The sequence below is a fragment of the Pseudomonas sp. ASL4 genome, assembly GCF_056680395.1.
The window spans coordinates 7287094-7343400 of record NZ_CM155280.1 but is presented as its reverse complement, the minus strand read 5'-3'; the positions used below and the strand labels follow the sequence as shown (position 1 = coordinate 7343400).

At 59.1% G+C, this 56307-nt stretch carries 54 protein-coding genes (1 of these 54 only partly in view); 34 read left to right on the top strand and 20 right to left on the bottom strand.

The window, feature by feature from the left end:
* The 4 genes from recD to yfiB all read left to right on the top strand — a co-directional run.
* Window positions 1-1570, top strand: partial view of an exodeoxyribonuclease V subunit alpha gene (gene recD / locus AC1MEW_RS33630; protein ID WP_480425026.1) — the 3' portion only. The gene continues 539 nt to the left of window position 1, outside the view; only the last 1570 of its 2109 coding nucleotides appear in the window; the start codon falls outside the window, past its left edge; it ends in the stop codon at window positions 1568-1570.
* 119 nt (window positions 1571-1689) lie between these two features.
* On the top strand, window positions 1690-2265 hold the full coding sequence (gene yfiR / locus AC1MEW_RS33625) for a regulatory sequestration protein YfiR (RefSeq protein ID WP_201200356.1): 576 nt from the start codon (window positions 1690-1692) through the stop codon (window positions 2263-2265).
* A complete protein-coding gene (dgcN, locus tag AC1MEW_RS33620; protein ID WP_201200358.1) occupies window positions 2262-3530 on the top strand; it encodes a diguanylate cyclase DgcN/YfiN in 1269 nt (422 codons plus the stop codon). Before yfiR ends, dgcN begins: the two co-directional genes overlap by 4 nt.
* Before the next feature lie 56 nt (window positions 3531-3586).
* Window positions 3587-4039 (top strand): outer membrane lipoprotein YfiB, encoded by a 453-nt coding sequence (yfiB, locus tag AC1MEW_RS33615; protein WP_480427386.1) that lies wholly within the window; start codon window positions 3587-3589, stop codon window positions 4037-4039.
* Here the strand turns inward: yfiB and AC1MEW_RS33610 are convergent.
* A complete protein-coding gene (locus AC1MEW_RS33610; RefSeq protein WP_322270486.1) occupies window positions 4036-4983 on the bottom strand; it encodes a LysR family transcriptional regulator in 948 nt (315 codons plus the stop codon). The genes yfiB and AC1MEW_RS33610 overlap by 4 nt on opposite strands.
* A 149-nt stretch (window positions 4984-5132) precedes the next feature.
* Here AC1MEW_RS33610 and AC1MEW_RS33605 point away from each other — a divergent pair, with 149 nt between their 5' ends.
* Complete coding sequence (locus tag AC1MEW_RS33605; RefSeq protein ID WP_201255806.1) at window positions 5133-6659, top strand: CoA-acylating methylmalonate-semialdehyde dehydrogenase; 1527 nt, start codon at window positions 5133-5135, stop codon at window positions 6657-6659.
* A 10-nt stretch (window positions 6660-6669) separates the two neighbouring features.
* Window positions 6670-7557, top strand: coding sequence for a 3-hydroxyisobutyrate dehydrogenase (gene mmsB / locus AC1MEW_RS33600; protein WP_322270487.1), 888 nt, complete (start codon window positions 6670-6672; stop codon window positions 7555-7557).
* A 251-nt stretch (window positions 7558-7808) separates the two neighbouring features.
* Here the strand turns inward: mmsB and AC1MEW_RS33595 are convergent, their stop codons facing one another.
* Window positions 7809-8153 (bottom strand): cupin domain-containing protein, encoded by a 345-nt coding sequence (locus AC1MEW_RS33595; RefSeq protein ID WP_008024653.1) that lies wholly within the window; start codon window positions 8151-8153, stop codon window positions 7809-7811.
* A 301-nt stretch (window positions 8154-8454) separates the two neighbouring features.
* Between AC1MEW_RS33595 and kynB the strand changes: the two genes are divergently transcribed.
* Together kynB and kynA are read left to right on the top strand one after the other, a co-directional pair.
* Window positions 8455-9120 carry an arylformamidase gene (kynB, locus tag AC1MEW_RS33590; RefSeq protein ID WP_480425024.1) on the top strand — a complete coding sequence of 222 codons (666 nt, stop codon included), beginning with the start codon at window positions 8455-8457 and terminating at the stop codon, window positions 9118-9120.
* The gene (gene kynA, locus AC1MEW_RS33585) at window positions 9117-9971 is read left to right on the top strand and encodes a tryptophan 2,3-dioxygenase (RefSeq protein ID WP_322270489.1); all 855 of its coding nucleotides are present in this window, start codon (window positions 9117-9119) and stop codon (window positions 9969-9971) included. The genes kynB and kynA overlap by 4 nt, the downstream gene beginning before the upstream one ends.
* Window positions 9972-10034: 63 nt before the next feature.
* On the opposite strand, the gene AC1MEW_RS33580 is transcribed toward kynA, so the two are convergent.
* The 4 genes from AC1MEW_RS33580 to antA are packed head-to-tail and all read right to left on the bottom strand — an operon-like array spanning window position 10035 to window position 14402.
* A complete protein-coding gene (locus AC1MEW_RS33580; protein WP_201255809.1) occupies window positions 10035-11438 on the bottom strand; it encodes an amino acid permease in 1404 nt (467 codons plus the stop codon).
* 43 nt (window positions 11439-11481) lie between these two features.
* A complete protein-coding gene (gene antC, locus AC1MEW_RS33575) occupies window positions 11482-12501 on the bottom strand; it encodes an anthranilate 1,2-dioxygenase electron transfer component AntC (RefSeq protein ID WP_480425021.1) in 1020 nt (339 codons plus the stop codon).
* Window positions 12502-12519: 18 nt separating this feature from the next.
* Window positions 12520-13011 carry an anthranilate 1,2-dioxygenase small subunit gene (gene antB, locus AC1MEW_RS33570; RefSeq protein WP_201255811.1) on the bottom strand — a complete coding sequence of 164 codons (492 nt, stop codon included), beginning with the start codon at window positions 13009-13011 and terminating at the stop codon, window positions 12520-12522.
* A gap of 2 nt (window positions 13012-13013) precedes the next feature.
* On the bottom strand, window positions 13014-14402 hold the full coding sequence (antA, locus tag AC1MEW_RS33565) for an anthranilate 1,2-dioxygenase large subunit (RefSeq protein ID WP_201255812.1): 1389 nt from the start codon (window positions 14400-14402) through the stop codon (window positions 13014-13016).
* Window positions 14403-14837: 435 nt separating this feature from the next.
* Between antA and AC1MEW_RS33560 the strand changes: the two genes are divergently transcribed.
* Window positions 14838-15851, top strand: a complete 1014-nt coding sequence (locus AC1MEW_RS33560; RefSeq protein WP_201255813.1) for an AraC family transcriptional regulator — start codon at window positions 14838-14840, stop codon at window positions 15849-15851.
* 205 nt (window positions 15852-16056) lie between these two features.
* On the opposite strand, the gene AC1MEW_RS33555 is transcribed toward AC1MEW_RS33560, so the two are convergent.
* Window positions 16057-16530, bottom strand: coding sequence for an Lrp/AsnC family transcriptional regulator (locus tag AC1MEW_RS33555; protein WP_201190789.1), 474 nt, complete (start codon window positions 16528-16530; stop codon window positions 16057-16059).
* A gap of 220 nt (window positions 16531-16750) precedes the next feature.
* Between AC1MEW_RS33555 and kynU the strand changes: the two genes are divergently transcribed.
* The 3 genes from kynU to AC1MEW_RS33540 all read left to right on the top strand — a co-directional run bounded on the left by kynU (window position 16751) and on the right by AC1MEW_RS33540 (window position 20934).
* On the top strand, window positions 16751-18001 hold the full coding sequence (gene kynU / locus AC1MEW_RS33550) for a kynureninase (RefSeq protein ID WP_480425020.1): 1251 nt from the start codon (window positions 16751-16753) through the stop codon (window positions 17999-18001).
* 104 nt (window positions 18002-18105) lie between these two features.
* A complete protein-coding gene (locus AC1MEW_RS33545; RefSeq protein ID WP_480425018.1) occupies window positions 18106-19419 on the top strand; it encodes an OprD family porin in 1314 nt (437 codons plus the stop codon).
* A gap of 75 nt (window positions 19420-19494) precedes the next feature.
* Window positions 19495-20934: an amino acid permease gene (locus tag AC1MEW_RS33540; RefSeq protein WP_201255816.1), complete on the top strand. Its 1440-nt coding sequence runs from the start codon at window positions 19495-19497 to the stop codon at window positions 20932-20934.
* Here the strand turns inward: AC1MEW_RS33540 and AC1MEW_RS33535 are convergent.
* Entirely contained in the window at window positions 20875-21759 is an 885-nt protein-coding gene (locus AC1MEW_RS33535; RefSeq protein WP_480425017.1) for a LysR family transcriptional regulator, read from the bottom strand. The two genes, AC1MEW_RS33540 and AC1MEW_RS33535, sit on opposite strands and share 60 nt — an antisense overlap.
* 218 nt (window positions 21760-21977) lie before the next feature.
* Here AC1MEW_RS33535 and AC1MEW_RS33530 point away from each other — a divergent pair, with 218 nt between their 5' ends.
* Window positions 21978-22742 carry a sulfite exporter TauE/SafE family protein gene (locus AC1MEW_RS33530; protein WP_480425015.1) on the top strand — a complete coding sequence of 255 codons (765 nt, stop codon included), beginning with the start codon at window positions 21978-21980 and terminating at the stop codon, window positions 22740-22742.
* On the opposite strand, the gene AC1MEW_RS33525 is transcribed toward AC1MEW_RS33530, so the two are convergent.
* On the bottom strand, window positions 22732-23046 hold the full coding sequence (locus tag AC1MEW_RS33525; protein WP_201200376.1) for a putative quinol monooxygenase: 315 nt from the start codon (window positions 23044-23046) through the stop codon (window positions 22732-22734). The two genes, AC1MEW_RS33530 and AC1MEW_RS33525, sit on opposite strands and share 11 nt — an antisense overlap.
* A 161-nt stretch (window positions 23047-23207) precedes the next feature.
* On the opposite strand from AC1MEW_RS33525, the gene mdaB reads away from it, so the two are divergent.
* The 9 genes from mdaB to AC1MEW_RS33480 all read left to right on the top strand — a co-directional run bounded on the left by mdaB (window position 23208) and on the right by AC1MEW_RS33480 (window position 32734).
* Window positions 23208-23798, top strand: a complete 591-nt coding sequence (gene mdaB / locus AC1MEW_RS33520; protein ID WP_201200378.1) for an NADPH:quinone oxidoreductase MdaB — start codon at window positions 23208-23210, stop codon at window positions 23796-23798.
* A 213-nt stretch (window positions 23799-24011) separates the two neighbouring features.
* Window positions 24012-24923 (top strand): LysR substrate-binding domain-containing protein, encoded by a 912-nt coding sequence (locus tag AC1MEW_RS33515; protein WP_480425013.1) that lies wholly within the window; start codon window positions 24012-24014, stop codon window positions 24921-24923.
* A gap of 103 nt (window positions 24924-25026) precedes the next feature.
* Window positions 25027-25920, top strand: coding sequence for an NAD-dependent epimerase/dehydratase family protein (locus tag AC1MEW_RS33510; protein ID WP_480425012.1), 894 nt, complete (start codon window positions 25027-25029; stop codon window positions 25918-25920).
* A gap of 538 nt (window positions 25921-26458) precedes the next feature.
* A complete protein-coding gene (locus tag AC1MEW_RS33505) occupies window positions 26459-28180 on the top strand; it encodes a carbamoyltransferase family protein (RefSeq protein ID WP_480425010.1) in 1722 nt (573 codons plus the stop codon).
* 65 nt (window positions 28181-28245) lie between these two features.
* A complete protein-coding gene (locus tag AC1MEW_RS33500; protein WP_480425009.1) occupies window positions 28246-29421 on the top strand; it encodes an MFS transporter in 1176 nt (391 codons plus the stop codon).
* Window positions 29387-30097 (top strand): HAD family hydrolase, encoded by a 711-nt coding sequence (locus tag AC1MEW_RS33495; RefSeq protein WP_201255820.1) that lies wholly within the window; start codon window positions 29387-29389, stop codon window positions 30095-30097. The genes AC1MEW_RS33500 and AC1MEW_RS33495 overlap by 35 nt, the downstream gene beginning before the upstream one ends.
* Window positions 30094-30732, top strand: a complete 639-nt coding sequence (locus AC1MEW_RS33490; RefSeq protein WP_480425007.1) for a YdcF family protein — start codon at window positions 30094-30096, stop codon at window positions 30730-30732. The genes AC1MEW_RS33495 and AC1MEW_RS33490 overlap by 4 nt, the downstream gene beginning before the upstream one ends.
* 26 nt (window positions 30733-30758) lie before the next feature.
* A complete protein-coding gene (locus AC1MEW_RS33485; RefSeq protein ID WP_480425006.1) occupies window positions 30759-32213 on the top strand; it encodes an N-acyl-D-amino-acid deacylase family protein in 1455 nt (484 codons plus the stop codon).
* A gap of 152 nt (window positions 32214-32365) precedes the next feature.
* Window positions 32366-32734: a glyoxalase superfamily protein gene (locus AC1MEW_RS33480; RefSeq protein WP_201200389.1), complete on the top strand. Its 369-nt coding sequence runs from the start codon at window positions 32366-32368 to the stop codon at window positions 32732-32734.
* Between the two features lie 3 nt (window positions 32735-32737).
* Here the strand turns inward: AC1MEW_RS33480 and gliR are convergent, their stop codons facing one another.
* Window positions 32738-33766, bottom strand: coding sequence for an AraC family transcriptional regulator GliR (gene gliR / locus AC1MEW_RS33475; RefSeq protein ID WP_201200390.1), 1029 nt, complete (start codon window positions 33764-33766; stop codon window positions 32738-32740).
* A gap of 210 nt (window positions 33767-33976) precedes the next feature.
* Between gliR and AC1MEW_RS33470 the strand changes: the two genes are divergently transcribed.
* From AC1MEW_RS33470 to AC1MEW_RS33450, 5 genes are all read left to right on the top strand, one after another.
* Window positions 33977-35572 carry an FAD-binding oxidoreductase gene (locus AC1MEW_RS33470; RefSeq protein ID WP_480425004.1) on the top strand — a complete coding sequence of 532 codons (1596 nt, stop codon included), beginning with the start codon at window positions 33977-33979 and terminating at the stop codon, window positions 35570-35572.
* A 5-nt stretch (window positions 35573-35577) separates the two neighbouring features.
* Window positions 35578-37182, top strand: coding sequence for a glycerol-3-phosphate dehydrogenase/oxidase (locus tag AC1MEW_RS33465; RefSeq protein WP_480425003.1), 1605 nt, complete (start codon window positions 35578-35580; stop codon window positions 37180-37182).
* Between the two features lie 10 nt (window positions 37183-37192).
* Window positions 37193-38761 (top strand): FGGY-family carbohydrate kinase, encoded by a 1569-nt coding sequence (locus AC1MEW_RS33460; protein WP_480425001.1) that lies wholly within the window; start codon window positions 37193-37195, stop codon window positions 38759-38761.
* A 209-nt stretch (window positions 38762-38970) separates the two neighbouring features.
* Window positions 38971-39216 (top strand): FitA-like ribbon-helix-helix domain-containing protein, encoded by a 246-nt coding sequence (locus AC1MEW_RS33455; protein ID WP_201255111.1) that lies wholly within the window; start codon window positions 38971-38973, stop codon window positions 39214-39216.
* Window positions 39213-39632 carry a PIN domain-containing protein gene (locus AC1MEW_RS33450; protein WP_480424999.1) on the top strand — a complete coding sequence of 140 codons (420 nt, stop codon included), beginning with the start codon at window positions 39213-39215 and terminating at the stop codon, window positions 39630-39632. The genes AC1MEW_RS33455 and AC1MEW_RS33450 overlap by 4 nt, the downstream gene beginning before the upstream one ends.
* Before the next feature lie 120 nt (window positions 39633-39752).
* Here AC1MEW_RS33450 and AC1MEW_RS33445 read toward each other — a convergent pair whose 3' ends face one another.
* Complete coding sequence (locus tag AC1MEW_RS33445; RefSeq protein ID WP_201200399.1) at window positions 39753-41672, bottom strand: HAMP domain-containing methyl-accepting chemotaxis protein; 1920 nt, start codon at window positions 41670-41672, stop codon at window positions 39753-39755.
* A gap of 261 nt (window positions 41673-41933) precedes the next feature.
* On the opposite strand from AC1MEW_RS33445, the gene pmrG reads away from it, so the two are divergent.
* Together pmrG and AC1MEW_RS33435 are read left to right on the top strand one after the other, a co-directional pair.
* Window positions 41934-42605 carry a lipopolysaccharide core heptose(II)-phosphate phosphatase PmrG gene (pmrG, locus tag AC1MEW_RS33440; RefSeq protein WP_201200401.1) on the top strand — a complete coding sequence of 224 codons (672 nt, stop codon included), beginning with the start codon at window positions 41934-41936 and terminating at the stop codon, window positions 42603-42605.
* Between the two features lie 32 nt (window positions 42606-42637).
* Complete coding sequence (locus tag AC1MEW_RS33435) at window positions 42638-43471, top strand: phosphatase PAP2 family protein (protein WP_201255113.1); 834 nt, start codon at window positions 42638-42640, stop codon at window positions 43469-43471.
* A 191-nt stretch (window positions 43472-43662) separates the two neighbouring features.
* On the opposite strand, the gene AC1MEW_RS33430 is transcribed toward AC1MEW_RS33435, so the two are convergent.
* Window positions 43663-45102 (bottom strand): ArnT family glycosyltransferase, encoded by a 1440-nt coding sequence (locus tag AC1MEW_RS33430; RefSeq protein ID WP_201255114.1) that lies wholly within the window; start codon window positions 45100-45102, stop codon window positions 43663-43665.
* A 166-nt stretch (window positions 45103-45268) separates the two neighbouring features.
* Between AC1MEW_RS33430 and AC1MEW_RS33425 the strand changes: the two genes are divergently transcribed.
* Complete coding sequence (locus AC1MEW_RS33425; RefSeq protein WP_242486231.1) at window positions 45269-46321, top strand: metallophosphoesterase; 1053 nt, start codon at window positions 45269-45271, stop codon at window positions 46319-46321.
* Between the two features lie 12 nt (window positions 46322-46333).
* Here the strand turns inward: AC1MEW_RS33425 and rimJ are convergent, their stop codons facing one another.
* The 4 genes from rimJ to AC1MEW_RS33405 are packed head-to-tail and all read right to left on the bottom strand — an operon-like array spanning window position 46334 to window position 49881.
* Window positions 46334-46900 carry a ribosomal protein S5-alanine N-acetyltransferase gene (rimJ, locus tag AC1MEW_RS33420; protein ID WP_201255115.1) on the bottom strand — a complete coding sequence of 189 codons (567 nt, stop codon included), beginning with the start codon at window positions 46898-46900 and terminating at the stop codon, window positions 46334-46336.
* 57 nt (window positions 46901-46957) lie between these two features.
* A complete protein-coding gene (locus AC1MEW_RS33415) occupies window positions 46958-47947 on the bottom strand; it encodes a sensor histidine kinase (RefSeq protein WP_480424996.1) in 990 nt (329 codons plus the stop codon).
* A 42-nt stretch (window positions 47948-47989) separates the two neighbouring features.
* Window positions 47990-49450, bottom strand: coding sequence for an ATPase domain-containing protein (locus AC1MEW_RS33410; RefSeq protein WP_201255117.1), 1461 nt, complete (start codon window positions 49448-49450; stop codon window positions 47990-47992).
* Window positions 49447-49881 carry a hypothetical protein gene (locus tag AC1MEW_RS33405; RefSeq protein WP_242486232.1) on the bottom strand — a complete coding sequence of 145 codons (435 nt, stop codon included), beginning with the start codon at window positions 49879-49881 and terminating at the stop codon, window positions 49447-49449. Before AC1MEW_RS33405 ends, AC1MEW_RS33410 begins: the two co-directional genes overlap by 4 nt.
* Window positions 49882-50080: 199 nt before the next feature.
* Here AC1MEW_RS33405 and AC1MEW_RS33400 point away from each other — a divergent pair, with 199 nt between their 5' ends.
* The gene (locus AC1MEW_RS33400) at window positions 50081-50611 is read left to right on the top strand and encodes a GNAT family N-acetyltransferase (RefSeq protein WP_480424995.1); all 531 of its coding nucleotides are present in this window, start codon (window positions 50081-50083) and stop codon (window positions 50609-50611) included.
* Window positions 50612-50858: 247 nt separating this feature from the next.
* Here AC1MEW_RS33400 and AC1MEW_RS33395 read toward each other — a convergent pair whose 3' ends face one another.
* Window positions 50859-52265, bottom strand: coding sequence for a DUF2252 domain-containing protein (locus tag AC1MEW_RS33395; protein WP_201255119.1), 1407 nt, complete (start codon window positions 52263-52265; stop codon window positions 50859-50861).
* Window positions 52266-52406: 141 nt separating this feature from the next.
* Between AC1MEW_RS33395 and AC1MEW_RS33390 the strand changes: the two genes are divergently transcribed.
* From AC1MEW_RS33390 to AC1MEW_RS33380, 3 genes are all read left to right on the top strand, one after another.
* A complete protein-coding gene (locus AC1MEW_RS33390) occupies window positions 52407-53339 on the top strand; it encodes a YeeE/YedE thiosulfate transporter family protein (protein WP_201255120.1) in 933 nt (310 codons plus the stop codon).
* Between the two features lie 170 nt (window positions 53340-53509).
* The gene (gene abiEi / locus AC1MEW_RS33385; protein WP_242486233.1) at window positions 53510-53998 is read left to right on the top strand and encodes a type IV toxin-antitoxin system AbiEi family antitoxin; all 489 of its coding nucleotides are present in this window, start codon (window positions 53510-53512) and stop codon (window positions 53996-53998) included.
* Window positions 53985-54887 carry a nucleotidyl transferase AbiEii/AbiGii toxin family protein gene (locus tag AC1MEW_RS33380; RefSeq protein WP_201255122.1) on the top strand — a complete coding sequence of 301 codons (903 nt, stop codon included), beginning with the start codon at window positions 53985-53987 and terminating at the stop codon, window positions 54885-54887. Before abiEi ends, AC1MEW_RS33380 begins: the two co-directional genes overlap by 14 nt.
* Window positions 54888-54964: 77 nt before the next feature.
* Here AC1MEW_RS33380 and AC1MEW_RS33375 read toward each other — a convergent pair whose 3' ends face one another.
* The 3 genes from AC1MEW_RS33375 to AC1MEW_RS33365 form a co-directional block, all read right to left on the bottom strand.
* On the bottom strand, window positions 54965-55204 hold the full coding sequence (locus AC1MEW_RS33375; protein WP_322270510.1) for a DUF6124 family protein: 240 nt from the start codon (window positions 55202-55204) through the stop codon (window positions 54965-54967).
* Window positions 55205-55569: 365 nt separating this feature from the next.
* Window positions 55570-55824, bottom strand: coding sequence for a hypothetical protein (locus AC1MEW_RS33370; RefSeq protein ID WP_201255124.1), 255 nt, complete (start codon window positions 55822-55824; stop codon window positions 55570-55572).
* A 35-nt stretch (window positions 55825-55859) separates the two neighbouring features.
* Window positions 55860-56234, bottom strand: a complete 375-nt coding sequence (locus AC1MEW_RS33365; RefSeq protein ID WP_201255125.1) for a DUF6124 family protein — start codon at window positions 56232-56234, stop codon at window positions 55860-55862.
* Window positions 56235-56307 lie beyond the last annotated feature (73 nt).

Below are 56307 nucleotides of genomic sequence, written 5' to 3'. Positions count from 1 at the left end.
AGCAACGCCGGCGGATTTGCTCCAGCGCCTGACCGGTTTGTTCGGCCCCGCCAAGCCTGGTGAGGTGATCGACTGGCAAAAACTCGCGTGCGCCCTGGCCACTCGCGGCGCGTTCAGTATCGTCACCGGCGGTCCGGGGACCGGCAAGACCACTACGGTGGTGCGACTGCTGGCGCTGCTCCAGGCGCCTGCCGTGGAGGCCGGAAAACCGTTGCGTATTCGTCTGGCCGCACCGACCGGCAAGGCAGCAGCGCGGCTGACGGAATCCATCAGTCAGCAAGTACAAACCCTGACGGTAGCCGAGGCAGTACGGGACAAGATTCCGTCCGACGTCACCACTGTGCACCGTTTGCTGGGCAGTCGGCCCGGCACCCGACATTTCCGTCACCACGCCGGTAATCGCTTGCCACTGGATGTACTGGTCGTCGATGAAGCATCGATGATTGACCTGGAGATGATGGCCAATTTGCTCGACGCGTTGCCGGCCCATGCGCGTCTGGTGCTGCTCGGTGACAAGGACCAACTGGCCTCCGTGGAGGCCGGTGCCGTGTTGGGCGATTTGTGTCGCGACGCCGAGGCCGGGTGGTACAGCCCGCAGACTCGCCAGTGGCTGGAGGCTGTCAGCGGCGAAAGTCTCGAGACCAGCGGTTTGCATGAGGACCTGGAGGGCACTCATCCCTTGGCCCAGCAAGTGGTGATGCTGCGACACTCACGTCGATTCGGCGAGGGCAGCGGCATTGGTCAGTTGGCGCGTTGGGTCAATCAGCAACAACCCGATGAAGCTCGCAAGCTGTTGGCCGAACGTAACTACAAAGACGTGTTTTCCCTGCCGCTCAAAGGTGAACAGGACAAAGCGCTGGAGCGTTTGCTGCTGGACGGCCATAACGACGGACCACCAGGTTATCGGCATTACCTGAGTCTGCTGCGCAACCAGCGACCACCCGTTGACTGCGCCCTTGATGACAAACGCTGGACTGAGTGGGCGCGGCAAGTGTTGCAAGCCTTCGATACCTTCCAGTTGTTGTGCGCTGTACGCAAAGGGCCTTGGGGTGTCGAAGGCCTGAATCAACGAGTCACCGACGCCTTGCTCAAGGCCCGGCTGATCGACAGCGATCAGCAGTGGTACGAAGGCCGGCCGGTGCTGATGACTCGCAACGACTACGGCCTGGGCTTGATGAACGGCGACATTGGCATTGCGCTCAAATTGCCGGAGCGCGAGGGGCCCGAGGCAGGCAAGCACGTACTGCGTGTCGCCTTTCCGCGCAACGACGGCCAGGGTGGCGTGCGTTTTGTTCTGCCGAGCCGACTCAACGATGTCGAGACGGTGTACGCAATGACCGTGCATAAATCTCAGGGCTCGGAATTTGCCCACACAGCGTTAATTCTGCCTGATGCCCTGAACCCGGTACTGACCAAAGAACTGATCTACACCGGGATCACCCGGGCCAAGGACTGGTTCACTCTGATCGAGCCGCGTGCCGGTGTGTTCGAGGAGGCCGTGCAACGCAAAGTGAAGCGTTTGAGCGGGTTGATGCTGGAGTTGGAGGCGGGTGATAAGTCTAGCCCTTAAAATGCCAATCGGTTGACGACGGATATCTGTCCGAAGTGCCCTGTTCCGCGGCCTCGCTGGCGTTTCGGTGCTGTGCTATCGTTGCGGCATCATTCCGTTAAGATCGAAGAGAATCCTGCATGAAGGTGGCTGTCCGAGCGACAGAGTGCGTTATTGGCTGCAAGCGCGTATTGCTTGTCGGCCTACTCTGTTTGCTAACTGGCGTCGCGTCCGCTCAGCCTGAAACGGCCGTCAGCATGGCCGATCAACGTGCCAAAGCGGTCACCCAAGTGGTGCTCGGGATTCTCAGTTATGCCCGCTGGCCCGTGGAGCCTGCGCAGTTGCGGCTGTGTGTGGTCGGTCCGACCGAATACACCGACGATCTGGTCAAGGGCTCGACCCAGGCCACCGGTCGACCTGTCACCGTAACCAGACTACTGGCCGACAATCCGGCAATTGCCAGTGAGTGCGATGCCGTCTATATCGGCAAGTTGACCGCCGATGAGCGCAGTCGCTTGTTCACCTCGTTGAACGGTCGCCCGGTGCTGAGCATCAGCGAAGGCAGCGATCAATGCACCGTTGGCAGCCTTTTCTGTCTGCGGGTCAGCGACGATCAGGTGTCCTTCGAGGTCAACCTCGACTCCGTCGCCCGCAGTGGTGTGCGGATTCACCCCAGCGTGCTGCAACTGTCGCGCCGCAAGCCGGCGGCACCATGAGTCTATTCAAATCGGGTAAGCGCCCAACCTTGCGTTCGGTCATCGGTCGCGGTCATTTGATCGTCGCGCTGGTCGGCGTGGCCATGGCCAGCGTCTCGCTGACGTTGCTCGGGGTTCTGGCGTTGCGGGTCTATGCCGACCACAACCTGCACCTGATTGCTCGCTCGATCAACTACACCGTCGAAGCCGCAGTGGTGTTCAACGACAAGGTCGCCGCCACCGAAGCGTTGGCTTTGATCGCGTCCACCGAAGAAGTCGCCGATGCCCAAGTGCTCGACGAGCAGGGTGTGCTGCTGGCCCGTTGGCAGCGACCGGAAACCGGGTTGTTCTCCGATCTCGAAATGCAGATCGCCAAGGCCTTTCTGGAAAAACCCATCAGCATGCCCATTCTTCATCAGGGCCAGGAGATCGGCAGCATTCAGCTCACCGGCCACGGTGGCAGCCTGATGCGCTTCTTGCTCAGCGGGCTGATGGGGATCGTCGTGTGTACGGCGGTCAGTGCCTGGGTCGCGCTTTATCTGGCGCGCCGACAGCTTCGCGGAATCACCGGCCCGCTGCGCAGCCTGGCGTCCGTGGCTCACGCGGCCCGCAGCGAACGTGCCTTCGACCAACGCGTGCCGCCGGCCGACATCGCCGAGCTGGATAACCTGGGCAACGACTTCAATGCATTGCTCGATGAGCTCGAAGCCTGGCAAACCCACCTGCAAAGCGAGAACGAAACCCTGGCTCACCAGGCCAGCCATGACAGCCTTACCGGGTTGCCGAACCGGGCGTTTTTCGAAGGTCGGCTGATTCGCGCGTTGCGCAATGCCAACAAGCTCAATGAGCGCATGGCGGTGCTGTTTCTCGACAGCGACCGGTTTAAAGAGATCAACGACAACTTCGGTCATGCCGCTGGCGATGCCGTGCTGGTGGCGGTGGCCACGCGGGTGCGTGCGCAGTTGCGCGAAGAGGATCTGGTGGCGCGTCTGGGCGGCGATGAGTTTGCTGTCCTGCTGACGCCGTTGCACAAGACCGAAGACGCTGAGCGCATTGCCGACAAGATCATTGCCAGCATGGCGGCGCCCATTTCGTTGCCAGGCAACACCTCGGTGTTGACCTCACTCAGTATCGGCATTGCCGTCTATCCCGATCATGGCGCCACACCGGGTGCCCTGCTCAACGCCGCCGATGCGGCGATGTACCAAGCCAAGCGCCTGTCCCGAGGCGCACAGCACACGGCCGGGTCGGAGCACCCTGTCGTCCATATTCAAACCAGGAGCTAATTTCTGTGTTCTCAATCCCTCAACGTTCCCTGCGATTTTTCACTCTCATTCTGTTCATGGGCTTATTGGCGTTGACCGGTTGCCAGACCGCGCCACAAAAAGGTCTGACCCCGGCGCAGATCGCCGTACTCAAGCAACAAGGTTTCGAGTTGACCGACGAAGGCTGGGCGTTTGGCCTGTCCGGCAAAGTGCTGTTCGGCAGCGACGTTGAAAGCCTGAATTCCCAGAGCACCGAGATCGTCCAACGGATCGGCAAGGCGCTGCTGGGTGTCGGCATTGAGCGGGTGCGGGTCGACGGCCACACCGATGCATCGGGCAAAGAGACTTACAACCAGCAGTTGTCCCTGCGCCGGGCGAAAAGCGTTCGCAACGTGCTGACGGCGGTCGGGATGAAGGAAGAGAACATCAAGCTTCAAGGACTTGGCAGCACTGAGCCGGTTGCTTCCAATGACACGACCGCTGGCCGCACCGAGAATCGCCGGGTGTCGATCGTGGTGATCGCCGATTAATCGGCGAACAACATCTCCCGAGTTTCCCCCATCAACAGGTCCTGATTTTGCTCTGTAACTTGGCGGATGTAATCCCACAAAAGGGTGATCCGCTTGAGCTTGCGCAGGTCCTCCCGACAGTACATCCAGAACTGTCGGGTGATGTTGATCTCTTCCGGCAACACCGGCAGCAGTCGTGGGTCCTGCGCCGCCAGGAAGCACGGCAGGATCGCCAGTGATCGCCCTTGCTGCGCCGCCACGAACTGCGCGATCACGCTGGTGCTGCGCAGGTTGGCGCTGGCGCCGGGCAGCACGTTCGCCAGGTACAGCAGCTCTGAGCTGAAGGCCAGGTCATCGACATAACTTATGAATGAATGCTTACCCAAGTCCGCCGGGCGGCGGATCGGTGGGTGTTTGTCGAGGTAATCCTGGGTCGCGTACAGCTGCAATTTGTAGTCGCAGAGTTTGCAGCAGACGTACGGGCCATGCTCCGGGCGTTCCAGGGCGATGACGATGTCGGCCTCGCGCTTGGACAGGCTGATGAAGTGCGGCAGCGGCAGGATGTCCACCGAGATCGCCGGGTAGGCGTCGACGAAATGGCTCAGCTGCGGGGTGATGAAAAAACTGCCGAAACCCTCGGTGCAACCCATGCGCACATGCCCGGACAACGCCACGCCGGAGCCGGAAACCTGCTCGCAGGCCATGTGCAACGTGCTTTCAATCGACTCGGCGTAACCCAGCAAACGCTGGCCTTCGGCGGTCAGGACGAAGCCGCTGGTCCGGGACTTCTCGAACAGCAATGTGCCCAACGCCGCTTCCAGCGAACTGATGCGTCGGGACACGGTGGTGTAGTCCACCGCCAGGCGCTTGGCCGCGGTGCTGGCCTTGCGGGTGCGGGCGACTTCGAGGAAAAACTTGAGGTCATCCCAGTTCAGCGAACCTAAAGACGTGATGTTTTTTTGCATGTTGGACCGGCTTTTATGTGCGTTCTTATTAGAAGTTTGCACATCTATACTCCAAAAACAGTCCGACAACCAATTCGCGACACACGCCTCATCTCAAGGCGACTTACCCGCCTTGGCTCCCTGCATAACAATAAGTATTGGAGACCAGCATGAACGCATCGCTCACGCCAAACGAAACCACCGTCCAAACCGTAAAGCTGTTGATCAACGGCGAGTGGGTCGAGTCCCAGACCACCGAATGGCACGACATCGTCAACCCGGCGACCCAGCAAGTGCTGGCCAAGGTTCCGTTTGCTACCGCGCAAGAAGTCGACGCCGCCATCAGTGCCGCTCACCGCGCCTTCCAGACCTGGAAGCTGACGCCAATCGGCGCGCGGATGCGCATCATGCTCAAGCTCCAGGCGTTGATTCGCGAACACTCCAAACGCATCGCCGTGGTGTTGAGTGCCGAACAAGGCAAAACCATTGCTGACGCTGAAGGCGACATTTTCCGTGGCCTGGAAGTGGTCGAGCATGCTTGCTCCATCGGCACCCTGCAAATGGGCGAGTTCGCCGAAAACGTTGCAGGCGGCGTTGATACCTACACCCTGCGTCAGCCAATCGGCGTTTGCGCCGGCATCACGCCATTCAACTTCCCGGCGATGATTCCGCTGTGGATGTTCCCGATGGCCATTGCCTGCGGCAACACCTTCGTGCTCAAGCCGTCCGAACAGGATCCGCTGTCGACCGTACTGCTGGTGGAACTGGCGATTGAGGCTGGTGTTCCGGCGGGCGTGCTCAACGTGGTTCACGGTGGCAAGGATGTGGTGGACGCGCTCTGCACCCATAAAGACATCAAGGCGGTTTCCTTCGTCGGTTCGACCGCCGTCGGCACTCACGTCTACGACCTGGCCGGCAAACACGGCAAACGCGTGCAATCGATGATGGGCGCCAAGAACCACGCCGTGGTGCTGCCGGATGCCAATCGCGAACAAACTCTCAATGCGTTGGTCGGCGCCGGTTTCGGTGCGGCCGGTCAGCGTTGCATGGCCACGTCGGTGGTGGTGCTGGTGGGCGCGGCCAAGCAATGGCTGCCGGACCTGAAGGCACTGGCGCAGAAACTCAAGGTTAATGCCGGTAGCGAAGCAGGCACTGACGTCGGCCCAGTGATTTCCAAAAAGGCCAAGGCGCGGATTCTGGATCTGATTGAAAGCGGCATCAAGGAAGGCGCGAAGCTGGAGCTCGATGGTCGCGAAATCAGCGTTCCTGGCTTCGAGAAAGGTAACTTTGTTGGTCCAACGCTGTTCTCCGGCGTGACCACCGAAATGCAGATCTACACCCAGGAAATCTTCGGCCCGGTGCTGGTGGTGCTGGAAGTCGACACCCTCGATCAGGCGATTGCACTGGTCAACGCCAACCCGTTCGGCAACGGCACGGGCCTGTTCACCCAGAGCGGTGCAGCGGCGCGTAAATTCCAGAGCGAAATCGACGTCGGCCAGGTCGGGATCAATATCCCGATTCCGGTGCCGGTCCCGTTCTTCAGCTTCACCGGTTCCCGCGGTTCGAAACTCGGCGACCTCGGCCCGTATGGCAAGCAAGTGGTGCAGTTCTACACTCAGACCAAGACTGTCACCAGTCGCTGGTTCGATGACGACAGCGTCAACGACGGTGTGAACACCACCATCAACTTGCGTTAAGGAGCCGGACATGAAAATCGCTTTTATCGGTCTCGGCAACATGGGCGCGCCGATGGCGCGCAACCTGATCAAGGCTGGCCACTCGCTGAACCTGGTCGATCTGAACAAAACCGTTCTGGCCGAGCTGGAGCAACTGGGCGGCAGCATCAGCGCTTCGGCCCGCGAGGCCGCAGAAGGTGCAGAGCTGGTGATCACCATGTTGCCCGCCGCTGTGCATGTGCGCAGCGTCTGGCTCGGTGAGGACGGCGTACTCGCCGGTATCGGCAAAGGCGTGCCAGCGGTGGATTGCAGCACCATTGATCCGCAAACCGCGCGCGACGTGGCTGCCGCGGCTGCCAAGCAAGGCGTGGCCATGGCCGATGCACCGGTCTCCGGCGGCACCGGTGGTGCAACGGCCGGGACGCTGACCTTTATGGTCGGCGCCACCCCTGAACTGTTCGCCACTCTGCAACCGGTATTGGCGCAGATGGGCCGCAACATCGTCCATTGCGGCGAAGTCGGCACCGGGCAAATCGCCAAGATCTGCAACAACCTGCTGCTGGCGATCTCCATGGTCGGCGTCAGCGAAGCCATGGCCTTGGGCGATGCGCTGGGGATCGACACCGGCGTGTTGGCCGGGATCATCAACAGCTCGACCGGGCGTTGCTGGAGTTCGGAGATGTACAACCCATGGCCGGGCATCGTCGAAACGGCACCGGCCTCGCGCGGTTATACCGGCGGTTTCGGTGCTGAGTTGATGCTCAAGGATCTGGGGCTGGCCACGGAAGCGGCACGTCAGGCGCACCAACCGGTGGTGCTTGGCGCGGTGGCGCAGCAGTTGTATCAGGCGATGAGCCAGCGCGGGGAGGGTGGCAAGGACTTCTCGGCGATCATCAACAGCTATCGCAAACCTCAGTAAAGGTATCCGAGTCTGGTGGTGAGTGAATTTTTTGTGGGGTGGAGGCTTGCCTGTGGCGAGGGGGCTTGCCCCCGTTGGAGTGCGCAGCACTCCCCTGCATTTCTTCCGTCACGACCTAGTCGTCAGGTTTTACGACGGCTTCGCCGCCGAACGGGGGTGAGCCCCCTCACCACAACAGCACTCAGCCGCAGGTAACGCGTCATCAGTATTTTTCCGAGAGACCACGTCGGGTGGTCTCTCGGTTTTTTGCATCAGGCAAACACAAAATACTTACGCACGGTCTCAACCACTTCCCACGTGCCTTTCATCCCCGGTTCGATGACGAAGATATCCCCGGCGCGCAGATGAATCGGCTCTTTCCCTTCTGGGGTGATGATGCAGTAGCCCTCGCGGAAATCGCAGTATTCCCACTTCACATATTCCACGTACCACTTGCCCGGCGTGCAGATCCAGGTGCCCATGATCTTGCTGCCGTCTTCGCTGGTATAGGCGTTGAGGTTGACGGTGTGCGGGTCGCCTTCGAGTTTTTCCCATTTGCAGGCGTCGAGCACCGGCAGCGGGTGGGTATCGCGAAGAACGGTGATAGGTGCGGACATGTGAACTCCAGACATAAGCAGAAGAACGAAGTCGCCACCCTATAGGGCTTGGTCCGGGATCAGTTGTCTGTACTCGACACTGAGCTATCCAGAAACGCAGCTACCCTCATCAATCCACGCAACGCTTGGCGGATGAGAGTGGCGTTTGAGCGATCTGCTTTTTCCCGTTGAAACTTCCTCTCAAAAAATCCCTGATTCCTGGCAGTTCCTGCGAAAGAACCAGGCGTTTTCGAAGGTTTTCGCAAGAATATTCACGGGTATCACTCGTATCATTCATTTCGGACCATGCCGAGAGTTTGCAATGAAAAAAATAAGATCGTGGTGGGATATCAGCCCGCCCTTGAGCGCGGCAACACCGACCTGGCCGGGTGATACGCCTTTTCAGGAAGAACGCGTCTGGACCTTCGGGCCTGAGTGTCCGGTGAATGTCGGGCGCATTACCCTGTCGCCTCACACGGGCGCCCATGTCGACGCGCCGCTGCATTACAGCGCTGATGGCGCGCCGATTGGGGAAGTGTCGCTGGACGTTTACATGGGGCCTTGTCGCGTAGTGCATTGCCTGGACAGCGGCCGACTGGTGCATCCTGAGCAACTGGCCGGTCGTTTGCTCGATCTGCCCGAACGTGTCCTGTTGCGAACCTATCGACAGGCACCGCTGACGACCTGGGATGCGGACTTCACCGCGGTCGCCAAGGAAACCGTCGACTTGCTGGCCAGCCTCGGCGTGCGCTTGATCGGCATCGATACGCCTTCGCTGGACCCGCAGCAATCCAAGACCATGGATTCGCACAATGCCGTCGCTCTCCATGGCATGGCGATCCTGGAAGGCATCGTGCTCGACGAGGTCCCGGAAGGGGACTACGAACTGATTGCACTGCCGCTGCGCTTTGCCAATCTCGACGCCAGCCCGGTCAGGGCCATTTTGCGTCCACTCAATCCACCGCCACGTGAGGAGCCTGCGCAATGAGCCAATGTCCGTATTCATCGGGTCAGCCGCCAGAGGAATGGCATGACGCCGAGCTGAATTTTTCCGACTCCATGAGCTATGGCGACTACCTGGATCTTGGGCGCATTCTCAGTGCCCAGCACCCGTTGTCCCCGGACCATAACGAGATGCTGTTCATCATCCAGCACCAGACCTCCGAGCTGTGGATGAAGCTGATGTTGCACGAGCTCAAGGCTGCCCGCGAACACCTGCGCCTGGGAGAGTTGCCGCCGGCCTTCAAGATGCTGGCGCGGGTTTCGCGGATTTTTGATCAACTGGTGCATGCCTGGACGGTGCTGGCCACGATGACCCCGACCGAGTACCACTCGATTCGGCCATTTTTGGGGCAGTCATCGGGCTTTCAGTCGTTTCAATACCGAGAAATCGAGTTCATTCTGGGCAATAAAAGCGCGACTTTGTTGCGCCCCCATGCCCATCGTCCGGAGCTGTTACAGGAACTCGAAAAGGCGATCGCCACGCCGTCGCTGTATGACGAAGCGATTCGTTTGATGGCCAGCGCCGGCCTGCAGATTGACCCGCAGCGCTTCGAGCGTGACCCGACCAGCGCGACGCAGCATGACGCTTCGGTCGAAGCGGCGTGGCGTGTGGTGTACAAAGATCCGTCGCGTTATTGGGACCTTTATCAACTGGCCGAAAAACTCATCGACCTCGAAGATTCGTTTCGCCAGTGGCGCTTTCGGCATGTCACCACGGTTGAGCGGATCATCGGCTTTCAACCGGGTACCGGCGGCACTGAAGGTGTCGGTTATCTACGCAAGATGCTCGACACGGTGCTGTTCCCGGAGCTGTGGCGCGTACGCTCGACGCTCTGATCCGAACCGGATAAAAAAAGCCCCGGCATTCATTGAATGCCGGGGCTTTTTGTTAAGCGGGGATTACTGAGCGACTGGCACAGCCCGATCCCGCGCCACACGCACCCGGTAGAACACGTAGATAATTAACACCCACACCGGTATCGCAATGACCGAGGCGCGTATACCCGGGATCATCCACATTACCCAGATGATCATGGCCATGAACGCCAGGCACAGGTAGTTGCTGAAGGGAAACCAGAACGACTTGAAGCCCGGCACGATGCCTTGCTGGCCCATGACTTTGCGAAACTTCAGGTGGGTCAGGCTGATCAGTGTCCAGTTGATCATCAGCGAGGCGACCACCAGGGCGAACAGCAGCTCCAACGCTTCATGCGGGGCGAGGTAGTTGACCAGCACCGACAACATCGTGATCAGCGCCGATATGCCCAACGCGCGCAACGGCACACCCTGTTTGTTCAGCTTCATCAGCGACTTCGGTGCATCGCCCTGTTCGGCCAGGCCGTAGAGCATGCGGCTGTTGCAGTAGACGCCGCTGTTGTAGACCGAAAGCGCCGCAGTGAGCACCACGAAGTTGAGGATTTGCGCCGCCGTATCGCTGCCGATCAGGGAGAAAATCTGCACGAATGGGCTGCCGCTGTAAGCATCGCCGGACGCACCCAGGGTTTGCAGCAGTTGATCCCATGGGTACAGCGAAAGCAGTACGGTGAGTGCGCCGACGTAGAAGATCAATACGCGATAAACCACTTGGTTGATCGCCTTGGGGATGACCTTCCTCGGTTCGCTGGCTTCAGCCGCGGTGATACCGACCAGTTCCAGGCCACCAAACGAGAACATGATGAACGCCATCGACATCAGCAAACCGGTGGTGCCATTGGGGAAGAAACCGCCGTGGCTCCATAGATTGCTGACTGAGGCTTGCGGGCCGCCTGAGCCGCTGAACAGCATGTAGCAACCCAAAACGATCATGCCGATAATTGCCACGACCTTGATGATCGCAAACCAGAATTCCATCTCGCCGAAGACTTTGACGTTCATCGTATTGATCAGGTTGACCAGCACGAAGAACACCGCCGCGCTGACCCAGGTGGGAATTTCCGGCCACCAGAACTGCACGTATTTGCCGACGGCCGTCAGCTCTGCCATGCCGACCAGCACATACAAAACCCAGTAGTTCCAGCCGGACAGAAACCCGGCATAGCCGCCCCAGTACTTGTGGGCGAAGTGACTGAAAGAGCCGGCAACCGGCTCTTCGACAATCATCTCCCCCAGCTGGCGCATGATCAGGAACGCGATGAACCCGGCAATCGCGTAGCCGAGAATCATCGACGGCCCGGCCGACTTGAGTACACCAGCCGAACCGAGGAACAGCCCGGTACCAATCGCTCCGCCCAGAGCGATCAGTTGAATATGGCGATTTTTCAATCCTCGTTTGAGCTCGCCCTGTTGCAAGATTTCATCCGCCATCTCGTTCCCTTTTGATTATTGTTGTCAGGTCTGATGTGAAGCGTCAGATATTACTCTCGGTGAATTTTTCGTAATACAAATGAACGCTCTCCAGTGCCTGGGATTGCAACCAGCTCTTGATCGATTCGACCATCGGCTGTGGCCCACAGACATACATATCGGCAGGTGCGTCGTGGAGTTCACTGATATCGAAATGTTCGGCAATGTAGCCGCGTTTTCCTGTCCATTGCGGCGTCGGGTCACTCACCACTTCAGTGTAGCGAAACCCTGGAATGCGCTCGGCATAGGCCTCGATGCGTGCTCGTTCGCACAGGTCGGCGGCGTCCCGCACGCCGTAATACAAATGCACCGGTTGCGGGCATCCACGCTCGGCCAATTCGTCGAGCATGCCCAGTAGCGCGGAAAGCCCGGTACCACCCGCCACCAGGATCAGGGGCTTGGCAACGTGACGAAGATAGAAGGCGCCCAGTGGTGCCTCCAGCCCGATTTTGTCGCCCACCTGACAGCGTTCACGGATGTAGTTGCTCATCACGCCGTCGGGTAACAGTCGAATCAGGAATTGCAGGTGATTGCCGCTGCTCGGCCGATTGGCGAACGAATAGGAACGCTTGCTTTCAGTCCCCGGGATCAGCAATCGGGCGTATTGCCCCGGCAGAAAGTCCAGCGGGTTGGTTGGGCCAAGATCCAGATGCAGGATCGCTGTGCTGGCTGAGATCTGTCGGACTTCAGTGACCGTGCCACTGAGTTGCTCAGGCCCCGGTGCATTGCACAGGCTTGAAGCAAAGTCGAAATAGAACGCTGCGTCGGATTTGACCCGGGTCTGGCAGCTGAGCATTTTGCGTTGCTGCAGGTCTTGGGCGGAGAGGGCTTCCTCGTCGACGTAATCCTGGCTGTAGTCTCCCGAGTCGCATCGACCCTGGCAGGTTCCGCAGACGCCTTCGCGGCAATCCAGGGGAATGTTGATGCCGTTGCGCAGGGCGGCGTCGAGCAGTATTTCGTTGGGTTGTACGGGAAAGAACAGCGTTTTTCCGTCGGCAAAGCTGAACGCGACCTTGTGGTTCATGCCCCGGTCTCCATGGTTTCAGAGGTGGTAGAAATCGAGCACCGAGTTGATGGTGTCGTTGAGCAGCAGCACATGCTTGCGGGTGATCCGCCAGCTGTCTGCGTGGGGCTTGAGGTGATACGTCGCACGGCCGAAGAACTGCTCGGAAGTGGCCAGGCGATAGAACAAGGTGTGCCAGTTCAGGCGCACTTCCAGCTCACCGCCGTCGAGCTCGCTGATCCGCACGTTGTTGATCAGGTGCGAGGTGCGCGGCATCGGTGTCGATGAAGCGGATTTACCAGTACGCAAGCGGAAAACCCGGTCTTCCAGCCCCGAACGGTTGGGGTAGTAGATCAGCGACATTTCGCGTTTGGGGTCGCGGGTGTAGACGTGTTCCGAGTCCCATTGCGGCAGGTGAAACTCACTCTGCTCGTCGAACAGGTTGATGTAGGCGTCCCATTCCTGGGCATCGCACAGTTCGGATTTGCGGTAGAAAAACTGCTCGATCTGGTACTGCAATTGCGCATTCATGTTCACACCTCACGCAGTTTCAGGGATTTCGCTTCCAGGCCATCGAGCAGGAATTTCTGCCAGTTGCTGTGCTGGTTGACGTAAAGCCCTTCGTGGGTGAATTCGGTGCCGGTCATGGCCGGTGCGATGCCGATGGACTCGCTGTTGGGCGTAGCGCCGGTTTCCCAGCGGTGGCTGCCGCGGGAAATATCGCTCCAGCGTTCCAGGCGCGCCTGGAAACCACGCTGGGCTTCGCGAAATTCCACCAGGTCATCCGGTGTGCCAAGGCCCGATACGTTGAAGAAATCTTCGAACTGACGAATGCGGTTTTCCCGATCCGCGTCCGACTCGTTTTTAACCCCCAGGCACTGGCTGATGATCTCGGTTTTGTTCCAGGCCACCGGGCGGATGATGCGCAGTTGCGAGCTGATCTGATCGAGGAAAAACAGGCTTGGATAGATGTTCAGATTGCGCAGCCGATGCATCATCCATTCGGCTTTTTCCTGGCCGTGCTCTTCGATCAGACGCGGCATGATCGTGGCGTAGCCGGAGCGCACGGCGGGGTTCGGCATGTCACTGAACAACAGGCTATGGCCATTGTTGAACGCGAACCAGCCGTCATCGGTATTGGCGTCGCCGGCGCCAAGTTTGCTGTAGTCCAGCGTGCCGCTGGAGCTGGTGCCATTCTCGGTGTTGACCTGCTGGCGGTGTTGCACGGTGGCCACGTAGTTATAGTGGACGGTGCTGACGTGATAGCCATCCAGGCCGTTTTCGTTCTGCAGCTTCCAGTTGCCGTCGTAGGTGTACGCCGACTTGCCGGGCAACACCTCCAGCTCTCCGGTCGGCGACTGGGCAACCATCATGTCGAAGAACACCTTGGCGTCGCCGAGGAAGTCTTCGAGGCTGTTATCGGCGTGTACATCCAGGCTGATAAACACAAACCCCTTGTAGCTCTGGATGCGCGCTTTTTTCAGGCCGCGTGTGGCCTTGTCGAAACCTTCGGGGTATTCGCCGGGCGCCTTGACCTTCACCAGGCGGCCGTCGCTTTTGTAGCACCACGCATGGAACGGGCAGGTGAAGGTCGACTGGTTGCCCTTGCCGACGCGGGTCAGCGTCGTGCCACGATGTTGGCAGGCGTTGATCAGTGCATTTAGCTGGCCGTCGCCGTCGCGGGTAATGATCATGGGCTGGCGGCCGGCGCGCATCGTCACGAAGTCGTGATTGTTGGCCAGCTCGCTTTCATGGCAGGCGTAAATCCAGTTCTTTTCGAAGATCAGTTCCATCTCCAGATCGAACAACTGCGGCTCGGTGAAAATATCCCGGGCGATCCGGAATACGCCGTCTGTCGGACGGAAGTCCAGGCAGCCTTCAATAAACGCTTTCCACTGCTCGACGTTCTTTTCGCCACTCATGGGTCTGTACCTTTTTTGTTCGGGCCAATCGGTTGTGCTCATTAGAGGGAGTGGGGCAGGTTGGGGTCTATCCGGTTTGTCGGCGAAGGCAGTCCATAAAATTGGCGGGCAGTGGCGGGCCTAAAAGATCGCAGCCTTCGGCAATCTCGTGCGCGTCGGGTAACAGGCCCGCGTATCAAACCGTGCAGCGCCTACCCAAATCCGGCACCAAGCGATAAACGGCCGCACCTGTTTGCAGCATTCAGGTACTGTTTTGTTGGGCGGGTGTACTGTTCGAGGACGCGCCCAAGGTTCAAAGCGACCGCTTTATCCACTTAGTCGGTGATTGCTATCCACTGGGTTGGACTGGCGGTTTAGTGGCTTGGAACTTGCTGTTTTCAAGCCGAATACGCGCCGTCAGAGCGCGCAGAAAAATATCGCCGTGAGTGCACCGTGATGAATAGCAAAACTGATCCGCAGTTTCGCGACATTCGTATTGATAGATTCGACCTTGAGGGTGCGAGGACCTGGATGTCCGGCATCTGCGGGCCGCATCGTCTCGTGACCGCGACCCCCGAGCGCATTCGCTTTCATCACAGCGCCAATGTGTTCAAGTCGATGGCCACCACGTTGGGCACTATCGAATACGGCACCGACGTCACCGTTGACATCGAAGACGCCGAACACTTCAGCAGCTACAGCCTGAGTTTGCCGCTGGTGGGCGAGCAGGAGTTGAGCAAGAACGGCAGTGTGTTGAAGTCCAATCGCGATCAAGGCGTGATCATTTCACCGAATGAAAACCAGGTGCTGGCGATCTCCGGCGATTGTCGCAAAGTCCAGGTGGTCATCACCCGCGCCGCCATGAGTGAGTCGCTGGAGGGCCTGTTACAGCGACCGCTGGAGGCGCCGCTGCGGTTCGAATCGGTAATGGACGCGGTCGACGGGGCATCGGCTTCGTGGTGGCGGATGGCGCGGTATTTCATCGCCGAACTGGAGCGCAGCAGCGAATTATATGAGCAGGTTGCGTTCACCCGGGACATCGAGAGTTCCTTGATCAAAGGCTTGATCCTCGCTCAGCCGAACAACTACTCCGAAGAACTGAGGAACGTGTTGGGCGTGAAGTTGCCGCATTATCTGATCAGGGCCCGGCAATACATCCACGCCAACGCCCGAGAAGCGCTGCACCTTGAGGACATCGAAGCCGCGACCGGGGTTTCACGCTTCAAGTTGTTCGAGGCTTTCAAAAAGTACTTCGCTTTGTCGCCGATGGTTTACCTGAAAAAATACCGTTTGAATGCCGTGCGCCAGGACATCCTTGAACACGGTTCTGCGCGCAATATTTCCGAGATCGCCCTGAGCTGGGGCTTCACCCACCTCGGGCGTTTTTCTGTTGAGTACCGCAAGTTGTTCGACGAATCCCCGAGCATGACCTTGCAGCGTAACGAAGCCCGCCGCATGCGCGGTTTCTAGGGGCGCAGCGGCAAATGCCAGTCCGTTAAGCATGACATTGAACCTGTGGCGAGGGAGCTTGCTCCCGCTGGGCTGCGAAGCGGCCCCGCTCTCTATCCAAAAGAAAGGGGACTGCTGCGCAGTCCAACGGGAGCAAGCTCCCTCGCCACGGGTTATTCGTCGCCCGCTCTATCGCTTAACTGATCGGCACTAGGCGCAGCGGCCTTTACTTGCGCACCACCAAATCCAGCAACTCCTCACGTTCCTTGATTTTTTGCAGGACGATTTCAGAGCGGATATCGGTGACGCCCGCGGTGCGGTTGAGCTGGTTGACGATGAAATCGGAGAAGTGTTTGAGGTTGCGTGCCTGGACCCGCAACACATAGTTGCTCGCCCCGGTAATCACATAGGCGGTGACCACTTCGGGCCACAACTGGACCTTCTTGATGAAGGTCTCATGCCAGTCCTCGACGTCCTGTCGCAACGACACATGGACGATGGCTTCCAGTTCAATTCCCAGCCGTTCGGCACTCAGTACCGCGCGATAACCCGTGATGATTCCCTCACTTTCCAGCAGGCGTAAACGGCGTAAACAGGCGGACGGCGAGAGGGCTACTTTCTCCGCCAATTCCTGGTTACTGATACGGCCATCCTGTTGCAGGTAATGCAGGATTCGCAGGTCTGTGGCGTCGAGAATCATGATTGAATAAATCCGCGTTTATTGGGGTTGGATTCGAATTTCCTGCGAGATAACTACTATATGGCTGGTTACTTTGCACGAAAATTCTCCAAAGCTTCGTTCATTATTTCTCCACCGAGGCGGTGCAGAAAACGCCTGAAATATGGCACTGAGCACCTTCCTCGACTCGATTATCGCGATCTGCCCGGACGGCACATCCTTCAAAAAAACAGGGCCCACAATGACTACAAGAAACGATTGCCTGGCGCTTGATGCGCAGGACACTCTCGCACCGCTGCGTCAGCAATTTGCGCTGCCCGAAGGGGTGATTTATCTCGACGGCAACTCGCTGGGTGCACGGCCGGTCGCTGCTTTGGCGCGCGCTCAACAGGTGATCGCCGAGGAATGGGGCAATGGCCTGATCCGCAGTTGGAACAGCGCTGGCTGGCGCGATCTCAGCGAGCATCTGGGCAACCGATTGGCTGGGCTGATTGGTGCGCGTGACGGTGAAGTGGTGGTGACCGATACGACCTCAATCAACCTGTTCAAGGTGCTCAGCGCCGCTTTGCGTGTGCAAGCCACAAGGTCGCCGACGCGGCGGGTGATCGTTACCGAAACCAGCAACTTCCCCACCGACCTGTATATCGCCGAAGGTCTGGCAGACATGCTGCAGCAGGGTTACACCTTACGTCTGGTCGATAGCCCCGAAGAGCTGCCGCAAGCGATTGACCAGGACACTGCCGTGGTCATGCTTACCCACGTCAACTACAAAACCGGCTACATGCACGACATGCAGGCCCTGACCACGCTGACCCACGAATGTGGCGCGCTGGCCATCTGGGACCTGGCGCATTCTGCTGGCGCGGTCCCGGTCGACTTGCATCAGGCGCGCGCCGATTACGCAATCGGCTGCACCTACAAGTACCTGAATGGCGGTCCCGGTTCGCAGGCGTTTGTCTGGGTTTCACCTGATGTGTGTGATCTGGTGGCGCAGCCGTTGTCGGGCTGGTTCGGGCATTCGCGACAGTTCGCCATGGAGCCTGGCTACGAGCCGAGCAGCGGTATCGCTCGCTACTTGTGCGGCACTCAGCCGATCACCTCATTGGCGATGGTCGAATGCGGTCTGGATATCTTTGCCCAGACCGACATGGCCAGCCTGCGCCACAAATCCCTGGCCCTGACCGACCTGTTTATCGAACTGGTCGAGCAGCGCTGCGCCGCTCACGAACTGACCCTGATCACCCCGCGCGAACATGCAAAGCGTGGCAGCCATGTCAGCTTCGAACATGCCGAAGGTTACGCCGTAATTCAGGCCCTGATCGCCCGTGGTGTGATCGGTGACTACCGCGAGCCGCGGATCATGCGCTTCGGTTTTACCCCGCTGTACACAACCTTCACCGAAGTCTGGGATGCGGTGCAGATCCTCGGCGAAATCCTTGATCAGAAAACCTGGTCGCAAGCGCAATTCCAGGTCCGCCACAGCGTTACCTGATACATCCGCCTGCTTGTCTTGCAGCTGGGGTTTTGCCGGCAGCAGGGCTTCGCTCGCCTCAAATAAACAGTTCTGTGAAAACACAATAATAAGGAGCACGCAGAATGAAACTGTCCCTCTGGCCCGCCTTGCCGCTCGCCATCAGCAGTTGCCTCGGTCAATTGGCCTACGCCGCCTCCGACAATGGATTCGTCGAAGACAGTAGCCTCACGCTGACCAACCGTAACTTCTATTTCTACCGCAACAACCTCAACAACCCTGGCGGTCAAAACTATCGGGACGAATGGGCGCACGGGATCTCGCTCGATTACCGTTCCGGTTATACCCAAGGCATCGTCGGTTTCGGGATCGACGCCTACGCGCAGTTGGGGATCAAACTCGACAGTGGCAAGGGTCGTACCGGCACCGGGTTGCTGCCGGTTGGTGCCGATGGTCGTGCCGAGGATGATTACTCCGAAGCGGGTGGCGCGCTGAAGGCGCGGATCTCGCAGACCGAACTCAAGTACGGCAACCTGACACCGCTCAACCCGGTGTTTGGTACCGGTAATGCGCGACTGTTCACCCAGCAGGCCAACGGCTTCCAACTGACCAGCCGCGAATTGAAAGGACTGCTGCTCGACGCCGGGCACTTCACCTCTGGCAATGACAGTGCGTCGACCAATAGCGACGGCGCCCTGAAAGCGCTATATGCCGGCGTGGAAACACGTAGCGTCGACTACCTGGGCGGCAGCTACGCGTTGAACGATCAGTTGAGCGTCAGTCTCTACGGTTCACAGTTCACCGATATCTGGCGGCAGTACTACGCCAATGCCAACTACACCTACCCGGTGAGTGAAAACCAGTCGTTGAACCTGGACTTCAACATTTACCGCACCAACGACACTGGCCAGAGCCTGGCGGGCAAGATCGACAACACCACCTGGTCGATGGCCGCCGCCTACAAGGTCGGCGCTCACCGGTTGACCCTGGCTTACCAACGCGTCGACGGTGATGAACCGTTCGATTATCTGGGGTTCGACCAGCAGCCGGGCGCTTCGATTTTTCTCGCCAACTCAATACAGATCGTCGACTTCAACGCCCCCAACGAACGTTCCTGGCAACTGCGTTATGACCTGGACATGGCGCCTTTCGGCGTGCCGGGCCTGAGCTTCATGTCGCGTTACGTTAATGGCAATCATATCGACGACAGCCACTATGACGGCGGCGTCAACGGCGCGTACGGACGTTACGGCAGTGACGGCAAGCGCTGGGAACGTGACATCGAAGCCCGCTATGTCGTGCAATCGGGCACGGCCAAAGACCTGTCGGTGCGCGTGCGTCAGGCCACGTTGCGATCCACCCGTCAGGTCGCCCAGGCAGACACCACTGACAACGATGAAATCCGGGTCATCATCGAGTATCCGCTGAGTATTTTTTGATCCGTATGCTGCTGTGTATGGCTGATCCCAACGACGTGCTCTCCTCAAGAAAGACAATATTCAGAGGCTGGAAAAATGACCGACAAAACCGGTTTTGAAACCATATCCAAACGTGAGCAGGGACTGCGGCGCCAACTGACTTCGGGCCAGATGAGCATGATCGCCATCGGTGGTGCGATTGGCACCGGGCTGTTTATGGGCAGTGCCTACGCCATTGGTTATGCCGGGCCGAGCGTGCTGCTCAGCTACGCCATTGGTGCCGTCATCACCTTGCTGTTGATGGGCTGCCTGGCTGAAATGACCGTGGCCCATTCGACCTCGGGTTCGTTCGGCGCCTATGCCGAATTCTATGTCAGCCCGTTGGCCGGGTTTCTGGTGCGCTATGCCTATTGGGCCGCGATTGTGCTGGCGGTCGGCACGGAAGTGACGGCGGTGGCGATGTACATGAAGTACTGGTTTGCCAACGTGCCGGAATGGATCTGGATCGTCTCGTTCTCCAGCATCCTGATCGTACTCAACGCGATCAGCGTGAAGACGTTCGGCACCTTCGAGTATTGGTTCTCGACCATCAAGATCGGCGCGATTGTCGGCTTTATCATTCTCGCGGTGTATGTGGTGTTCGGGTCTGGCAACCCGGCGTACGGCGTCCACAACTACACCGCCCATGGCGGCTTCTTCCCAAATGGTCTGCAAGGCATGTGGATCGCGGTGATCGTCTCGATCTTCAGCTACCTGAGCGTGGAAATGATCGCGGTGGCGGCGGGTGAAGCGCAGGATCCGGAGCAGGCGGTGAAGAAGGCTTTTCGCGCGACCATCGTGCGGCTGGTGGTGTTTTACCTGCTGACCCTGGCGCTGATGTTGGCCATCGTGCCGTGGGTTCAGGCCGGTCACGCGCAAAGCCCGTTCGTGACGGTGATGCAAACCATCGGTATTCCCGGCGCTACCGGCGTGATGAATTTCGTGATTCTGATCGCGGCATTGTCGGCGATGAACAGCCAGCTCTACATCACCACGCGCATGATGTTCAGCCTCTCGCGTGGCGGCTATGCACCAAAATCGATGGGTGTGTTGAGCAAGAGCGGGATCCCGCTGAATGCCTTGTTGCTGTCGAGTTCGGGCATCGCCCTGGCCACCTTGCTCAACATCCTGTACCCGGAAAGCTCCTTCACCTTGATGATGGCGATCTCGATGTTCGGCGCCATTTTCACCTGGTTCATGATCTTCCTGACGCACTACTGCTTCCGTCGCTATCACGAGCGCAACGGTGAGCGAAAACTGTCGTTCCGCATGCGCCTGTTCCCCTACACCACCTTGTTGGGGCTGGTGCTGATGGGGGCGGTGATGATCACCACTTACTTCACCGAAGCCTTCAAGATGACGCTGGTTTTTGGCGTGCCGTTCCTGCTGATCCTCTCGCTGGTTTATGGCCTGTTTTTTAGAAAAGCCAAAGTTGCCTCACCCAGCGAGCAAGGCCTCGAGCAAGGCTCTGGCATAACCGGGCAGGCTGGTGAATGAGCGGGCGCACAGCAGCAGTTTTCGCTGTGCCCAGTCGTCGTTCAGGGCAACGCTTTTGAACGATTGATCAACGCCCCGGCGCTGGATCGCGGCCAGCGGCACAATCGCCAGCCCTGCGCCGCGAGCGACCATGCGAATCACCCCGTCGAAACCTTCCGCACGGATGCGGATTTGCATGCGGATACCGGCGTGTAACGCCTGTTCTTCGAGGTACACCGCCAATGCGCTGTTGGCGGGTAGCCCGACGTAATCGTGAAACAAGGTGTCGCTCAAACTGGGTGTCTGGACGTCGGCCAAGGGATGGTCGCGGGGCATGATCAGCACCAGTGGATCATCACGAAAGGGCAGCGTTTCGAGGGTATGGGTGTCTACCGCATCGGTGACGATACCGAGGTCCGCCGCGCCCTGGCGCAGGGCGTGAGTGATGCGGGCGCTGGGCAGTTCTTGCAGGTCGATGTCGAGGTTAGGGTGCTCGCGCAGGAAGTCTGCGAGCAACTCCGGCAGGTATTCGGTGATCGCGGTGGTGTTGCACAACAACCGCACCTGGCCTTTGACCCCTTTGGCATAGTCGGCGAGGTCCTGTTGCATGCGTTCAGCCTGTTGCAGCAGAACCCTGGCGTGTTGCGCCAGGGCTTTGCCGGCCGGCGTTGGCGTGACGCCGCGGCGATTGCGTTGTAGAAACTCGATGCCCAGCGAGGCTTCCATGGCTCGGATGCGCGCGCTGGCGGCGGCCAGGGACAGGTGACTAAGCCCGGCGCCGGCGGTGATGTTGCCGGTGTCGAGGATGTTCAGATAGAGACGCAGGTCGGTCAGGTCGAAGTGCATCGTTACACCTTCAGGTTTTTTGTTGTCCCATCGGGCGCCATCGCGAGCAAGCTCGCTCCCACCGGGGATCTCTGTATGGCGCAAATCCCTTGTGGGAGCGAGCCTGCTCGCGATGGCGTCATCAGCCTCTACGAATTCCTCAAGCCTATTGCAAAACAAGAGGCAACCTCAGTATATGGCAGATTTTCAACCCAACCATCCGGGCCCACCATAGCCCCATGAATACTCTCGCCACGTTCTACCAAAACCTCGGTCTGGCCCTGTCTATATTGGTCATCGCCACCTTCCTGCTCGCCGGCATGATCAAAGGTGTAATAGGCCTCGGCCTGCCGACTATCGCCATGGGCCTGCTCGGTCTGGCTATGGCGCCGTCGCAGGCTGCGGCGTTGTTGATCATCCCCGCGACCCTGACCAACGTTTGGCAACTGGCATTCGGCGGGCACCTGCAAGGGCTGATCAAACGCTTGTGGCCGATGCTGCTGGCGATCTTCATCGGCACCGGCGCTGGCACAGTGTGGATCGGCATGGCCGGTGGTCATTGGGTGGTACGGGGATTGGGCGCGGCGTTGTTGATCTACGCCTTGAGCGGTCTGTTTCTACCGACGATGCGCGTCGGCAGTCGCACCGAGCGTTGGCTCGGACCACTCTGCGGCGTACTGACCGGTGTCATTGCCTCGGCCACCGGCGTTTTCGTGATTCCGGCAGTGCCCTATCTGCAAGCACTGGGTCTGAACAAAGACGAACTGGTGCAGGCGCTAGGCCTGTCGTTCACCGTCTCGACCCTGGCACTCGCCGCCGGCCTGTTCTGGCGCGGCGCCCTCGGCGGTGGTGAGTTGAGCGCCTCGTTGCTGGCGTTGATCCCTGCGGTGCTCGGCATGTTGCTCGGGCAATGGTTGCGTCAGCGGATTAGCGCCGTGTTGTTCAAGCGAGTGTTCTTTATCGGCCTCGGTGTGCTCGGCGGCCACTTGCTGGTCAGCGGCTAGCCGATGACGAACTGAGCATGTCGATCGGGCGGATGTCGAAATCCTGCTCCAGATAGTCCATGCGCTGATCGCGGAACTGCTGCATGTGCGGCAGGTTCGAGTGCACGTCCAGGTGGGCCTGGGACTGCCAGATCTCGTAGAAGATAAACAGTGTCGGGTCCTGCTTGTCGCGCAGCATGTGGTACTCGATGCAACCGGGTTCGGCGCGGCTCGGCTCGACGTAGGCGCGAAACAGCGTTTCGAAGGCCTCGGCTTTTTCCGGGCGGGTCTTGGCGTGCAGGATGAAGCCTTGTACGTCACTCATCGAAAATCTCCCTCAAGTTAAGAATCGGCGAAAGTCTATGGCAACAATCGCCTGTCGATTCGTGCGTTTTGGTCAAATGAATTTTGTGAATCCGGCGCTTATTCCGCGCGAGGTGGGTCGTTACTCTGCCGCCATCAAATTCCAGCCTTCTGAGACCTCTCATGAAAAAAGTCCTCTTGCTCAACGGCGGCAAAAAGTTCGCCCACTCCGATGGCCGCTACAACGCCACCCTGCACGGCACCGCGCTCAGCGTGCTGGATCGCGGCGGCGTGGATGTGAAGAGCACCTTCATCGACGAGGGCTACGACCTCGCGGAAGAAGTCGCCAAGTTTGTCTGGGCCGATGTGATCATTTACCAGATGCCGGGCTGGTGGATGGGCGCGCCGTGGACCGTGAAAAAGTACATCGACGAAGTCTTCACCGAAGGCCACGGCAGCCTTTACGCCAGTGACGGCCGCACCCGTTCCGATGCGTCGCAAAAGTACGGCAGCGGTGGTTTGTTGCAGGGCAAGCAATACATGTTGTCCCTGACCTGGAATGCACCGCAGCAAGCGTTTGACGACCCGACTGACTTCTTTGAAGCCAAAGGCGTAGACGCGGTGTACTTCCCGTTCCACAAGGCCAACACCTTCCTCGGCATGACCGGTTTGCCGACGTTTCTGTGCGTGGACGTGATGAAACGCCCGGACATCGAACGCGACATGGCGCGGTATGAGCAGCATTTGATTGAGGTGTTTGGTCTCAAGGCCTGACTGTCAGCTACTATCGAAAGCCTGACCTGTGGCGAGGGGGCTTGCCCCCGTTGGGCTGCGAAGCGGCCCTGAAACCAGCGAGTCGGTTTTTTCTGACACACCGCAAGCACGGGTTTTGCGACTGCTGCGCAGTCGAACGGGGGCAAGCCCCCTCGCCACAGTAATCCCATGCCATTAGGGATTTGCCACAGGAATATTCGATAAGGGACCCACGTGAAAGCCAGATCCGATGAATTGCAGATTTTCGTCTGCGTGATTGAATGCGGGTCGATTTCGGCTGCGGCGGAGCAGGTCGGGCAAACGCCGTCGGCGGTCAGTCGCACGCTGTCGCGGCTCGAAGCCAAGCTCGACACCACGCTGATCAACCGCACCACCCGGCGCATGGACCTGACCGAGGAGGGCAAGTATTTCTTCGAACACGCCAAGCTGATTCTCGATCAGATGGACGAGCTCGAAGAGCGCCTCAATTCCCGTCAGCAAACCCCGTCCGGGCGCCTGCGCATCAACGCCGCATCACCCTTCATGCTGCACGCCGTCGTGCCGTACATCGATGAGTTCCGCCGGCTCTACCCGGACATCCAGCTCGAACTCAACAGCAACGACCTGATCATTGACCTGCTGGAACAAAGCACCGACATCGCCATCCGCATCGGCACCTTGGCCGACTCGACCTTGCACGCCCGATCACTGGGTTGCAGCCCGCTGCACATCGTGGCCAGCCCGGCGTATCTTGAGCAACACGGCACACCCGCCGCCGTTGCCGACCTCAACGGCCACGCGCTGCTCGGTTTTACCCAGAACGAAGGCCTCAACCAATGGCCGCTGCGCCATGTGCACGGTGATCGCTGGCCGATCAACGCGGCGATCAACGCCTCCAGTGGCGAGACCGTGCGGCAACTGGCGCTGGAAGGCCAGGGCATTGCCTGCCTGTCGCATTTCATGACCATCGAAGACATTCGCGCCGGGCGCCTGAAGGTGGTGCTGGCGGATTTCAACAGCGGCTATCGCCAGCCGATCAACGCGGTGTACTACCGCAACTCGCAACTTGCCCTACGCATTCAGTGCTTCCTGGACTTCATCCAGGGCAAGTTGGCGGTTTACGCGAATGCGGATTTCAAAGGCTGATTCGTGACCCCTGCGCAAGAGTGAATTGGGCCAGCGGGTATGTTTCGACAGGGATCGGTCCTTGATACTCGTGGCATCACTTATTCACGCAGGGAGTTTCTCCATGAACGTATTCGTTACCGGCGCCGCCGGTTTTATCGGCGGCTCCATCGCCACCGGTCTGGTCCAGGCCGGCCATAAAGTTACCGGCCTGGTGCGTAGCGCCGAGCAAGCCCAAGAACTGACCGCGCTGGGCATCACTGCGGTGATCGGCACGCTGGATGACAGCGCTCTGCTGGCCGAACAGGCCCGCGCCGCCGACGCCGTGATCAACGCGGCCAGCAGCGACCATCGCGCGGCCGTGGAAGCCTTGCTCGATGCGCTGCGCGGTTCGAACAAAGTGTTCCTGCACACCAGCGGTTCGAGCATCGTCGGCGATGCGTCGGGCGGTAAGTCCAGCGACGTTATCTACTACGAAGACAACCTGCCGGAGCCGACTGTAGACAAAGCCGCACGCGTGGCCATCGACAACCTGATTCTCGCCGCCGCAAAGGACGGAGTGAACTCCGCCGTCATCTGTAACACGCTGATCTACGGCCACAGCCTGGGCGTCAAGCGCGACAGCGTGCAGTTGCCGCGCCTGCTCAAACAGGCACGCAAAAGTGGTGTGGTCCGCCACGTCGGCACGGGCCAGAACATCTGGTCCAACGTGCACATCGAAGACGTGGTTGCCCTGTACCTGCTGGCGCTGACCAAAAACGTACCGGGCACGTTCTATTTCGTTGAAAGCGGCGAATCCTCGTTCGTCGACATGACCACCGCCATGGCGCAAGCCTTGAAGCTCGGCAAGCCACAAGACTGGCCGCTCAAAGACGCCGAAGCCGAATGGGGTTATGAAATGGCCAACTATGGCCTGGGTTCGAACAGCCGGGTTCGCGGCAAGCATGCGCGGGAACTGCTGGGCTGGGCGCCGAAGCGGACTTCGGTGACCGAGTGGATCCTGCACGAAATGGTGTGATGTGATCGATGGCTGAATCTGCTTGAAGTTTCAATGTATGGCCTGCCCGTGAGCAATATGCTCTCGGGCGGGCTTTTTTATGTCTGAAGATTAATATTTTATTTGCTATTTAAGTCCCCGGAAATAAAGGGGCTTAGGGTGATATTTAATTTGTGCATGGGGTGATATTTAATTTTTAGCGGGTGATGTACAGAGGTGTTCGGAAAATTCCTACTAGGCTGTTACCTGAATCAACATAGTCAACTCCGATGGCAAGCCTGTGAAGTGTCCGTCAACAACTTGTTATCCCGGCATCAGGCCGGGTACACAGGTAAATGCGCGTGGATTTTTTTGCAAAAGGAACTTGCGATGGCAACAAATACTCTTGACGCCTTCTCGTAAAGGCCTATCCCGGCGAGCCACATGACGTCGCCTTCCCACGCTATATGACGTTCGGCACTTGATGCCTGAAATTCGTTCATAAGCACCAGGCTAGAGCACTGCACTCCTCGAGTATGGGCACAGTCATCACTGCAATTGGCAAGAACAAGGAATAGTTATGATCATTTTAGGCATTACTAACAATGATTTGTCGGGTGCCTGCCTGGTACGTGATGGTCAGATTCTTTCGGCGGTCAGTGAAGAGCGCTTTACCCGAATTAAAGATCATAAGATCTGGCCTGCTAAGTCCATTGAGTTTGTATTAAGTCAGGCTGGCTTGTCGCTGGAAGATGTCAATTATGTTGCGTATGGCTGGAACGCCGGTTTCAGTGCCGATAAGCACCTTGAGTTGTATTTCGATCGAATCGTTGAAGAGGTCAGGAATAATCCTCAGGGCCTCGCACAATTTCGCCAGCGTGTGACTGACGAAGTAAAGAATGATAAAGAGAAAAGAGCCGAGTTTGACGAATACATTGCAGCCAATGGTTTGGCCGGCAAGGCTTATTACATTGATCACCATGAGTGTCATGCCCTCGGTGCTTATGTCTGTTCACCGTTCGACGAGGCGTTGACCCTGACCTGCGACGGGCGCGGCGATTTCCAGTCCTTGACCGTGACCTGGTACAGCCCGACCGAAACCACTGTGCTGCAACGCGAAACCAGCGTCGACAGCCTCGGTTATTTCTACGGCCGGATTACTCACTTACTCGGTTACAAGCCCAATCGGCATGAAGGCAAGGTCACGGGCCTGGCTGCGTTCGGCGATCCGCAAAAGCTGCTGGGGGTCATGCAGCAGATGATTCGTTTTGAAGACGGGCGCATCAAGGCTTGCTGCGGTGACTTGTTCCTGCCGTCCTACAACCACTTCAGCGAACCGCTGGAAACCCTGTTCTCCCGGGAAACCCCCGAGGATATCGCCGCTGCCGTGCAACGCCATACCGAAGACCTGCTGGTGGCGACGGTCACGCATCACCTGGCCCTACGGGGCAGCACCAATCTGTGCCTGGCCGGCGGGGTGTTCGGCAACGTGAAACTCAATCAGCGCCTGCGCGAGATTCCGGGGGTGAAAAACGTCTACGTGTTGCCGTGCATGGGCGATGGCGGCCTAGCGTTGGCAGCGGCGGTCGGGGCGGCTTACCTTGAGAACGGCACTCGCTTCAAGAACCCGGCGATGACCCTCGGGCCGCAGTCGCGCAGCGTTTCGCAGAACATCAACCTGATCCATCGCGACTACCCCGAACTCGGTTACCACACGCCGTCGAACATCATCGAGGTCCTGACCGAGGCGCTGCTGGAAAATCAGGTGCTGGGCATGTTCAAGGGCAAGATGGAATTCGGGCCGCGTTCGCTGTGTAACCGCAGCATCGTCTATCACGCCCAGGATGCCGACGTGAACGATTGGCTGAACAAGCGCATGCACCGCACCGAGTTCATGCCGTTTGGCCCGGTCACGGCCATTGAACAAGCTGCAGCCTGTTACGTCGGTTGGGAAGAAGACCATGTGGCGGCAGACACCATGACCATGACCTACGATTGTCATCCGCAGTTCAGCGAGGCCAGCCCGGCGGTGGTGCACATCGATGGCACCGCCCGGCCGCAGATCATTCGGCCACAAGGGGATGCCTTCATGCATCGCCTGCTCAATGCCTGGTACGACAAAACCGGCCAGGCAGCCTTGATCAACACTTCGTTCAACCGGCATGAAGAGCCAATCGTGTGTTCTTCTCAGGATGCACTGGATGCGCTGAAAGAAGGCATGGTCGATCTGGTGGTGATGAGTGAATCGCTGATCGTCTGGCGCAAAGGCAAAAACAGCTTCACCCAACAACGCTTCGAGTAATGGATGGATGTATTCAGGGCTCCGCTTGGAGCCCTGCTTTGGAGTGTCGAGCGTATGGTTAACGAATGTATTTGATCTTTTTCGGGTTCTTTGCCGCAGAGGGGATCATCTATCCGTTCTGGCCGACCTGGCTGGATTCGCTGGGCTTCAGCGCCAGTCAGATAGGCCTGCTGATCGCGGCGGCTTATTGGCCTCAGGTGTTTACCGGGGTTTTTATTACGTACGTGGCCGATTGGCGCGTGGACCAACTGCGTCTCGCGGCTTTTCTCGGTTTCTCGGCGGCGTTCTGCACGTTGCTGTTTTATTTCATGCCGGCGCACCTGTGGATATTTGTGTGCCTGAGTATTCTGTTTGGCGGGCTGTGGATGGTGGTGCTGCCCTTGTCCGAGTCCTATCTGCTCAAGCGTGACAAACAAGCACTGCAGAACTATGGCTGGGTCCGGGCGGTGGGCTCTTCGGCGTTTATCCTGACCTCGACCCTCGGTGGCTTGTTGTTCGCGCAGTACAGTCAGTCCTGGGTGCCGATCGTGATAGCAGCCAGCATGTTGTTGACTGCTTTGGCGTGTCTGCGTTTGAAAAGGCGAGTCTCCAGGGAGCATTTGCAGTCGGTTAGCCGCGCGATTAAACGACCTGACTGGAAAGCGCTGTTTGCGCACAAAAGCCTGTTGATCGCGATTGCCGCCGCCAGTTTTATTCAACTGAGCCACACCTTGTACTTTTCCACGGCGTCTATCGGTTGGGGCGTGAGGGGTTACTCTTCGGCTTATATCGGTGCGTTCTGGTCGGTGGCAGTGATGGCGGAGATCACCTATTTCGCGCTCTCCAATAAGGTCCTGGCTGTGTGTTCGCCCTTGGCCATCGTGATGTTTTCCAGTGTCTGTGCCGCGCTGCGCTGGGCGCTGTTTTCCAACAGTGACGCGGTGTCGGTGATTCTGCTGGGGCAGTGCCTGCATGCCTTGAGTTTTGCCGCGTATCACTCGGCGATCATGCGGTTTATTCGCGATCACGCGCCGCAGGATATTCAGGTCTTTACCCAGGGCGTTTATTACTCGCTGGCCGTTGCGTTACCCATGGGGCTGGCCACGCCTTTTGCCGGGTATTTGTACGAAACACAGCCGCAGTGGTCCTACTACGTGATGGCGCTGTTTGCCTTGATCGGAACATTGTTGGCGTTTATTGCTCACCAGAGGATGCGAAGTTCAACTCATGACACAACGAACGTTTACAGCCGTCTGCTTTGATATGGACGGTGTGCTGATCCAGTCTCGCGAAGTCATTGAGTTCGCCTGGACCACCGTCGCGCGACACCACGGTATTGCCGTCGACCGGGCGTTTATCACCGAACACATTCACGGTCGTCCGGGCGGCCACACGATGCAGGCTCTGTTCGGTCAGTTTGACGAACAACAGCGTCTGGCAATCAAGAAGGAAGTCGATGCCATCGAGCAGGTCTCGGCCTGTTCGCTGGTGCCGGGCGTCGCCACATTTATTGCCCGACTGAAGGATTGCGCCGTGCCGCTGGCCTTGGTGACCAGCAGTTGGCGTGAGCGTGTCGAGTACGTCTTGCAGCAACACGGCCTGGCCTCGACCTTCGATAGCATCATCTGCCGCGACGACGTGCGCAATGGCAAACCGGCGCCCGACGCCTATCGGTTGGCGGCCGCGCAACTGGATCGTCAGAGCGATGAATGCCTGGTGTTCGAAGACTCGGTCAGCGGCGTGCGGGCGGCGATCAGCAGCGGCGCGCTGTGTATCGGCATTGGCGATGATCAATCGTTGACCACTCACGGTGCTGCGCAGTTATGTGCCGATTTCTTTGCGCTACCGGTCTCGCTGACCGAGTCAGGTACACACACTTATGCTGACGGCGGTCTGTTCATCCGTCGGCACGCGGCGCAAAGGATTGCTCGTTCATGACACCTACACTGGAACACGCCACCGTCCTCTGGGACTTCCTCGGCGCTGGCCGTAAACACAGCCCGTGCGAGCTGATTGTCGTCTGCGGGTCTTACGATTTGCGGGTGTGTGATTACGCCTGTGAGTTGCTGAAAAAAGGCGTTGCGCCGCATCTTCTGTTTACCGGCAATACCGGAAACTGGACGAAGTATTTGTGGGCGAGAACCGAAGCCGATATTTTCGCGCAACGGGCCATGGCGCAGGGGGTATCGGCGGATCAATTCACCCTTGAATCGCGCGCTACCAACTTTGCCGAGAACATTGCGTTTGCCAAAGCGCTGTTTCCCTACGTGCGCCGCGCGACATTCCTGACCAAGCCGAACTCGATCCGGCGCGTGGCGTTGACCTTGCCCGTTCAGTGGCCCGGGATTGAGGCTTGCGTAGATGCGCCGTCGTTCAGTTTTCCGGGCGAGGTCAGCAACCTGATTGGGGTCTTGGGGTTGATCGACGAAATGGTCGGCGATGTGCACCGCATCATGGTTTACCCTTCGCTGGGCTTTCAGGCCGAGCAGGTGATTCCCGAGGATGTCCAGGTAGCGTGGCGCTATCTGGTGGAGCAAGGATTCGATCACCATTTGATCAAGGGCAGGAGCTGACGCTGAGCTGCTGCCGGGAGACTGATATGTTGTACGACACGCTGATTCGCAACGCCCTGATCATCGATGGCAGCAACAGCCCCGGTTATCCCGCTGACGTGGCGATTCTGAACGGGCGCATCGAGCGCATCGGCGACTTGCACGACGCCCGCGCCACTGAAGAAGTCGACGCCGCCGGCCGAGTGCTGGCGCCGGGTTTCATCGACGTCCACACCCACGACGACACCGTGGTCATCCGCCAGCCGCAGATGCTGCCCAAGCTCAGCCAGGGTGTGACGACGGTGATCGTCGGCAACTGCGGGATCAGCGCTTCACCGGTCAGTTTGCGCGGCGATCCGCCGGACCCGATGAACCTGCTCGGTCCGGCGACGGTGTTTGTTTATCCACGCTTCAGCGATTACCGCGCCGCTGTCGAAGCGGCCAACACCACGTTGAACGTGGCGGCGCTGATCGGTCATACGGCGTTGCGCAGCAATCACCTCGACGACCTGTTTCGCACCGCCACGCCGGACGAAATCAGCGCGATGCGCGAGCAACTGCGCGATAGTCTGGCGGCGGGCGCGTTGGGTTTATCCACAGGCCTGGCCTATGCGAGTGCCTTCTCGGCGTCCACCGATGAAGTGATGCAACTGACTGAAGAGCTGACCGCATTCGGCGCGGTCTACACCACCCATTTGCGCAGCGAGTTCGAACCGGTGCTGGAGGCCATGGACGAAGCCTTCCAGATCGCTCGTCATGCCCAATCCCCGGTGATCATTTCTCACCTCAAGTGTGCGGGCGTCGGTAACTGGGGCCGCAGTCCGCAACTGTTGGCGTCTCTTGAACTCGCCGCGAAAACCCACCCGGTGGGCTGCGATTGTTATCCCTACGCGGCGAGTTCTTCGACCCTGGACCTCAAGCAAGTCACCGACGCCCACCGCATCACCATCACCTGGTCGACGCCGCATCCTGAGCTGGGTGGCCGCGACTTGATCGACATCGCCGCCGAGTGGGGTGTGCCGTTACTCGACGCCGCCCGACGCCTGCAACCTGCCGGTGCGGTGTATTACGGGATGGACGAGGCGGATGTGCGGCGGATTCTCGCGCATCCGTTGTCGATGGTCGGCTCCGACGGTTTGCCGGAAGACCCGTTTCCGCACCCGCGCTTGTGGGGCGCGTTCCCACGAGTACTCGGACATTTCAGCCGTGACGTCGGGCTTTTTCCGCTGCACACCGCCGTGCACAAAATGACCGGGTTGTCGGCGGCGCGCTTTGGCTTGAAGGAACGGGGCGAGATTCGTGAAGGGCATTGGGCGGATTTGGTGTTGTTTAATCCGCTGACCATTCGCGACGTGGCGGATTTTCATGATCCGCAGCGGGCGGCGGAAGGGATTGACGGGGTTTGGGTTAATGGCGTTCTAAGCTATGTCGATGGGCAGGCGAACGGCCGCAGGGAAGGGCGGTTTCTGGCGCGGGAAGGGGATTTGCGTTTGGGGTTTTAAGATCAAAAGATCGCAGCCTTCGGCAGCTCCTACAGGGCGAACTTTTGAACTATGTCTCATGGTGGCACTGTGAGATTAAAGAAACCTCGCGCCGAGCCGAAGCGCTGACATCCAGCCCAGCTACACTGGGTCTTTTCAATCAGGAGCAACCCATGAGCTTCGGCAAAGTCACCCCGATCCTGCGGATTTTCGATGAAACCAAAGCCGTGGAGTTTTACGTCGACTTCCTGGGCTTCAAGATCGACTGGCAGCATCGCTTCGAAGCCAACTTCCCGTTGTACCTGCAAGTCTCCCGGGGCGAATGCGTGCTGCACCTGTCCGAACACCACGGCGACGCCACACCGGGCTCGGCATTGCGCATCGAAACGGATGAACTGGAGGCGTTCCAGCAGCAGTTGCTGGCCAAGGAATACACTTTCGCCAAACCCCAGATCCAGGCCATGCCGTGGGGTAGCCAGGACATGACCATCGCCGATCCGTTCGGCAATCGGTTGGTGTTTACCAATGCGATCAGTGTTTGAGTTTCAGCCTTCGTCCGACGACCGGTGGGTCTGGCGAAACTCGCCGGGCGGCATCCCGCGCCGGCTTTTGAACGTACGGTGAAATGAGCGGGGTTCGGTGAAACCCAGGTACTGGGCGATGTCCTGAATCGGCAAGTTGCTGTTCAGCAAGTAATGCTCGGCCAGTTCCTGGCGCAGGTCATCGAGGATCTGCTGGTATGAAGTGCCTGCCTGATGCAACTGGCGTTGCAGCGTGCGCACCGACACGGCGCACTGCTCGGCCACCTGTTCTTTGCGGGGCAACCCTTCCTTGAGCAACTGGCGCAGGATGCTTTTGACCCGCTGCTCAAGCGACGCGTCCTCCAGCGTGGCCATTAATCCCAGGGCATGTTCTTCCAGGGTGCGCAGCAATTGCGGATCGGCCTGGCGCAAGGGCAACTGCAAATACGGCAACGGCACAATCAGCGCCGAATAAGGCTGGTCGAACAGCACCGGGCAGTCGAAGAACCGTTCGTACTGCGCCAGCGTCGTGTCGGCCGGACGTGCATGTTCGAGCCAGACGGCGGCCGGCGACAGCTGGGTATCGGCGATCCAGCGCGCGTATTGCAGCCAGGAACCGAGCACGTTTTCCACCAGGTGCCGGCGGATTCGCGGCCGTTGATGACGGCACGTCCAGATCAGGTGCACGTGACTGTCCTGCACCTCGGCGCGGCTGACCCCCATGTCTCCCACCAGCTTTTCGAACGGCATGATGCGGCTCATGGCATCGCCCAGCGTTGCGCAGTTCATGGTGATGTAACCCAGCACACTCCAGGAGTTGGGCAACACAAAACGCGCGGCGTTGAGGCCGAACAACGGATCGCCCGAATGTTCGCAGAAATAATCGAGCAACCGTTCATGAGCTTCGCCCGGCAATCGCAGGCTGTTGTCGCTCAACTGCTGCGCCTGCAACCCGGCCGCCGCCAACGCAGGCTCGATGGCCATGCCCAGTTGTTCGGCATGGCGCAAGTATTTGAGCAGCGGAGGGACCGAGGTGAAGCCCAGGGATTGCATGATCGTAGTCCTTTGATCAAAGCCCGCGTGCGCGGGTGATTGCCCTGAAAGGTAAGTTGAAACCACCGCTAAAGTAAATGGCTGACGTTTGCGCGACGTTTGACTCAATTGGCTACTCGAACTGGCCGGATGCGACCGTGACACTTTTCGGCAGCTGACTAGTATGGAGCTCTGAAATATCACTGATCAGAACCGCAAAAGGACACACGCATGCGACGCTGGAACGGCTGGGGAGATGCAACCACGGTGGTCGAGCTGCCGGCTCAGGGCGCGGGATTTCTCGCTGAACGGCTAGGTGCTGGCCGAGCGCTGCCCGATGCAACGCTCGAGACGGCACTGACCCGCGTGCCGGCCTCGCGGTTGCCGGAACATCCCTCGTACAGCGTGACTGCGCATGACCGTTTGCTGCACGCGCGGGGGCAGAGCCTGCCGGACTGGCTGGCGTTGCGCGAAGGGGCTCCGGGGATTTATCCGGACGCCGTGGCCTTCCCCGAGAGCGCCGAACAGATTCGCCAGTTACTGGCGCTCGCCCAGTCGCAGGACCTGTGTCTGATTCCTTATGGCGGCGGCACCTCGGTGGCCGGGCACATCAATCCGCCGAGTTCCGCACGGCCCGTGGTGACGGTTTCCCTGGCCCGCATGAATCGCCTGCTGGACCTCGACGAACAGAGCCTGCTGGCTACTTTCGGCCCCGGTGCGACGGGGCCGCAGGTGGAAAGTCAGCTGCGCGCCCGTGGTTACACCCTGGGGCATTTTCCGCAGTCGTGGGAACTGTCGACCCTTGGCGGTTGGGTCGCCAGTCGATCCAGTGGCCAACAGTCGCTGCGCTACGGGCGAATCGAGCAATTGTTCGCCGGTGGCACCCTGGAAACCTTTGCCGGTCCTTTGGAAATCGCCACTTTCCCGGCCTCGGCCGCCGGTCCCGATCTGCGCGAGGTGGTGCTGGGCTGTGAAGGCCGTTTCGGGATTATTTCCGAGGTCAAAGTGCGGGTCAGCGCACTACCGGCCGATGAGCGTTTCTATGGGGTGTTTTTGCCCGATTGGCCGCAGGCGCTGCAAGCCATTCGCCAGTTGGCCCAAGCGCGCGTACCGCTGTCGATGCTGCGCTTGTCCAACGCGGTGGAAACCGAGACCCAGCTGGCGCTGGCCGGTCATCCGCAGCAAATTGCCTGGCTGGAAAAGTACCTCACCCTGCGTGGCGCCGGTGCGGGCAAATGCCTGCTGACGTTCGGCGTGACCGGCAATCGGCGGCAAAATGCGCTGTCCCTGAGTCAGGCCCGGCAGCACTTGAAGGCCTTCGGCGGCGTCTTCACCGGCACCTTGCTCGGCAAGAAGTGGGCGCAGAACCGCTTCTGTTTCCCTTACCTGCGCGAGAACCTGTGGAACGCCGGTTATGTGGTCGACACCCTGGAAACCGCCACCGACTGGAGCAATGTCGACAACCTGCTGAGCCTGGTCGAAAACAGCCTGCGCGACGCCTTGGACGCTGAAGGCGAGCGGGTGCATGTGTTCACTCACCTGTCCCATGTCTATGGCGAAGGCTCGAGCATCTACACCACTTATGTGTTTCGCCCGGCAGCGGACTACGCTGCCACCCTGGCTCGCTGGCAGGCGCTCAAACAGGCCGCCAGTCAGACCATCGTCGACAACCACGGCACCATCAGTCACCAGCATGGCGTGGGCAAAGACCACGCGCCGTACTTGCTGCGGGAGAAGGGCGCGCTGGCGATGGACACCTTGCAGGCGCTGAGCCGGCATTTCGATCCGGCCGGGCGACTGAACCCTGGCACGCTGTTGCAGGAGTGACGACCATGAGTCTCGACTGGAACGCGGCGTGGAGGCAGCACGTGCTGCCGACGCTGGCGGATGAAACCTGGGACCTGATTGTCATTGGCGGCGGCATCAGCGGCGCCGGCATCTTGCGCGAAGCCGCGCGCCGTGGCTGGCGTTGCCTGCTGCTGGAACAGCGCGATTTCGCCTGGGGCACTTCCAGCCGTTCCTCGAAAATGGTCCATGGCGGCTTGCGTTACATTGCCAAGGGCCAGTGGCGCCTGACCCGCGATTCGGTTCGCGAACGCCAGCGCCTGCTCGACGAAGCGCCGGGGCTGGTGGAGCCGATGAGTTTCTTGATGCCGCATTACCGTGGCGGCTTTCCCGGCCCGCGGGTGCTGGGTGGTTTGTTGAGCGTCTATGACGCGTTGGCCGGGCGGCGTAGTCATCGCTTCCATGACGCGCAGCAACTGGGTTATCTCGCGCCGGGGGTGAAGCAACATGACCTACTGGGCGGCACCTGTTTTGTTGATGCACTGACCGATGACGCCCGTCTGGTGATGCGCGTTTTGGGCGAGGCGCGAGCCGACGGCGCCATGGTGCTCAACGGGATGCGTGTGCAGCAGTTGCTGCGTGAAGAGGGGCGGGTGTGCGGGGTTCAGGTCGAGGACTGCGAGGGCGGTGCGTCGCTGCAATTGCATTGTGCTGTGTTGGCCGTGGCCACTGGCGCCTGGGCCGAACGCTTGCGGCCGTCCGATGCTCCGCGTCAGTTGCGCCCTTTGCGTGGCAGTCATTTGTTGCTGCCGGGCTGGCGGCTGCCAGTGGCGCAGGCCTTTACCTTCCTGCACGAGCGCGACCGTCGACCGGTGTTTGTTTTCCCTTGGGAAGGTGCCACGGTGGTCGGCACCACGGACCTCGATCATCAAGAGGATCTGGACCAGAGCGCGAGCATCAGCGCCGAGGAACTCGACTACCTGCTGGCCGCCTGTGCCCAGCAGTTCCCCCAGGCTGAAGTGGTCGCCGCCGATGTGTTGTCGACCTGGTCGGGCGTGCGCCCGGTAGTTGGCAGCGCTGCGGGTGAGCATCAGGGCAAACCGTCCAGTGAAACCCGCGAGCATGTGCTGTGGCTGGAACCCGGTTGCGTGACCCTGGCTGGCGGCAAGCTGACGACCTTTCGCCCGCAGGCCATCGAAGTGCTCAAGGCCTGCGCGACCATGCTCGGGCGCGCCCTCAGTGATGACGGCGCGCCGGTGTTTGCCGTCGTGCCACCGCTGGCGATTGCGGGGCTCAGTGGCAGTCAATGGCGGCGCCTGGCCGGACGGCATGGCCGTGACCTGCCGAGGCTGGCGCAACTGATCGCCGAGTTGGGCCATGACAGCGTTGGCGCCACTGACACCTTGTGGGCGGAACTGGCCTTTGCCTGCGACACGGAAATGGTCCTGCACCTGGATGACCTGTTGTTGCGTCGCACCCGTTTGGGTCTGTTGCTGCCTCGTGGCGGCGAGGATTACTTTGCGGCCATTCGTCACCTCTGTCAGCCGCGACTGGGCTGGGACGATGAGCATTGGCAACAGGAGCTGCAGCGTTACCGAGCGTTGTGGCAACGCCATCACGGTTTGCCGGAAGCCTCGCAAAATGCCCATTGAAGAGAGCTCCATGGATAACCCCCCGAACAAGCGTTACCTGCTGGCGATCGACAATGGGACCCAGAGCGTGCGCGCGCTGCTCTTCGACTTGCAGGGCAATCTGCTGGGCAAAGGCAAGGTTGAATTGCAGGCGTATTACTCGACGCAACCTGGCTGGGCCGAGCAGGACCCGGAATATTACTGGGCGAAACTGGGGGAGGCCTGCCAGCAGTTATGGCAGCAAACCGGCATCGACCGTTCACAGATTGCCGGCGTCTCCCTGACCACCCAGCGCGGCACAGTGATCAACGTCGATGCCCAAGGCAAGCCGCTGCGCCCGGCGATTCTGTGGCTCGATCAACGCCAGACCGAAGTCGAAGGCGGGATCAAGGGACCGTGGGGCTGGCTGTTCAAACTGGTCGGCGCGCAAGCCACCGTGGATTATTTTCGCGCTCAGGCCGAGGCCAACTGGATCGCGCGCCATCAGCCTGAAGTGTGGGCGGCGACTGACAAGTTTTTGCTGCTCTCGGGGTTTCTCACCCATCGTCTGTGCGGGCGCTTTGTCGACTCGGTGGGCTGTTGCGTCGGCTACCTGCCCTTCGACTTCAAACGCCTGCGCTGGGCCGCTCCCGCCGACTGGAAATGGCAGGCGCTGGCGGTGCGTCCCGGGCAATTGCCCACGCTGCACAAACCCGGTGAAACCCTTGGCCACATTAGCGCCGAGGCCAGCCGCCAGACCGGCATTCCCGAGGGACTGCCTCTGATCGCCGCCGGTGCCGACAAGGCCTGCGAAGTCGTGGGTTCCGGAGTGGTCGACGCGGACACGGTGTGCCTGTCCTACGGCACCACGGCGACGATCACCAGCACCCGTTCGCGCTATCTGGAAATCGTCCCGTTGATTCCGCCTTACCCCTCTGCGGTGCCGGATCAATACAACTGCGAGGTGATGATTTATCGCGGCTACTGGATGGTCAGCTGGTTCAAGAACGAGTTCGGCCTGCGGGAAATGCAGCAGGCCAAAGCGCAAGGCGTGGAGCCTGAGCAACTCTTCGACGCGTTGGTCAACGCCGTGCCGCCAGGCTCCATGGGCCTGATGCTGCAACCCTACTGGTCGCCCGGTATTCGCGAACCGGGTGTGGAAGCCAAGGGCGCGATGATCGGCTTCGGCGACGTGCATACGCGCGCGCATATCTATCGGGCGATCCTCGAAGGTTTAGCGTATGCCTTGCGTCAGGGTATGGAGAGCATCGAGAAGCGTTCGAAGGTCTCCATCAAGCGCTTGCGAGTCGCCGGTGGTGGCTCCCAGAGTGATGCGGCGATGCAGCTCACTGCGGACATTTTTGGCCTGCCGGCCGAGCGTCCACATGTCTACGAAGCGTCCGGTTTGGGAGCGGCCATTTGCTGCGCGGTCGGGCTTGGATTGCACGCGGATTTTCCCACGGCGATGACGGCCATGACCCGCGTCGGCGCGGTATTCATGCCGCAGCCTGAGGCGCAGCAGATCTATCAGCGACTGTACAAAGAGGTCTACCTGCGCATGTACCGACAGCTTAAGCCGCTGTACCAAAGCATTCGCAAGATCACTGGCTACCCGGCCTGACGTTTGCTTCGCGCACGACGCAATCCCTGAGCTGCCGAAGGCTGCGATCTTTTGATCTTCGGGACCGCCAGGATCAAAAGATCGCAGCCTTCGGCAGCTCCAGGGGCGAATCGCCAGCGGCGCTCTTGGCCGTTCGGCAGTTTGGCAGGTTTTGGTAAAACAGGTTGTGTTAGCCTCAATCAATGATTTCATTGATTGCAGGAGGCATCATGGCCAGCATCACTATTCGAAACCTCGACGATCAGATCAAGGAACAGCTGCGTATTGCAGCGGCCCATAATGGACATTCCATGGAAGAAGAGGCTCGCCTGATTCTGGGGCGAGCGTTGGCGACGGTTGATCGCGCGGGTGGTCTGGGCAGTCGGATTCGCCAGCGATTCTCTACGAGTGGCGGGATAGAACTCGATCTGCCTTCGCGGCAGGAAAAAGCGAGCGCGGTGGATTTCTCCGAATGATAGTGCTCGATACCAATGTTCTTTCCGAGTTCATGCGAGTCGAGCCCGATTCACACGTCCTGGCTTGGGTCGATGCGCAACCGGCGATGGACCTGGCGATTAGCGCAATTACCGTGGCAGAAATTCTTCATGGAATCGCTCGGCTGCCGTTTGGCAAGCGCAAACAGAAACTTGAGGCGCATGCGATGGCAATGTTCGAGGAAGACTTTGCAGGAAGGATATTGCCTTTTGATGCCCATGCCGCCGTCGATTACGCGACGCTGGTGGCGGGCTGTGAAGCAAGTGGTCGAGCGGTGTCGATGGCCGATGCACAGATTGCCGCGATTTGCCGACGACATGGAGCGCCGATTGCTACTCGCAAAGTTCGGGATTTTGAGTTTTCCGGGGTTGAGATCATTAACCCGTGGGAGGCCTGAGTATCTTCGGTGACTGGTAGATCGCTTTCGCGGGCAAGTCGGACCGCCGCATCGCTCGCTCCTACAGGTTTGAGGTTGATCGTTCCCACGTGGGAGCGTGGGAACGATCAGCGGTGAATATCAGACCCTGAAGTGGCTGACCATCTGCTGCAACTGACCACCCAACCGTGCCAGTTCAACACTGGATTTAGCCGTTTCGTCGCTGGCGGCGGCGGTCTGTTCGGACACGTCGCGCACGTTGATGATGCTGCGGCTGATCTCTTCGGCCACGGCGCTTTGCTGTTCGGCAGCGGCGGCGATTTGCTGGTTCATCGACTGGATGTTGGACACCGTGCGGGTGATGTTTTCCAGTGATACGCCAGCCTTGCGAGTCAGCGCGACGCTACTGTCGGTCAGGGCGCGGCTGTTGTTCATCACCGCCGACACTTGTTGGGTGCCGTTCTGCAGACCGGCCACCAGGCCTTCGATTTCTTCGGTGGATTTCTGCGTGCGCTGGGCCAGGCCACGGACTTCGTCGGCCACCACGGCAAAACCACGACCGGCTTCACCGGCACGGGCGGCTTCAATCGCGGCGTTGAGGGCCAGCAGGTTGGTCTGTTCGGCCACGGCCTTGATCACGTCCATGACGCTGCCGATCTTGTCGCTTTCCTGTTGCAGCACGTTCATGGCTTGCGTGGAACGCGCCACTTCGGTGGCCAGGCGTTCGATCTGGGCGATGGCTTCGTTGACCACTTTGTCGCCTTCACGAGCTTCGCCATCCGCCGCGGCGGCTGCCTGGGAGGCTTCTTCGGCGTTGCGCGCGACTTCCTGCACAGTGGCAGTCATCTCGTGCATCGCGGTGGCGACCTGATCGGTTTCGATCTTCTGGCTGTTGACCCCGGCGCTGGTTTGCTCGGTCACGGCCGACAACTCTTCGGCCGCGCTGGCGATCTGGGTGACACCGTCGCGGATGCCGCTGATCAGGTCCCGCAGGGTCACGCCCATGCGACCAATGCCTTGCTGCAACACGCCGAGTTCGTCGCGGCGGGTGACTTTGACGTCCTGGGACAGGTCGCCGCTGGCGATACGGTCAACCACGGTCATGGTTTCGCGCAGCGGGCCGGTGATCTGACGGGTGATGACCACCGCGGCAATCACGCCCACCAGCAACGCCAGCAAGGTGCTGATCAGCTGAAGGGTGCGGGCCTGGGCGCTTTCGACGTCACGACGGTCGAGCTGGAATTGATAGAGCTTGTCGCTCAGGTCGACGATGGCATTGCCTTGGTCGGTCATGTCCTTGCGCACTCGCACAGCGTCGGCGGTGGCGACCTTGAACGCCTGCAAGGCGCTGCGGTAATTAGTCAGCGCTGTTTCCAGCTGACGCAGGTTGTCTGGCTGGGTGTCGGCAAAATGCACGTTCAGTTGTTTAAGGCTGGCGATGGCCGCATCCAGTTGGGCGACAGCCTTCTGTTCGGTCTCGGCATTAGAGTTGGCGGTGTAACCGCGCACTTCGTAGCGCGCCAGCATGAACGCTTCCTTGGCCGCCGTAACAGCCTGGAACTGTTCGAAGCGTTGATCGCTCAGGGGCATCTCCTGAACTTGCTTGCTGATCGTGTTGATCAGCGTGTTGGCTGACTCGGCATTGGCGCCCATGGCGTCGCGGGCGTTGTTACCGGTGCGGTAAGCGCTGCGCATTTCTTTCAACGATGCCTGATACGCGGCGATGACCGCGGCCTGCTCTTTGAGTGTTTTCAGGTTGTCAGCATTTTTGAAACTGCCCAGCAGTGCGGTTTGTTGAGCCGCAAAACTGTCGAGGGTGGTCTGTACATTCTGCGCGGCGGTTTCGTCGCCGTTGGTCAGCATGTATTGCAGGCGAACCACGCGCAATTTGGTCAGGCCGGCGTTGAGCTGGGTGATGTCACTCATCCAGTTGCTGCGGTCAATCAACCCGCCCAGGCTTGTCCAGCCGGTGAGGGCCAGGACGCAGGTCAATGCCAGAACCAGACCGAATCCCAGGCCCAGTTTCAGGTTTACGCTGATATTTGCGAACCAGCTATTCATCACAATTCCTCCAGGAACGTTGTATTTCTTTATCGTCATTTGGCTGGAAGATTGTTGTTTTTAGGGTGCCAGCAAGGTGTGTTGCCAACCTGTATCGGCAGTAATCCCGAGAGCTGAAAGGTTTTTGTAGGACGGATCCTGTAACAAGATTTTTAGAGGCTTAAGCTTTTTTTCACAATTGTTTCACTTGTCGCCGACGCACGCCTCTCTACCCTCGTCGCCTTAAACGACAGGTGCGGCATGCCGGCGAGGCGGCTTGATGTGGAATTGAGACTGAGTCTGTTCGGGGTAAAACGCTCGATTAACGTGAGCCGTTTGGCCCGTTATCGAAACACCGCCGTCATCCTGGCCGCTTCGCTATTGGTTATTCCACTGACGATCTGGCTGTTGCGGCCCGCCTCGGTACCGGACCTGGCCCATGGCAACGTGGCCGGCGCCAAGGCGTTGGTGTCCGGCTGGGCCAAGGGCGACATGATCGTTCTGGTACGCCACGTCGAACGTTGCGATCACTCCACGGCCGTTTGCCTGAGTGGTAACGATGGCATCACTGACCGTTCCCGCGGCGTCGCCGTTGCTGTTGGTTCGCACTTCGAACGTCTGGGCCTGACCAGAGCCGACATTTACAACAGCCCGATGCTGCGCACGGCGCAGACCGCCGGCTACATGTTCAACTCGGTGGGTGTGGGCGAAGACTGGTTGATCAGTTGCAAGGGCACCATGTTGCGCGACGCGCTGGCGCACAAAGTGCCAGGCAGGAACCTGATTCTGGTGACCCATAGCGAATGCATGGCAGATCTGGCGAAAGCGCTCAACCTGTCGCTTTCCACCCCCGGTTATGGCGCCTCGCTGTTCATCTCCGCCGAAACCCCTCAAGCGCCGCGTATGCTTGGCTTCATCGAGGCCTCTGACTGGCGGTCGGTGACGACCCAGTAAGTTGCCCTTCATTTTTCTGAATCAGGATGTTCATGCTGACTTCTTCTCCTTACCGCTTTTACTGGGTGAACTTTGGTATTCCACTGTTCTGTGCGGCCGTGGTTTTTCTGATGTTCGACATGACGAAAATCGACATCGCTTTCAGCAACCTTCTGTTTGATCCTGTCACCCAGAGCTTCCCGCTGGACAAGGTTCATTTCTTCGAACAGCTCACCCACAAGTGGGCGCGCATCATTCCGAACTGGACGGCTGAAATCGCCTTGATCGGCGCGATCCTCTCGTTTGTCTGGCCGCTGATCAACACGCAAAAGTACCCGCGACTGGCTGGTTTTCTGGAACGCAGCAAAGTCGCACCGGTACTGCGGTTTGCCAGCGGGCATCGTCGGGATTTCCTGTTTGTGGTGTTTGCGTTTGCCATTTGCACCGGCGTGATCCACTTCCTCAAGGCCCACACCAGCGTCTACTGCCCGATTGAAACGACCCTCTATGGCGGCAAAATCGCCCACATGGAGTGGTACAACAACTTCCAGCTGTTCAAGGAAGCTGGCGACGGACGCTGCTGGCCGGGCGGACATGCCTCGGGCGGTTTCACCATGCTTGCGTTGTATTTCGTGGCCCGTCGTTACCGGTGGCGCTTCTCGAAAGCGCTGATGTGGGGTTCGTTGTTGCTTGGCTTCATCTACGGCACCACACGGGTCCTGCAGGGCTGGCACTACATGTCCCACACCTTCTGGGCCGGGATCTTCGTGTGGCTGGCGTGTTTGCTGACGGCACTGGCGTTCTACGGGCGAGCGCGGCTGGAGCAGCCGGTGCTGCAACGGCATGAGCAGGCTGATCGGGTTACGCAGCCGCAGACGGCTAGCTGATTGATAAAGCCTTGAACGACAAAAAACCCGCCAGCCCTGAATGGGGTGGCGGGTTTTTTATTGTCTGGCCCAGGGCTAGCGGTGGCTGGGACATTGCTTTCGCGGGCAAGCCTCGCTCCTACAGGGGATTTTCGGCGCTCACACAATCCCTGTAGGAGCGAGGCTTGCCCGCGAAGAACGATAACGCGGTATCACTCTCCAACGAAGTAGTAAGCCTGCCGCCCCACCATCATCACCTTGAGTACCTTCAACGGCGCAGCCGGTTCGCTTTCGCCAGACATCACGGCCACATTGGTCGGTGATGCCTTCAGAAACGCATGCAATTGTGCCTCGGTGTCCAACCCCTTGAGCACATGCTGGGTGTAGAACACGGTGGCGCCGCCAACCCGTTCATTGGCCTGGAACAGGGCGACTTCTTGCCCATTGGCCTGTAGCGTCTGAATCTGCTCGGTCAGTGGCAGGAAGGACAGCTCGACGTCGGCCCGGGGCATGGCCCATTGGGCGGCGGCCAGGTAGCTGGCGATGATTACCGTGAGCAAACCGGCGGCCAACGCTTGCCGGTGTCGGGCGATGCGGCCGAGCAAGGTTGAGGCGCCTTCACGGGCCTTCAGCCGGTCAAACAAGACGCGCGCATACTCCGCCGCAATCACCGCCGCGGCAGGCGTCATCGACATCAGGTACACCGTGCGCTTGCTCGACGCCAACGTCAGCATGACGAACTGCGCCAGGATCCACAGGGTGAAAAACAGCAAGTAACGGTTGGCCATCAGGCTTTTGCGAAAGTGCCACAGCCCCAGGTACACCAGAATGTTCCAGGGCAGGAATGCTTCCGGCAATTTGGCCAGGTAGTAATAGAACGGTTCGTAATGCCCGGCTTCGACGAAGGAGCCGCTGAAGCGCCCGACGCTGTTGGTCAACAGCACTTCGCCCAGGGCATGTGCGCCGCCGCGTTGATACAGCACGGCGAGCCAGATCAGCAGCGGAATCAACCCCACCAGCGTCAACACGCCGGGGCGCAGCCAGTCGGCGACTTTCAGGCGTTTGTCCATCAGGCTCTCGGCCAGCAGAAACGCGAAGATCACCACCCCCGGCATCGCCAGGCCCAACACGCCTTTGCTCAGCGTCGCAATGGCAATCCCCGCGACGAACAGTAACGCGTTACCGACCGTGGAGTGCCGTTGCCCCTGGAAAAACGCCAACAGCGCCATGGTCACGCCGAGGGCGAGCAAGGCGTCTTCACCGACACCGCGCACGTTGCTCCAGTAGCTGGCCATGGTCGCCAGCAGGATCCCGGCGGTCCAGGCAACGGTCTTTGGCCGGCCAAACCGGCGCAGCATCGCGTACAGCACCATCACGCTGAACAACCCGGCAAACGCCGAGGCCAGTCGCACTGCCCACGGCGTGCCGCCGAACACGCGAATTGCCCCGGCATCGAGCCAAAGGCTCAGGGGCGGTTTCTCCAGAAACGGTTCGCCGAACAAACGGGGGGTCACCCAGTCGTCATCCAGGTGCATTTCCATGGCGATCCCGGCAACCCGGGCTTCGGTAGAACCTTGCAATTGATGATTGCCAAGTGCGAAGAAAAACAGCAGACAGCCAAGCAGGAAAAGCAACGGGGCAGGACGCGACATAAGGTTCTGGCTACCGAAGAAAGAGGGCCGTAAAAAAAACGGGCTGGAAAAAGTATACGGGGCGACTTCTTAACAAAGTGTGAACAATCAGTGTGATCTATTAACGGTACACGTTAGCCCGCGTTTTTTCCTTATGCCTGGCTGGCCATGCCAAGTGAGCCCTTGATTGAAACGTACCAAAACTTCATCGCCTGCCGCCAGACGTTTTGTTCCCGGAAAAGCCGCTCGCCGGTCAAGCATTGCCGGGGGCATCCTGCTGATCGCCGTGGCGATTGTCGGTTACTGGATGTTCACACCGCCATCGCCGTATGTTCCGTTGAGTGGCCTGGACCCTTCGGCCGTGTCGATGATTGCCTTGGGTGATCAGGGCAGCGGCAACCTGCAACAGTGGCGAGTCGGGCAGGCCATGGAACGGGTCGCGGTCCGAGACGGGCGACTGGACATGGTTGTGTTTTTGGGCGACAACTTTTATGGCAAGCCGCTGACCGGTACCCACGACTTGAGCTGGCAGATGAGGTTCGAGCGCGTCTATTGGGGGCAGTGGTTGAGTCATGTGCCGTTCTTCGCGGTGTTGGGCAATCACGATTACCCGCTGTCGCAGAAAGTCGAACTTGAGTACGCCCAGCAGCACAAGGGTTCGGGTCGCTGGCAGATGCCGAGCAATTTCTACGTCAAGGATTTCGGCAGTGTCGATGGGCGTCCGTTGGTGCGAATGGTGTTCCTCGACACCTCGGCGCCCCGTGAAGCCTTTCAACAGCAGATCGACCTGCTGGATCAAGCCTTCCAGCAACCAGGGCCGCAGCCGGTGTGGAGAATCGCCGCCGCTCATCACCCTGTGCGCAATCACGGCGAACACGGGGAGGACTCACAACTGGTCGCCACGCTGTTGCCTGCGTTGCAACGCAACAAGGTCGATGTCTTCCTGGCCGGACACGATCACAATCAGCAGCTGGTGTTGCGCGCTGCGGAGCCGGCCTGGGTGGTTTCCGGAGCCGGCGGCCAGAAGCTCGACGTCGTTGGCGCCGCAGCTCAGGACGCCTCGTTTGCCACTGGCCGCGCCGGTTTTGCCAAACTTGATATGAGCGCCAGCCAACTGCGATTGACCTACTACGACGACCGAGGCAACCCGGAAACCGGTTATCGCTGGGCCAGGGATTGTCAGTGGATGGCCAAAGGGTGCCTGTTGCCCGATGCCGCGGAGCAGGTCGTCGAGCAATAAAACGATGAGCGCTTAGCGGTATCCGGCATTCGTCGCCGGGTTGATCAACGCCGTCAGCACGTGGTCCTGCCAGCGCCCGGCGATACTCAGGTAGGCCTTGGCATAGCCCTCGCGTTCAAATCCCAGACGGTCCAGCAGCCGCGCACTGCGCTCATTGCCAGGAATGTAATTGGCCATGATCCGGTGCAGACTCTGCTGTTCGAACATATAGCGAATGCCTGCTTCCAGCGCTTCCTGCATCAAGCCCTGGCCCTGATGAGCTTCGTCGATGTGGTAACCGAGGTAGCAGGCCTGAAACGCCCCGCGAGTGATGCTGCTGAAGTTGCAGGCGCCGATCATCTGGCCGCTGTCCGGGGTCAGCAACGCAAAATGCACCGCCAGGCCGGCCTGGAACGCGCTGGCTTGCACCTCAAGGCGCGGGCGGATGTTTTCAGTGCTGTGGTAATCGCTGGGGCGAATCGGCGACCAGCGGGCAAGATGCCTCAGGTTGCGCCGGTAGAAGTCGCTCTCCAGCGCCGCCTGTTCAGGGTCGAGCACCGCCAGGGTCAGGCGATTGCAGGGCAGGGTCAGCAGCGGCATTGGGCGCTCCGGGTCGCGGGAATCGAAGCGCAAGCATTACGTGGCCAGCCGGAAAACTCAAACCGCCAACGGCAACGTCACGATAAAGGTACTGCCTTTGCCATCGCCGTCGCTCATGCCGACGACCGTGCCGCCATGGGCTTCCACCAACTCACGAACCACCGTCAGGCCTATGCCCAGACCGGCGCCGTTGAAGCCGACGGCATGAACGTCCTGCACAAACGGTTCGAAGATAAACGGCAGCGCCTGGGCGGAAATGCCAATGCCGTCATCGCAGATGCTTATTTCCAGCACCTGGTCCTTGGCCGTGACCGACAGCGTGACATTACCGCCCGACGGCGTGTACTTGGCTGCGTTACCCAGCAGGTTGCCGAGAATCTGTGTGAGCCGCACCGGGTCACCGTCCACCGAGAGTGCACAGGTTGGCAGTTCGGCGGTGAAGTGCAGGTGGCGGGTGTTCATCACCGGGCTGCACACGTCGATCGCCCCGCGGATGATCTGCACCATGTCGACGATACGGCGATCGAGGCGCAGTTTGCCGGTGCTGGCGCGGGACACGTCGAGCAAGTCGTCCACCAGCCGCGACATGTGCTGTACCTGGCTTTCGATCAAGGCCTGCATACGCGGCAGCTCTTCGCTGGGCACTCGCACCAGTCGGCCGGCGATCATGCTGATGGGCGTCAGCGGGTTGCGCAGTTCATGGGCGACCAGCGTGAGGATATTGCGTTGCTGCGCCAGCGTGTGTTCGGCGGAGGCCTGCAGGTTTTGCGCGCTGAGGGCCGCAATCACCAATTGCGCGTTGGCCTCGCGCATCTCCAGGAACAGTTTTTGTTCTTCTTGTGTGCGCAGGGGTTTTTTTGCATCCGATTGCGCCGTAAGAATCGCCATCACCAATTGCTCATTGGCTTCGACCAGCAGTTCTATTTGCTGGACGCCCACCAGCCGGGTGTTGGTGTCGCGTAATTCTTTTTGCAGCGCCGCCAGCACCGCACGGGCCTCGACGGTTTTTTGGCCGAGCAGGAACAACTCACGAGCGGCCGTAGCCATCGCTTGTGCATTCGTGCCATTGGCCTCCGTCATGGTCTGTGCTTATGCCTCCTCTTTGCCGACACGCCGCCGGGTTGGCCGGCCGCCGAGTAACCCTTCCTGATCCGGCAACATTTCGCCGATCTGCAAGCCGTTATTGTCGATGCGGTACAGGCGCAACTCATCGGAGTGAGCGCTGGCCCGCACCTTGACCACGGCCATGATCCGCAACAAGCGGCTCTGCACTTCAATGTAGCGCTGAACGATGATCGCGTCGGTAAGAAACGCGGTGCCGTAAGGGCTGAAACGCAGGTCGGTGTAGCGGTCTTCCAGCTCCGAGGTCATCAAGACGCTGACCCCGGCGCCGGTCAGCGCGCTGACCATGCGCGATAGCGACTCGCGGAAGTCCTCGCGGAAGGTCGGTGCAAGCGCCAGTTCGAAGCCCGATAGCGAATCGATCACCACACGAGTGGCTTTCAGTCGGCTGATCTCGCTGAGCAGCAACTGGACGATCTCGTCGATGGACAGGTCCGGCGCCCGGCTATCCACCAAACTGACCTGACCGCTCTGGATCAAACCGGCCAATGTAGTGTTTTGTGAGTGGTTAGGCCGTTGCTCGAACACCGCGATCACGCCGGTTTCTCCATTGCGCGCGCCTTCGGCCAGGAAGGTCGACGCCAGAATGCTTTTGCCCGAACCCGAAGGCCCGGCTACCAGCAACGAATAACCCTGAGGCAGTCCGCCGCCGAGCATCTCGTCGAGTTGTGGCACGCCCATTTTCAGGCGTTTGATCGGGGATTTCTGTGGTGCTTCAACCGGGTTGAGTGGCGCAGGCGCGAAGACCTTGATTCCCGATGTGGCGATACGGAAGGTATGCAGCCCCGGCAATGTCGGCTGGCCGCGCATCTTCATGATTTCCATCTTGCGCACCATCGAGTTGCGCTCGACGCTTTGGCGCAGCCAGATCAGGCCGTCGGCGACGGTGAAAATCGGGTTGGTATCGGTTTCGGTGAAATATTCGCCGATCAGGAAGGTCGTTGCCTGCCAGGTGGTCATCAACATGCCCAGTTGCTGAACGAACTGCGGCAGGTTGTTGTTGGGGTTGTCCTGGGTCTGGCTGGCCAGCACCACGGAGCGGAACGAATCGACAAACACCAGCGACGGGGAGTGAGCCTCCACCTCGCTGACGATGCGCCGCAGCACCTCGTCCAGGTTCCCGGCCAGGGTGTCGTCGGCCAGGTTGATATAGCGAATCGACTGATTGATCGCTTCGCTGTCGAAAAAATCGAATTGCTGCTGATAACGCAGCATCTTCAGCGGCGGCTCGCCGAGTACGGTAAAGAACAGCGCCGGGCGTTCAGGGGTCGCCAGGGCAAACATCATTTGATGCGCCAGGGTGGTTTTGCCGCAGCCAGGCGGGCCAGCGATCAGGTTGAACGAAAACTCCGGCAAACCTCCGCCCAGCACCTCGTCCAGCCCCGGCACACCAGTGGCCAGGCGGTTGATAGTCACTTTGGTGCTCATGGCGAAGTTTCCTGCGAAAGGGTGTCGCTCAAAGAAGGTTCCCACACGCCACGAAGCAAACGTGCGGTGAGCGAGGGCCCGATCAGCGTGGTCAATAACTCATAAAACGTGGTCAGCAACACGTCGCCGAAAAACAGCGCATCGGTTTCGTTTTGCTCAACGAGTATGAACTTGAGGGCAATCAGATCCAGCGACGCCTGCACACTGTCATAAGTGCCGGCCAGACGCGGATGGGTGGAGACGCATATATGAAGGCTGCGGCGGTACAGCGCGACAACCCCTTGCTGGCCGATGATGGGCGTAAGGGCTGCGCCCATATCCTGCAAAATTGAAACGATCGCTTGGGCGATCCTTGCAATGTCAGCGTTGGGACCAACACGGTGCGCCAGAGACGCTACGATCTGGCGGCTCTCTTCGCTTAGCGTGGACATGGCTAACTGATATCTGATTGACAGGTATTGATGGTACACCCTATGGAGGGTGGGGGAGTGATTTGCATCAGCGATTGCAAAAGGACTCGCAAATTGAGCACTTTAAAACTCTTGGGTCTATAAGTTCCCCGGAACTGCTGCACAAACATTTAAATCTCGCTGTGGTTGGCGAACATGGAAGCCGTTTTAAGGATGAAATATGCAGTTGTCGTTACCCGAAGGCCTGCTTTCAATGAGTTTGAGGGCGCCCGATCCTATGTTGAGTACATCGCTGCAGAATGCGTTAAATGCGAGTTTTGCGGCTCATTCCGAGTTTTTGCCTTGGGCCAAGCCTTACATCAGCGAGGATGAAGCGCGGGCTTTCATGTTGCGATCGGTCGATGAGTTCGAAAGCGAAACCGGCGAGCGGCGGTTTTTTATCGTTGCGGACGAAGACCAGGCGATTATTGGCTGTATTGGCCTGAAGCCTGGCGGTCGCAATCGATATGTCGTGGGTTATTGGGCCAATACCGAGTATGCGGGGAAAGGCCACATGCGACGGGCGCTGGAGGCGTTGGTCAAAAGCCTGCCTGGCAATACGTTTTATCTGACGACATCTTCGGCCAACTTGCCCAGTCAGCGCCTGGCGGTTGCGGCGGGATTTCAATGGGTCAGGATTTTTCCACGAGCGCGTCAGACAGAGCAGCATGGCGTCCAGGACACCTACCTTTATCGATTGAAACACCCGTAGGAGCTGCCGAAGGCTGCGATCTTTTGATCATTGCCGATTTCAGCATCGTCGAAGATAAAGATCAAAAGATCGCAGCCTTCGGCGCCTCCTACAGGGGGGCGAGGTAATCAGCAGGCAAAAAAAAGCCCGCGGGAGGGCGGGCAAACCGTAGTTTCTTGAATGAGCGAGGGCAATGTACCGTTTGATGGAGGCGCGTGTAGTGAAGAAAAATTTATCTACCTCAACGCTCACCGGGCCATTACGGTGACTATGGCAAGTGATCCGCCGCAAAGTCGGCCTCGGAACGCGCCCGCAAACGGCCCTTGCGGCAAGCCTGTTGGAAGCGCTCGAAATCCTGCTCATTCTGCTTGGTGTAGCCTTCGGCATACTTGAAGAGCGCATCGGCCAGTGCCGCGCTTTTGCCAATGTAACCGCTGATTTGCGCGGCTTGCCCTGACGATTTGGCGTGGGCACGGGCCAGGGCTCGGCCGCAGGTTCGTCCATAGGCTGCAAAGGTTTCGGCGTCGAATGTCTCGATTTCAGCCGAGACTTTCATGTCGCGTAACTGGCGTACATAAAACTGTCGACCGCCGGGGCCGGTCGTCCAGCCGAGAAACAGGTCACTGGCCGATTGCATCAACCGCTGGCCGTTCACCACCCGCTGACCGTTGTGCTGCACCCGCGACTTGCTCTTGACGTAACCGGCGAGCACCGAGCGCCGCGCCTCCTTGAATTGCAGGAACAGCGGATTTTCCTGTTCGTCGGTCAACAGTGCCACCAGGCAACGCGTGCCGACACTGCCGACACCGACCACTTTGAACGCCATGTCGTGGGCATGAAACCGCGACATTAGCTCACGCCGGTCAGCCTGCAGTGTGGTTCGATAGTCGCCCATGAACGTGTCGTAAAGCGGCTTCCAGTCAGAGAACCGCAGCCAGTCATCGTCGGCATCCAGCAGCGTCGTGGTGGTGTGCAGGTGAAAAATTTCCGGCAAGTCATCGCGAATGGTCAGACGGCCCTCGGCGTCACGTTCGCATATTTTTGGCAGCAACTCGGCATGCGTGCGCCGCTCGGCTTTCTCGATGGCCCGCTCCACGTGTTCCAGCGTGGCTTTGCTCGCTTGCTCCAGCAAATCGTCGTAACTGATGGACCCGTACCAGGTTTCCAGTGCGCTCTGTTGGGCGCACTCCGCCATGGTTTTCTGATAGGCCGCGACCACCTGACGGCAGACGTCTTCCTCGACCGTATCGCCGTGGCGCAAATCCTTGGCAGCTACCATAAAACTGGCCACCAACCTTTTGAGGTCCCATTCCCAAGGGCCGGGGTGTGCTTCGTCGAAGTCATTGACGCTGAACAGCAGATTGCGCTCGGGCGTAGCAAACCCGCCGAAGTTCATCAGGTGACTGTCGCCGCAGATGGGCGATATCAACCCCATGTTGGAAGTGCCGGCCAAATCGTGGGCGTGTAGCAGCGCATTACCGCGATAGAAGGTGAACGGGGAGACCAGCATGCGGCCGTAGCGCAACTCGACCAGCGACTTTATGCGGCCCTCGCTGGACGCCTTGATCAGCGGCAGCGGATCGCGGTCGATATTGCCTAGGGCCGACTGGGTGTTGCGGGGGCAGGCTTTGCGCGCGTCCTTGCCTTGCTTCAGGCGGTCTTTGAGGAGGGTCATGGGGGCTCATTCGGTCGGCGTTGAAGGGCGTATGCGAACTGAGTGTAGAAGGGCTTTGGATGTTCATCCGAAGTGTTTTGGCTGCGACTAACCTGTCCCTTATGCACCCGCTTAACACTGCGCCCGGAAACAAGGAGGCCTGTGCTTTCACTGCTGATATCGCTGCTGCTGAGCTTCCTGATCGGCTGGGTATCCCAGCGTATGGGCATGTGCCTGGTCAAAGCCATCGGGCTACTGCTCAACCGCCGACCGACGCTGTTCGTGTCACTGATTGCTTGCGGCTTGTTCGGTCTGTTGCTGGCGCCGTTCTACAGCCTGTTCGGCATCAGTCAGCCATTGTTTATCCCGGAAGTCGGCTACCTGTCGTTGGTTGCCGGCGGCCTGCTATTCGGCCTCGCCTCGGTCCTCAACGATGGCTGCAGCGTCGGCACCCTGACCAAACTCGCCAGCGGCAACCTCACCAAGGTCTTCACCATCCTCGGTTGGGTGCTGGGCATCGTGCTCTGGCACCACCTCAACATGCTGCCCGAACACAAAACCCTGCAAATGCCGACCATCACCAGCGGCCATTACTGGCTGACCCTCGGCATTTTGTTGGCGGCGTTACTGTTCTTGATCCGCGTCCACGGCGACAAACACCTGGTGCTGTCCAGCATGCTCCTGGGCGCACTGACCAGCGCGCTCTACACCTTTGAACCGCTGTGGACGCCCAGCGTGTTCTTTTACAACCTGTCGCAGATGTTTTGGATGCCAGGTGAAGGCTCGCTGACCGGAGAGCGCATGGCGGTGTTCGGCATGCTGATCGTGGGTATGTTGAGTTACACGCTGCATCGGCGGACGTTCAGTTATGAGCGGTTTGAGTGGCGCGCGGCGGTGAAGCATTTACTGGCTGGCGTGCTGATGGGGATTGGGGCGTCGATGATGCTTGGAGGGAATGACTCGCAGATTTTGTTGGTGTTTCCGACGCTGACCTGGGTGGGGGTGGTGCCGTTAGGTGCGATTGTGGTGGGGATATTGGTTGGGGTTGCGGGGCGGCGGTTGGGGTTGAGAGTGGTGTCGGCAGGTGAGCGTTAGGCGCTTTCGTTGTGCTGTAAGACCAGCGGGCTTTGAAAGGTGCTCAACGGTAAGTTACATTAAGTGAAACCTTCTGTAGAGTCATTGGCATGCAGCCACACTCAAAATCTAGCCAGCCAATGGGACGACTTCTGCGGGAGTTGACCCGTCTGGCCAGTGAAGAGAGGTACTTGTTCACTCCGGACGACCTCCGGGTACTGGTCCCAGATATCTCCGACGGTGCCTATAAAACGCTGCTGAGCCGCGCCGCGTCAGAAGGTCATCTAACGCGAGTGTGTCGAGGGCTTTATATGTTTGAGGCTGCCAAGCCCTCAAGCGGTCTGGTGTTGTTTCATGCGGCGGCAAGGCTGCGTGCCATGCAGTTCAACTACATCAGCCTGGAAACAGCATTGAGTGATTGCGGCGTCATCTCACAGATCCCCATCAGCTGGATCACGCTCATGTCATCCGGGCGCAGCAGCACCATCTCCTGTGGTCGGTGGGGCACGATTGAATTTGTGCACACTCGTCAGCAACCTCAGGATTTACTTGGACAGTTGCATTACGACACTCGTTGCCGATTATGGCGGGCAACACCGCAACGAGCATTACGAGACATGAAAGTCGCGAAACGGAATATGGATTTGATCGATTGGAGCGTTGCCAATGAGTTTGTTTGATGAACTGGTAGATGAGGCATTAAAGAACCAGCAGGCCTTGGCACCCTTGCGGGTCGTAGTCGAAAAAGAATTACTGCACCACGACATAATGCTCGCGCTGAGTTCTGCTGGAATGCTCGCCAAACTGACCTTCATCGGTGGCACCTGTTTGCGTGCCTGTTATGGCTCAAATCGTTTGAGCGAGGATTTGGACTTTACCGGCGGTGCCGATTTCAATCGTGAAAGCCTGACTGAACTCGCCCATGTTCTAGTCACCACGCTTAAAATCAAATACGGCCTTGAAGTAGAGGTGGGTGAACCTGTCCGTGAGGAAGGCAACGTCGATACCTGGAAGCTGAGGGTTCAAACGCGCCCAGGACGCAGAGACCTGCCGGCACAGCGTATCAACATCGATGTGTGCTCAATTCCGAGCTATCAACCTCAGCCCATGCAGTTGCTTAACCCGTATGGGGTCGACATGGGCACCAGTGGTCTGATCTTGCAGGCAGAAACACGTGAAGAAATTTACGCAGACAAAATCGTGGCTTTTGCGCTGCGACCTAACCGAATCAAGAATCGTGATCTCTGGGATATGGTTTGGTTGCGTCAGCAGGGCATAACCCCGCAATTGGATTTGATCGCAAAAAAACTTGACGATCACCATTGCGAGCAAAATGAGTTCCTGGCTTTGTTCAAGGATCGCTCTACCCAGCTGGATGTAAATCCGAAAGTCGTTATTGAGTTTCGCAAGGAAATGAGTCGGTTCCTGCCGGCAGAATTAGTCGCGCAAACCGTGAACGAACCGGCGTTCTGGACGTTTTTGGTTGGGCACATACGGGATTTGTATGTGATTACAGAGAAGGCGCTGCGCGGCGATAAGGGCATTCAAGGCTTTGAGTTCAAAATGTGAGCCCGAGTGACGGCAGTTGCAAAAATGGGCGACCTGCATGAGGTCGCCCATTTTCTTTTCTTGGCGAGTAAACCCACTCAGTGGCAGATGGGCTTGATCGGCGATTGAGGATAATCGAGGTTCTCCAGTGCTCGGTTGATCAGGATTTCAGCCAACCCCGCCAACTGCTGAATCGCCAAGACCACGTTGCGGTGCGGGCTATCGAGCTGGGTCGCCAGTTTGCTGGTCATGACGCTCAACAAGGCGAGGTTCTCGCTGGCGTGAGCGAGCAGGGTGATGGTGTCAACATCCGGTGCAACTTTGAAGATCTTGCTCACGGGGGCAGACTTTTTCGGGGTGCGTAAGCGGGCGCCGCGATCTATTCGGGTGACATTGGACACTCGGGTTGGACCAAGGTCTTCCGATACGGTTGCGATCGGGTTTTCAGTTGAGTCTGGGTCGTTCTTTTTCATGGAGGAACTCCGGAAGGTGAGGGATCCCTACGCTTTTCGGTCTGTTAAAACCGCCGCCGGGCTACAGCGAAAACGGGAGGTTATCCCCCCGAATCGCTGCCCGCTAGTTCATGAAGTTCGACACAACTTGAAGGAAATTTCCTAGGACGTGCGTCTCTAGAGAAGACTCAGATTTATATTCACGCTTTATCGGAAATGGGCGACCTCGATGATGCCGCCCATTTTCTTTCCTAGGCTGAAACCAGCCTCTGCAATCGCCGTCCAACCACATCCAGCAAATCGCAGCCGTCGCGCAGCGAAGTGACTAACACCCGCGTCAACTCACTGTGAATACCTTCGTCTGCCGCAATGCTTTCCAGCAATTGAGTCGCTGTACGTATGCGGTAGGCCGCCAATTCATGAAGCACGTCCAGCGGCGCTTGGGTGTCGATCAGTAGCGACGGCACGTTGCAGTCTATGCCTGTAATTGGCATGTATCGTTCCATGACAAAACCTCCTTCTGACTAACGATTGCGACCACTCAGTGGCAGACGGGCTTGACCTTCGATTCTGGCGAATCGAGGTTATCCAGCGCTCGGTTGATCAACATTTCTGCCAGCACTGCCAATTGCTGGATCGCCAACGCCACGTTGCGATGCGAGCCTTCGAGTTGATCGGCAAGGTCGGTACTCATGACATTCAGCGAGGCCAGGGTTTCGCTAGCGTGAGCGAGCAGGGTGGGCGAGTCGACGTCAGGAAGGATGGTAAAGATATGGCTCACGGGATCGGGTTGTTTCGGGTCGCGCAGGCGGGCGGTGACACGACGTTGGATGGCTTCGGAGAGTTGGGTTATGTCGAGGGTTTCGGTTTCCGAAGAGGTATCGGTTTCCGGTGGATTCGGGGTGATCTTCTTCATTGCGTAGCTCCTGGTTTGCTAGAGGAGCTGCCACCGCGCTGCTGTCAAACAGTATTGGGTGGCAGCTGTACGC

Excerpts from the sequence above, each read along its gene's own strand:
- yfiR (WP_201200356.1), top strand. The coding sequence starts at position 1,690 with ATGAAGGTGGCTGTCCGAGCGACAGAGTGCGTTATTGGCTGCAAGCGC.
- dgcN (WP_201200358.1), top strand. The coding sequence starts at position 2,262 with ATGAGTCTATTCAAATCGGGTAAGCGCCCAACCTTGCGTTCGGTCATC.
- yfiB (WP_480427386.1), top strand. The coding sequence starts at position 3,587 with ATGGGCTTATTGGCGTTGACCGGTTGCCAGACCGCGCCACAAAAAGGT.
- AC1MEW_RS33610 (WP_322270486.1), bottom strand. The coding sequence starts at position 4,983 with ATGCAAAAAAACATCACGTCTTTAGGTTCGCTGAACTGGGATGACCTC.
- AC1MEW_RS33605 (WP_201255806.1), top strand. The coding sequence starts at position 5,133 with ATGAACGCATCGCTCACGCCAAACGAAACCACCGTCCAAACCGTAAAG.
- mmsB (WP_322270487.1), top strand. The coding sequence starts at position 6,670 with ATGAAAATCGCTTTTATCGGTCTCGGCAACATGGGCGCGCCGATGGCG.
- AC1MEW_RS33595 (WP_008024653.1), bottom strand. The coding sequence starts at position 8,153 with ATGTCCGCACCTATCACCGTTCTTCGCGATACCCACCCGCTGCCGGTG.
- kynB (WP_480425024.1), top strand. The coding sequence starts at position 8,455 with ATGAAAAAAATAAGATCGTGGTGGGATATCAGCCCGCCCTTGAGCGCG.
- kynA (WP_322270489.1), top strand. The coding sequence starts at position 9,117 with ATGAGCCAATGTCCGTATTCATCGGGTCAGCCGCCAGAGGAATGGCAT.
- AC1MEW_RS33580 (WP_201255809.1), bottom strand. The coding sequence starts at position 11,438 with ATGGCGGATGAAATCTTGCAACAGGGCGAGCTCAAACGAGGATTGAAA.
- antC (WP_480425021.1), bottom strand. The coding sequence starts at position 12,501 with ATGAACCACAAGGTCGCGTTCAGCTTTGCCGACGGAAAAACGCTGTTC.
- antB (WP_201255811.1), bottom strand. The coding sequence starts at position 13,011 with ATGAATGCGCAATTGCAGTACCAGATCGAGCAGTTTTTCTACCGCAAA.
- antA (WP_201255812.1), bottom strand. The coding sequence starts at position 14,402 with ATGAGTGGCGAAAAGAACGTCGAGCAGTGGAAAGCGTTTATTGAAGGC.
- AC1MEW_RS33560 (WP_201255813.1), top strand. The coding sequence starts at position 14,838 with ATGAATAGCAAAACTGATCCGCAGTTTCGCGACATTCGTATTGATAGA.
- AC1MEW_RS33555 (WP_201190789.1), bottom strand. The coding sequence starts at position 16,530 with ATGATTCTCGACGCCACAGACCTGCGAATCCTGCATTACCTGCAACAG.
- kynU (WP_480425020.1), top strand. The coding sequence starts at position 16,751 with ATGACTACAAGAAACGATTGCCTGGCGCTTGATGCGCAGGACACTCTC.
- AC1MEW_RS33545 (WP_480425018.1), top strand. The coding sequence starts at position 18,106 with ATGAAACTGTCCCTCTGGCCCGCCTTGCCGCTCGCCATCAGCAGTTGC.
- AC1MEW_RS33540 (WP_201255816.1), top strand. The coding sequence starts at position 19,495 with ATGACCGACAAAACCGGTTTTGAAACCATATCCAAACGTGAGCAGGGA.
- AC1MEW_RS33535 (WP_480425017.1), bottom strand. The coding sequence starts at position 21,759 with ATGCACTTCGACCTGACCGACCTGCGTCTCTATCTGAACATCCTCGAC.
- AC1MEW_RS33530 (WP_480425015.1), top strand. The coding sequence starts at position 21,978 with ATGAATACTCTCGCCACGTTCTACCAAAACCTCGGTCTGGCCCTGTCT.
- AC1MEW_RS33525 (WP_201200376.1), bottom strand. The coding sequence starts at position 23,046 with ATGAGTGACGTACAAGGCTTCATCCTGCACGCCAAGACCCGCCCGGAA.
- mdaB (WP_201200378.1), top strand. The coding sequence starts at position 23,208 with ATGAAAAAAGTCCTCTTGCTCAACGGCGGCAAAAAGTTCGCCCACTCC.
- AC1MEW_RS33510 (WP_480425012.1), top strand. The coding sequence starts at position 25,027 with ATGAACGTATTCGTTACCGGCGCCGCCGGTTTTATCGGCGGCTCCATC.
- AC1MEW_RS33505 (WP_480425010.1), top strand. The coding sequence starts at position 26,459 with ATGATCATTTTAGGCATTACTAACAATGATTTGTCGGGTGCCTGCCTG.
- AC1MEW_RS33500 (WP_480425009.1), top strand. The coding sequence starts at position 28,246 with ATGTATTTGATCTTTTTCGGGTTCTTTGCCGCAGAGGGGATCATCTAT.
- AC1MEW_RS33495 (WP_201255820.1), top strand. The coding sequence starts at position 29,387 with ATGACACAACGAACGTTTACAGCCGTCTGCTTTGATATGGACGGTGTG.
- AC1MEW_RS33490 (WP_480425007.1), top strand. The coding sequence starts at position 30,094 with ATGACACCTACACTGGAACACGCCACCGTCCTCTGGGACTTCCTCGGC.
- AC1MEW_RS33485 (WP_480425006.1), top strand. The coding sequence starts at position 30,759 with ATGTTGTACGACACGCTGATTCGCAACGCCCTGATCATCGATGGCAGC.
- AC1MEW_RS33480 (WP_201200389.1), top strand. The coding sequence starts at position 32,366 with ATGAGCTTCGGCAAAGTCACCCCGATCCTGCGGATTTTCGATGAAACC.
- gliR (WP_201200390.1), bottom strand. The coding sequence starts at position 33,766 with ATGCAATCCCTGGGCTTCACCTCGGTCCCTCCGCTGCTCAAATACTTG.
- AC1MEW_RS33470 (WP_480425004.1), top strand. The coding sequence starts at position 33,977 with ATGCGACGCTGGAACGGCTGGGGAGATGCAACCACGGTGGTCGAGCTG.
- AC1MEW_RS33465 (WP_480425003.1), top strand. The coding sequence starts at position 35,578 with ATGAGTCTCGACTGGAACGCGGCGTGGAGGCAGCACGTGCTGCCGACG.
- AC1MEW_RS33460 (WP_480425001.1), top strand. The coding sequence starts at position 37,193 with ATGGATAACCCCCCGAACAAGCGTTACCTGCTGGCGATCGACAATGGG.
- AC1MEW_RS33455 (WP_201255111.1), top strand. The coding sequence starts at position 38,971 with ATGGCCAGCATCACTATTCGAAACCTCGACGATCAGATCAAGGAACAG.
- AC1MEW_RS33450 (WP_480424999.1), top strand. The coding sequence starts at position 39,213 with ATGATAGTGCTCGATACCAATGTTCTTTCCGAGTTCATGCGAGTCGAG.
- AC1MEW_RS33445 (WP_201200399.1), bottom strand. The coding sequence starts at position 41,672 with ATGAATAGCTGGTTCGCAAATATCAGCGTAAACCTGAAACTGGGCCTG.
- AC1MEW_RS33435 (WP_201255113.1), top strand. The coding sequence starts at position 42,638 with ATGCTGACTTCTTCTCCTTACCGCTTTTACTGGGTGAACTTTGGTATT.
- AC1MEW_RS33430 (WP_201255114.1), bottom strand. The coding sequence starts at position 45,102 with ATGTCGCGTCCTGCCCCGTTGCTTTTCCTGCTTGGCTGTCTGCTGTTT.
- rimJ (WP_201255115.1), bottom strand. The coding sequence starts at position 46,900 with ATGCCGCTGCTGACCCTGCCCTGCAATCGCCTGACCCTGGCGGTGCTC.
- AC1MEW_RS33415 (WP_480424996.1), bottom strand. The coding sequence starts at position 47,947 with ATGGCTACGGCCGCTCGTGAGTTGTTCCTGCTCGGCCAAAAAACCGTC.
- AC1MEW_RS33410 (WP_201255117.1), bottom strand. The coding sequence starts at position 49,450 with ATGAGCACCAAAGTGACTATCAACCGCCTGGCCACTGGTGTGCCGGGG.
- AC1MEW_RS33405 (WP_242486232.1), bottom strand. The coding sequence starts at position 49,881 with ATGTCCACGCTAAGCGAAGAGAGCCGCCAGATCGTAGCGTCTCTGGCG.
- AC1MEW_RS33400 (WP_480424995.1), top strand. The coding sequence starts at position 50,081 with ATGCAGTTGTCGTTACCCGAAGGCCTGCTTTCAATGAGTTTGAGGGCG.
- AC1MEW_RS33395 (WP_201255119.1), bottom strand. The coding sequence starts at position 52,265 with ATGACCCTCCTCAAAGACCGCCTGAAGCAAGGCAAGGACGCGCGCAAA.
- AC1MEW_RS33380 (WP_201255122.1), top strand. The coding sequence starts at position 53,985 with ATGAGTTTGTTTGATGAACTGGTAGATGAGGCATTAAAGAACCAGCAG.
- AC1MEW_RS33370 (WP_201255124.1), bottom strand. The coding sequence starts at position 55,824 with ATGGAACGATACATGCCAATTACAGGCATAGACTGCAACGTGCCGTCG.
- AC1MEW_RS33365 (WP_201255125.1), bottom strand. The coding sequence starts at position 56,234 with ATGAAGAAGATCACCCCGAATCCACCGGAAACCGATACCTCTTCGGAA.